The sequence below is a fragment of the Citrobacter sp. Cpo147 genome (assembly GCF_030332405.1).
In the GTDB taxonomy this organism is placed as follows: domain Bacteria; phylum Pseudomonadota; class Gammaproteobacteria; order Enterobacterales; family Enterobacteriaceae; genus Citrobacter; species Citrobacter portucalensis.
This window is the reverse complement of sequence record NZ_JAOWHX010000034.1, coordinates 229,399-285,500: the sequence shown is the minus strand read 5'-3', so window position 1 is coordinate 285,500 and position 56,102 is coordinate 229,399. Positions and strand designations below refer to the sequence as shown.

At 52.5% G+C, this 56,102-nt stretch carries 46 protein-coding genes, 1 tRNA gene and 1 other RNA gene (1 of these 48 running past the window's edge); 19 read left to right on the top strand and 29 right to left on the bottom strand.

Annotation, left to right across the window (positions count from 1 at the left end; genetic code table 11):
- Window positions 1-71 precede the first annotated feature (71 nt).
- Window positions 72-1,192 (top strand): IS3-like element ISSen4 family transposase gene (locus OGY06_RS16685; RefSeq protein ID WP_103015411.1). Its coding sequence is split into 2 segments (ribosomal slippage): window positions 72-330 and window positions 330-1,192, totalling 1,122 coding nucleotides; the frame shifts between segments, so codons are not numbered across the junction.
- Between the two features lie 157 nt (window positions 1,193-1,349).
- On the opposite strand, the gene OGY06_RS16680 is transcribed toward OGY06_RS16685, so the two are convergent.
- A complete protein-coding gene (locus tag OGY06_RS16680) occupies window positions 1,350-2,579 on the bottom strand; it encodes a BaiN/RdsA family NAD(P)/FAD-dependent oxidoreductase (RefSeq protein ID WP_193134821.1) in 1,230 nt (409 codons plus the stop codon).
- A 229-nt stretch (window positions 2,580-2,808) separates the two neighbouring features.
- On the opposite strand from OGY06_RS16680, the gene pitA reads away from it, so the two are divergent.
- On the top strand, window positions 2,809-4,308 hold the full coding sequence (gene pitA / locus OGY06_RS16675) for an inorganic phosphate transporter PitA (protein WP_003827471.1): 1,500 nt from the start codon (window positions 2,809-2,811) through the stop codon (window positions 4,306-4,308).
- Window positions 4,309-4,372: 64 nt separating this feature from the next.
- Here pitA and uspB read toward each other — a convergent pair whose 3' ends face one another.
- A complete protein-coding gene (gene uspB / locus OGY06_RS16670; protein WP_003023371.1) occupies window positions 4,373-4,708 on the bottom strand; it encodes a universal stress protein UspB in 336 nt (111 codons plus the stop codon).
- Between the two features lie 393 nt (window positions 4,709-5,101).
- On the opposite strand from uspB, the gene uspA reads away from it, so the two are divergent.
- Together uspA and dtpB are read left to right on the top strand one after the other, a co-directional pair.
- Window positions 5,102-5,539 carry a universal stress protein UspA gene (gene uspA, locus OGY06_RS16665; RefSeq protein ID WP_003023368.1) on the top strand — a complete coding sequence of 146 codons (438 nt, stop codon included), beginning with the start codon at window positions 5,102-5,104 and terminating at the stop codon, window positions 5,537-5,539.
- A 281-nt stretch (window positions 5,540-5,820) separates the two neighbouring features.
- A complete protein-coding gene (gene dtpB, locus OGY06_RS16660; protein ID WP_286605728.1) occupies window positions 5,821-7,293 on the top strand; it encodes a dipeptide/tripeptide permease DtpB in 1,473 nt (490 codons plus the stop codon).
- 87 nt (window positions 7,294-7,380) lie between these two features.
- Here the strand turns inward: dtpB and OGY06_RS16655 are convergent, their stop codons facing one another.
- Window positions 7,381-7,884, bottom strand: coding sequence for an RrF2 family transcriptional regulator (locus tag OGY06_RS16655; protein WP_003023361.1), 504 nt, complete (start codon window positions 7,882-7,884; stop codon window positions 7,381-7,383).
- Between the two features lie 232 nt (window positions 7,885-8,116).
- Between OGY06_RS16655 and OGY06_RS16650 the strand changes: the two genes are divergently transcribed.
- Window positions 8,117-9,316, top strand: coding sequence for an NAD(P)/FAD-dependent oxidoreductase (locus OGY06_RS16650; protein ID WP_286605726.1), 1,200 nt, complete (start codon window positions 8,117-8,119; stop codon window positions 9,314-9,316).
- Between the two features lie 106 nt (window positions 9,317-9,422).
- On the opposite strand, the gene rsmJ is transcribed toward OGY06_RS16650, so the two are convergent.
- Together rsmJ and prlC are read right to left on the bottom strand one after the other, a co-directional pair.
- Window positions 9,423-10,172 carry a 16S rRNA (guanine(1516)-N(2))-methyltransferase RsmJ gene (gene rsmJ / locus OGY06_RS16645; RefSeq protein WP_063941419.1) on the bottom strand — a complete coding sequence of 250 codons (750 nt, stop codon included), beginning with the start codon at window positions 10,170-10,172 and terminating at the stop codon, window positions 9,423-9,425.
- An 8-nt stretch (window positions 10,173-10,180) separates the two neighbouring features.
- Window positions 10,181-12,223 (bottom strand): oligopeptidase A, encoded by a 2,043-nt coding sequence (gene prlC / locus OGY06_RS16640; RefSeq protein WP_164562384.1) that lies wholly within the window; start codon window positions 12,221-12,223, stop codon window positions 10,181-10,183.
- A 208-nt stretch (window positions 12,224-12,431) separates the two neighbouring features.
- On the opposite strand from prlC, the gene OGY06_RS16635 reads away from it, so the two are divergent.
- Both OGY06_RS16635 and gorA read left to right on the top strand, forming a co-directional pair.
- Window positions 12,432-13,274, top strand: a complete 843-nt coding sequence (locus tag OGY06_RS16635) for a 23S rRNA (adenine(2030)-N(6))-methyltransferase RlmJ (RefSeq protein ID WP_003827459.1) — start codon at window positions 12,432-12,434, stop codon at window positions 13,272-13,274.
- Between the two features lie 104 nt (window positions 13,275-13,378).
- Window positions 13,379-14,731, top strand: a complete 1,353-nt coding sequence (gorA, locus tag OGY06_RS16630) for a glutathione-disulfide reductase (RefSeq protein ID WP_003827456.1) — start codon at window positions 13,379-13,381, stop codon at window positions 14,729-14,731.
- An 85-nt stretch (window positions 14,732-14,816) separates the two neighbouring features.
- Here the strand turns inward: gorA and OGY06_RS16625 are convergent, their stop codons facing one another.
- Complete coding sequence (locus tag OGY06_RS16625; RefSeq protein ID WP_008786398.1) at window positions 14,817-15,980, bottom strand: mandelate racemase/muconate lactonizing enzyme family protein; 1,164 nt, start codon at window positions 15,978-15,980, stop codon at window positions 14,817-14,819.
- Window positions 15,981-16,163: 183 nt separating this feature from the next.
- Here OGY06_RS16625 and OGY06_RS16620 point away from each other — a divergent pair, with 183 nt between their 5' ends.
- Window positions 16,164-17,090, top strand: coding sequence for a LysR family transcriptional regulator (locus OGY06_RS16620; protein WP_020996067.1), 927 nt, complete (start codon window positions 16,164-16,166; stop codon window positions 17,088-17,090).
- Between the two features lie 65 nt (window positions 17,091-17,155).
- Here OGY06_RS16620 and OGY06_RS16615 read toward each other — a convergent pair whose 3' ends face one another.
- Window positions 17,156-18,550 carry a cytochrome-c peroxidase gene (locus tag OGY06_RS16615; RefSeq protein ID WP_003827455.1) on the bottom strand — a complete coding sequence of 465 codons (1,395 nt, stop codon included), beginning with the start codon at window positions 18,548-18,550 and terminating at the stop codon, window positions 17,156-17,158.
- A gap of 426 nt (window positions 18,551-18,976) precedes the next feature.
- Here OGY06_RS16615 and OGY06_RS16610 point away from each other — a divergent pair, with 426 nt between their 5' ends.
- A complete protein-coding gene (locus tag OGY06_RS16610; protein WP_003827453.1) occupies window positions 18,977-20,626 on the top strand; it encodes an alpha,alpha-trehalase in 1,650 nt (549 codons plus the stop codon).
- A gap of 27 nt (window positions 20,627-20,653) precedes the next feature.
- Here the strand turns inward: OGY06_RS16610 and OGY06_RS16605 are convergent, their stop codons facing one another.
- On the bottom strand, window positions 20,654-22,243 hold the full coding sequence (locus tag OGY06_RS16605; RefSeq protein WP_003827451.1) for an STY4199 family HEPN domain-containing protein: 1,590 nt from the start codon (window positions 22,241-22,243) through the stop codon (window positions 20,654-20,656).
- A 167-nt stretch (window positions 22,244-22,410) separates the two neighbouring features.
- On the opposite strand from OGY06_RS16605, the gene OGY06_RS16600 reads away from it, so the two are divergent.
- Together OGY06_RS16600 and OGY06_RS16595 are read left to right on the top strand one after the other, a co-directional pair.
- Window positions 22,411-22,950, top strand: a complete 540-nt coding sequence (locus OGY06_RS16600; RefSeq protein ID WP_003827449.1) for a GNAT family N-acetyltransferase — start codon at window positions 22,411-22,413, stop codon at window positions 22,948-22,950.
- Between the two features lie 86 nt (window positions 22,951-23,036).
- Window positions 23,037-23,387 carry a glycoside hydrolase family protein gene (locus OGY06_RS16595; RefSeq protein ID WP_003827448.1) on the top strand — a complete coding sequence of 117 codons (351 nt, stop codon included), beginning with the start codon at window positions 23,037-23,039 and terminating at the stop codon, window positions 23,385-23,387.
- 15 nt (window positions 23,388-23,402) lie between these two features.
- On the opposite strand, the gene OGY06_RS16590 is transcribed toward OGY06_RS16595, so the two are convergent.
- Together OGY06_RS16590 and OGY06_RS16585 are read right to left on the bottom strand one after the other, a co-directional pair.
- Window positions 23,403-24,008 carry a helix-turn-helix transcriptional regulator gene (locus tag OGY06_RS16590; RefSeq protein ID WP_003827446.1) on the bottom strand — a complete coding sequence of 202 codons (606 nt, stop codon included), beginning with the start codon at window positions 24,006-24,008 and terminating at the stop codon, window positions 23,403-23,405.
- A gap of 370 nt (window positions 24,009-24,378) precedes the next feature.
- Complete coding sequence (locus OGY06_RS16585) at window positions 24,379-25,137, bottom strand: SDR family NAD(P)-dependent oxidoreductase (protein WP_003827444.1); 759 nt, start codon at window positions 25,135-25,137, stop codon at window positions 24,379-24,381.
- Window positions 25,138-25,256: 119 nt separating this feature from the next.
- Here OGY06_RS16585 and OGY06_RS16580 point away from each other — a divergent pair, with 119 nt between their 5' ends.
- The 3 genes from OGY06_RS16580 (at window position 25,257) to OGY06_RS16570 (ending at window position 28,883) form a co-directional block, all read left to right on the top strand.
- Window positions 25,257-26,156 (top strand): LysR family transcriptional regulator, encoded by a 900-nt coding sequence (locus tag OGY06_RS16580; RefSeq protein ID WP_003827442.1) that lies wholly within the window; start codon window positions 25,257-25,259, stop codon window positions 26,154-26,156.
- 71 nt (window positions 26,157-26,227) lie between these two features.
- Window positions 26,228-27,229 (top strand): inner membrane protein YhjD, encoded by a 1,002-nt coding sequence (gene yhjD, locus OGY06_RS16575; RefSeq protein WP_003827439.1) that lies wholly within the window; start codon window positions 26,228-26,230, stop codon window positions 27,227-27,229.
- Between the two features lie 331 nt (window positions 27,230-27,560).
- Window positions 27,561-28,883, top strand: coding sequence for an MFS transporter (locus tag OGY06_RS16570; protein WP_003023312.1), 1,323 nt, complete (start codon window positions 27,561-27,563; stop codon window positions 28,881-28,883).
- Window positions 28,884-28,966: 83 nt separating this feature from the next.
- Here the strand turns inward: OGY06_RS16570 and OGY06_RS16565 are convergent, their stop codons facing one another.
- Complete coding sequence (locus tag OGY06_RS16565; protein ID WP_003827437.1) at window positions 28,967-31,027, bottom strand: AsmA family protein; 2,061 nt, start codon at window positions 31,025-31,027, stop codon at window positions 28,967-28,969.
- Between the two features lie 78 nt (window positions 31,028-31,105).
- On the bottom strand, window positions 31,106-31,873 hold the full coding sequence (gene pdeH / locus OGY06_RS16560) for a cyclic-guanylate-specific phosphodiesterase (protein ID WP_003827436.1): 768 nt from the start codon (window positions 31,871-31,873) through the stop codon (window positions 31,106-31,108).
- Window positions 31,874-32,103: 230 nt separating this feature from the next.
- Between pdeH and kdgK the strand changes: the two genes are divergently transcribed.
- Window positions 32,104-33,033, top strand: a complete 930-nt coding sequence (gene kdgK / locus OGY06_RS16555) for a 2-dehydro-3-deoxygluconokinase (RefSeq protein WP_003827433.1) — start codon at window positions 32,104-32,106, stop codon at window positions 33,031-33,033.
- A 99-nt stretch (window positions 33,034-33,132) separates the two neighbouring features.
- On the opposite strand, the gene OGY06_RS16550 is transcribed toward kdgK, so the two are convergent.
- The 4 genes from OGY06_RS16550 to OGY06_RS16535 form a co-directional block, all read right to left on the bottom strand.
- The gene (locus tag OGY06_RS16550) at window positions 33,133-34,626 is read right to left on the bottom strand and encodes a M16 family metallopeptidase (RefSeq protein WP_003827432.1); all 1,494 of its coding nucleotides are present in this window, start codon (window positions 34,624-34,626) and stop codon (window positions 33,133-33,135) included.
- A gap of 221 nt (window positions 34,627-34,847) precedes the next feature.
- The gene (gene dctA / locus OGY06_RS16545) at window positions 34,848-36,134 is read right to left on the bottom strand and encodes a C4-dicarboxylate transporter DctC (protein ID WP_003827429.1); all 1,287 of its coding nucleotides are present in this window, start codon (window positions 36,132-36,134) and stop codon (window positions 34,848-34,850) included.
- Between the two features lie 157 nt (window positions 36,135-36,291).
- A complete protein-coding gene (hmsP, locus tag OGY06_RS16540; RefSeq protein ID WP_032934148.1) occupies window positions 36,292-38,298 on the bottom strand; it encodes a biofilm formation regulator HmsP in 2,007 nt (668 codons plus the stop codon).
- A 226-nt stretch (window positions 38,299-38,524) separates the two neighbouring features.
- Entirely contained in the window at window positions 38,525-38,632 is a 108-nt protein-coding gene (locus tag OGY06_RS16535; protein WP_003827426.1) for a type I toxin-antitoxin system toxin Ldr family protein, read from the bottom strand.
- Between the two features lie 426 nt (window positions 38,633-39,058).
- On the opposite strand from OGY06_RS16535, the gene megL reads away from it, so the two are divergent.
- Both megL and OGY06_RS16525 read left to right on the top strand, forming a co-directional pair.
- Entirely contained in the window at window positions 39,059-40,255 is a 1,197-nt protein-coding gene (gene megL, locus OGY06_RS16530; RefSeq protein ID WP_003827424.1) for a methionine gamma-lyase, read from the top strand.
- 117 nt (window positions 40,256-40,372) lie between these two features.
- Entirely contained in the window at window positions 40,373-41,671 is a 1,299-nt protein-coding gene (locus OGY06_RS16525; RefSeq protein ID WP_003827423.1) for an aromatic amino acid transport family protein, read from the top strand.
- A 35-nt stretch (window positions 41,672-41,706) separates the two neighbouring features.
- Here OGY06_RS16525 and OGY06_RS16520 read toward each other — a convergent pair whose 3' ends face one another.
- From OGY06_RS16520 to OGY06_RS16465, 12 genes are all read right to left on the bottom strand, one after another.
- Entirely contained in the window at window positions 41,707-42,909 is a 1,203-nt protein-coding gene (locus OGY06_RS16520) for a sigma-54 interaction domain-containing protein (protein ID WP_003827420.1), read from the bottom strand.
- 176 nt (window positions 42,910-43,085) lie between these two features.
- Window positions 43,086-44,090: a dipeptide ABC transporter ATP-binding subunit DppF gene (gene dppF / locus OGY06_RS16515; RefSeq protein ID WP_003827418.1), complete on the bottom strand. Its 1,005-nt coding sequence runs from the start codon at window positions 44,088-44,090 to the stop codon at window positions 43,086-43,088.
- On the bottom strand, window positions 44,087-45,070 hold the full coding sequence (gene dppD / locus OGY06_RS16510; RefSeq protein WP_003024317.1) for a dipeptide ABC transporter ATP-binding protein: 984 nt from the start codon (window positions 45,068-45,070) through the stop codon (window positions 44,087-44,089). The genes dppF and dppD overlap by 4 nt, the downstream gene beginning before the upstream one ends.
- A gap of 10 nt (window positions 45,071-45,080) precedes the next feature.
- Window positions 45,081-45,983 (bottom strand): dipeptide ABC transporter permease DppC, encoded by a 903-nt coding sequence (gene dppC / locus OGY06_RS16505; protein ID WP_003024315.1) that lies wholly within the window; start codon window positions 45,981-45,983, stop codon window positions 45,081-45,083.
- 9 nt (window positions 45,984-45,992) lie between these two features.
- Window positions 45,993-47,012: a dipeptide ABC transporter permease DppB gene (dppB, locus tag OGY06_RS16500; protein ID WP_003827415.1), complete on the bottom strand. Its 1,020-nt coding sequence runs from the start codon at window positions 47,010-47,012 to the stop codon at window positions 45,993-45,995.
- Between the two features lie 166 nt (window positions 47,013-47,178).
- Window positions 47,179-48,786, bottom strand: coding sequence for a dipeptide ABC transporter periplasmic-binding protein DppA (dppA, locus tag OGY06_RS16495; protein ID WP_003827414.1), 1,608 nt, complete (start codon window positions 48,784-48,786; stop codon window positions 47,179-47,181).
- Window positions 48,701-48,937, bottom strand: a complete 237-nt coding sequence (locus tag OGY06_RS16490; RefSeq protein WP_162604169.1) for a hypothetical protein — start codon at window positions 48,935-48,937, stop codon at window positions 48,701-48,703. The genes dppA and OGY06_RS16490 overlap by 86 nt, the downstream gene beginning before the upstream one ends.
- A 680-nt stretch (window positions 48,938-49,617) precedes the next feature.
- Window positions 49,618-49,750: non-coding RNA, RtT sRNA (locus OGY06_RS16485), on the bottom strand.
- A gap of 34 nt (window positions 49,751-49,784) precedes the next feature.
- Window positions 49,785-49,861: transfer RNA gene (locus tag OGY06_RS16480), tRNA-Pro, on the bottom strand.
- A gap of 91 nt (window positions 49,862-49,952) precedes the next feature.
- Complete coding sequence (eptB, locus tag OGY06_RS16475; RefSeq protein WP_200922933.1) at window positions 49,953-51,647, bottom strand: kdo(2)-lipid A phosphoethanolamine 7''-transferase; 1,695 nt, start codon at window positions 51,645-51,647, stop codon at window positions 49,953-49,955.
- Between the two features lie 210 nt (window positions 51,648-51,857).
- Entirely contained in the window at window positions 51,858-53,060 is a 1,203-nt protein-coding gene (locus OGY06_RS16470; RefSeq protein ID WP_193134831.1) for an L-lactate MFS transporter, read from the bottom strand.
- Window positions 53,061-53,311: 251 nt separating this feature from the next.
- Entirely contained in the window at window positions 53,312-54,013 is a 702-nt protein-coding gene (locus OGY06_RS16465; protein ID WP_003827405.1) for an autotransporter outer membrane beta-barrel domain-containing protein, read from the bottom strand.
- Window positions 54,014-54,172: 159 nt separating this feature from the next.
- Here OGY06_RS16465 and tag point away from each other — a divergent pair, with 159 nt between their 5' ends.
- Entirely contained in the window at window positions 54,173-54,742 is a 570-nt protein-coding gene (tag, locus tag OGY06_RS16460) for a DNA-3-methyladenine glycosylase I (protein ID WP_003827403.1), read from the top strand.
- On the top strand, window positions 54,732-55,172 hold the full coding sequence (locus tag OGY06_RS16455) for an N-acetyltransferase (RefSeq protein ID WP_003827401.1): 441 nt from the start codon (window positions 54,732-54,734) through the stop codon (window positions 55,170-55,172). The genes tag and OGY06_RS16455 overlap by 11 nt, the downstream gene beginning before the upstream one ends.
- On the opposite strand, the gene OGY06_RS16450 is transcribed toward OGY06_RS16455, so the two are convergent.
- A protein-coding gene (locus tag OGY06_RS16450; protein WP_286605717.1) for a molybdopterin guanine dinucleotide-containing S/N-oxide reductase crosses the window boundary here: on the bottom strand, window positions 55,141-56,102 show its 3' end. 1,372 nt of this gene lie beyond the right edge of the window; 962 of the gene's 2,334 nt are visible here — the last part of the coding sequence; its start codon lies off the right edge, out of view — the gene reads right to left on this strand; it ends in the stop codon at window positions 55,141-55,143. The genes OGY06_RS16455 and OGY06_RS16450 overlap by 32 nt on opposite strands.

The window sequence follows — 56,102 nt, the reverse complement described above, 5'->3', positions numbered from 1 at the left end:
TGACCTGCTCCCCGTTGATTAGTACACCCCGATGTTAGTAATGTCTTCATAAGCCACATGAGGACATCCCCATGAAGAAGCGTTTTTCCGACGAACAGATCATCAGTATTCTCCGCGAAGCCGAAGCTGGGGTACCCGCCCGTGAACTCTGCCGCAAGCATGCCATTTCCGATGCCACGTTTTACACCTGGCGTAAGAAGTATGGCAGTATGGAGGTGCCTGAAGTTAAGCGCCTGAAGTCGCTTGAGGAAGAGAACGCCAGACTCAAGAAGCTGCTTGCCGAAGCCATGCTGGATAAAGAGGCGCTTCAGGTGGCTCTTGGGCGAAAGTACTGACGACAGACCAGAAGCGGGAAGCCGTGATGTTGATGTGTGATGCGACCGGTCTGTCGCAACGTCGTGCCTGCAGGCTTACAGGTTTATCCCTGTCGACCTGCCGCTATGAGGCTCACCGTCCGGCTGCTGATGCGCATTTATCAGGGCGCATCACTGAGCTGGCACTGGAGCGCAGGCGTTTTGGCTACCGTCGTATTTGGCAGTTGCTGCGCCGTGAAGGGCTTCATGTTAATCATAAGCGCGTGTACCGGCTTTATCACCTCAGTGGCCTGGGCGTAAAACGCAGAAGACGTCGTAAAGGGCTGGCAACAGAACGTCTGCCGCTGCTCCGTCCGGCGGCGCCCAATCTGACCTGGTCGATGGATTTCGTCATGGACGCACTTTCCACCGGTCGCAGGATCAAGTGTCTTACCTGCGTCGATGATTTCACAAAGGAATGCCTGACGGTCACTGTTGCCTTTGGGATTTCAGGCGTTCAGGTCACGCGTATTCTGGACAGCATTGCACTGTTTCGAGGCTATCCGGCGACGATAAGAACTGACCAGGGGCCGGAGTTCACTTGCCGTGCACTGGATCAATGGGCCTTTGAGCATGGTGTTGAGTTGCGCTTAATCCAGCCGGGCAAGCCAACGCAGAACGGATATATTGAGAGCTTTAACGGACGATTTCGCGATGAATGTTTGAATGAGCACTGGTTCAGCGATATCGTTCATGCCAGGAAAATTATTAATGACTGGCGGCAGGATTATAACGAATGCCGCCCGCACTCCACGCTGAATTATCAGACACCGTCTGAATTTGCAGCGGGCTGGAGAAAGGGTCATTCTGAGAATGAAGATTCCGACGTTACTAACTGAGTGTTGTATCTAATCGTGGGGGCAGGTCACTACCCCTAGCCATGATCGTACCCTAAAAACGACATTGATACGTACCTATATGTGCATTTTATAGTCTCCAACCCTATAACCACACATTCAGTAAGTATACAACATTAGCGTCGTTTTTTGAGAATGGTTACAACTTTAGTGCTTTGTGTACAACTTTATTGTCCTCGGACAATACCAAATCCTGTGCGCATGCCCAGGCACTCGACCACGCCCACTGGAAGTTATAGCCTCCCAACCAGCCGGTGACGTCCATCACTTCGCCGATAAAGTAGAGCCCTGGCACTTTGCGGGCTTCCATCGTGCGCGATGACAGCTCGTTGGTATCGACGCCGCCCAACGTGACTTCAGCGGTACGATACCCTTCCGTACCGTTCGGCTGCACCCGCCACTCGGTCAGCGTTTCAACCAGCGTCTGTTGATCGCGCACGTTAAGCTGCTTCAGAGACACGTCAGGAATTTGCCCTAACTGCTGCAAGCATTCCACCAGACGCTTTGGCAACTGCATTGCTAAGGTGTTCTTTAAGCTCTGGTTAGGATGTGCGCTACGTTGTTCGTCGAGGAAGCTCGCAAGGTCAACATCCGGCAACAAATTAATGCTGACAAATTCGCCTGGCTGCCAAAAACTGGAAATCTGCAAAACAGCTGGGCCCGAAAGTCCTCGGTGTGTAAAGAGCAGATTTTCACGAAATACGGTGCCGTCTTCGGCGGTGATAACGGAGGAGACCGACACGCCAGAGAGCACCTGAAGCTGCTCCAGCAGTGGCTTATGCAACGTAAAGGGCACCAGTCCCGCGCGCGTTGGCAACACCTTCAGACCAAACTGTTCGGCAATTTTATAACCAAACGGCGTTGCCCCCAGACCCGGCATGGAAAGCCCACCTGAAGCGATAACCAGTTTTTTCGTGCCGACCGTCATGCCATTCAGTTCGAGGGTGAAACCTTCATCATCCTGCACCACGCTCAGGACTTCGCTCCGTAACCGCATAGTTACGTTACCTTTTTCACACTCGTCTACCAGCATATCGACAATTTGCTGAGCGGAATCATCGCAGAACAGCTGACCCAGCGTTTTTTCATGCCAGGCAATACCGTGTTTGCCCACCAGGTCGATAAAATCCCACTGCGTGTAACGCGCAAGTGCCGATTTGCAAAAATGGGGGTTTTGGCTCAAATAGGCGGCCGGTTCGACATAAAGATTGGTAAAGTTGCAGCGTCCCCCGCCAGACATGAGAATCTTGCGCCCTGGCTTTTTACCATTATCAATCAGCAGTACTCGACTACCTGCTTGTCCTGCCTGCGCGGCACAAAACATACCCGCTGCGCCAGCGCCTATAATAACGGTATCAAACCTTTCCACGTTGCGATCCTCTCTAAAAAGCGGGTGTGAATTGTAAAGATTCCTCAGTGGTCGCACCAGCACCAAACTACCGATAAAGTGTATTTAACTGAAATATATAGGATAATTCTTTAGTGGTGTAAAACAAAGCAGGAGACAAATCAAAAAAACTCTATATTTCACTTTGCCCGCGCCGCCAAAGTCACTGATAATGCGCCGCGTTCATGTCCTCAAAATGGCGTAACGTCCTATGCTACATTTGTTTGCTGGCCTAGATTTACATACCGGGCTTTTACTATTGCTTGCTCTGGCTTTTGTGCTGTTCTACGAAGCAATTAACGGCTTCCATGACACAGCCAATGCTGTCGCAACCGTGATCTATACCCGTGCAATGCGTTCGCAATTGGCGGTGGTCATGGCTGCGTTGTTCAACTTCTTTGGTGTTTTGCTGGGTGGTCTCAGCGTGGCATATGCCATCGTGCATATGCTACCAACGGATCTGCTGCTTAATATGGGATCGTCACATGGCCTTGCCATGGTGTTCTCCATGCTGCTGGCGGCAATTATCTGGAACCTGGGTACCTGGTACTTTGGTTTACCTGCATCCAGCTCCCACACGCTGATTGGCGCCATTATCGGTATTGGTTTAACCAATGCACTGATGACCGGCACCTCGGTGGTGGACGCACTTAACATTCCGAAAGTTATCGGTATTTTTGCTTCGCTTATCATCTCGCCAATTGTTGGTCTGGTGGTTGCAGGCGGTCTTATTTTCATTCTGCGTCGTTACTGGAGCGGTACAAAAAAACGTGCCCGTATCCACCTGACGCCAGCAGAACGTGAAAAGAAAGATGGCAAGAAAAAGCCGCCGTTCTGGACCCGTATTGCACTGATCCTCTCCGCTATCGGCGTAGCGTTCTCTCATGGCGCTAACGACGGGCAGAAAGGCATTGGTCTGGTGATGCTGGTGCTGATTGGCGTAGCGCCTGCAGGCTTCGTGGTGAATATGAATGCTTCCGGTTACGAGATTACCCGTACCCGTGATGCAATCAATAACGTCGAAGTCTTCTTCCAGCAGCGCCCTGACCTGCTTAAACAGGCCACAGGCGTAGACCAGCTGATTCCGTCCCCGACGGACGCGGCCCCCGCGACGACGACAGAGTTCCATTGCCACCCGGCGAATACAATCAACGCGCTGGAACGTGCGAAAGGTATGCTGGCGAACCTGGAAACCTATGACAAGTTAAGCGTCGAACAGCGTGGTCAGCTGCGCCGTATTATGCTGTGCATCTCTGATACCACCGATAAAGTGGTTAAGCTGCCTGGCGTAAGCGCTGACGATCAGCGTCTGCTGAAAAAACTGAAAGCTGACATGCTGAGCACCATTGAGTACGCGCCTATCTGGATCATTATGGCCGTCGCACTGGCGCTGGGTATTGGTACGATGATTGGCTGGCGTCGCGTTGCCACCACCATCGGCGAGAAAATCGGTAAGAAAGGCATGACTTATGCCCAGGGGATGTCGGCGCAGATGACCGCCGCAGTCTCTATCGGCCTCGCCAGCTACACCGGTATGCCCGTTTCCACCACCCACGTTCTCTCTTCTTCCGTTGCGGGGACGATGGTTGTTGATGGCGGCGGATTGCAGCGTAAAACGGTAACCAGCATTCTGATGGCCTGGGTCTTCACCCTGCCGGCTGCGATTATTCTTTCCGGGGTGCTGTACTGGCTGTCCCTGAAGCTTATCTAAGCGAATGCACGGTAAAAAAGCGGGTCAGGAAGCTGACCCGCTTTTTTTGTATCTGTTGTTGGAATCAGTGCCAGATAATCAGCGCAACCATGCTGATTAGCACCAGGCCACATAGCGCGCTGGTGAGAATGAACTGACCGCGAACCCGCTCACAACGGCGAATAAATTCATCATCATGATGATCGCGGTAACGCTGAGCGTAGATATACCACACCAGACGCATCTGCTTGTTCGGTTGCCCATGCGAGGTAAAAAAGCCCCCTCCATCTACATACTGGTAAAGTAATGGATCGCAACCACGAAGTACCACTAACAGTGCGCGTAGCGAAGAAAAATAGCGCGCCATATTAACAATGCAAACGACACATAAAGCCCAGAATAATGCAATGGTGCTTATCATACCTCCTCCCCGGCGACCCGCCCACGGAACTCCTTTCCGGGACTACCGCTCCCCGATACCCTGCCAAACCATTCAATGAAGAGTGCAGCCGAAACCGTTCGTGTTAGTATCACGCATCCGAACGCCTCTTTAGATAGTGTAGGAGATTAGTTAATTTTTTTGCCATAAGGTTAATCGCTATCAATGCAATTAACTTAAAAATTTGTTTAACTATTTGGCAAGCAAGGCGGATTGACGGATTATCCTGGTCGCTATAATGTAAGGATAGTCCTTATATGGTACGTTTTTTACGACTGGGCTAGCCCCGCGCACAAGGTTCGCAGGACGCGGATGACGCGGCGGCATATAACGCCAGCAGGCTAGTCATCGACAACTTATGGAAGGAGTAACACTATGGCTTATAAACACATTCTTATCGCGGTTGATCTTTCTCCGGAAAGCAAAGTTCTGGTTGAAAAAGCGGTTTCTATGGCGCGACCTTACAATGCTAAAGTCTCCCTTATCCACGTTGACGTAAACTATTCTGACCTGTACACCGGGCTTATCGACGTGAATCTGGGCGACATGCAGAAACGCATTTCTGAAGAAACCCACCACGCGTTAACCGAGCTGTCCACCAATGCAGGCTACCCTATCACCGAAACCCTGAGCGGTAGCGGCGACCTGGGTCAGGTTCTGGTTGATGCCATCAAAAAATACGACATGGATCTGGTCGTCTGTGGTCACCACCAGGATTTCTGGAGCAAACTGATGTCCTCCGCGCGCCAACTGATCAACACCGTCCACGTCGACATGTTGATTGTTCCGCTGCGTGACGACGAAGAAGCATAAAATGCTTGCCGCCGGAAGTTAACCCGGCCCACTGCAAGTCGTTAAGCCTGTAAACGCCCGCCTTTGCGGGCGTTTTTGTTTTTATCATTCGGTCACAATTAGTACATCCATCCAGCTAATAAATCATAATTAGTGTGATCAACTAATTGGATCGAAAACCATCTCTATAATACTCTACCCTTGCGGCCAATAACCGCAGTCTATAACAAAATAAGACTTTTTCGGCGCGTTTAAGCATACGCGTTCATACTTTTCGGGATGGCTTTGAAAGGCGATGGAATATGAATAAAACTGCACCTACGGGCTTGCTGCAGCAACCTCGTCCGTTCTTCATGATCTTCTTTGTGGAATTATGGGAACGATTTGGCTATTACGGCGTACAGGGCATCCTGGCGGTATTTTTTGTTAAGCAGCTCGGATTTTCACAAGAACAGGCATTTGTCACCTTTGGTGCCTTTGCCGCACTGGTTTACGGCCTGATCTCGATCGGCGGCTACGTCGGCGACCACCTGTTAGGCACCAAGCGCACGCTGGTACTCGGTGCCATTGTGCTGGCAATCGGCTACTTCATGACCGGGATGTCGCTGCTTAAGCCGGATCTAATCTTTATTGCTTTGGGTACCATTGCCGTTGGTAACGGGCTATTTAAAGCCAACCCGGCAAGCCTGCTGTCAAAATGCTATCCCCCGAAAGACGCCCGTCTGGACGGTGCTTTCACCCTGTTTTATATGTCGATTAACATCGGTTCGCTGCTGTCACTGTCGCTGGCGCCGGTGATTGCCGATAAGTTTGGCTACGCTGTGACTTACAACCTGTGCGGAGCCGGACTAATCGTCGCGCTGCTGGTCTACTTTGCCTGCCGCGGAATGGTGAAAAATATCGGCTCTGAGCCAGACCATAAGCCACTGAACTTCCGTAACCTGCTGTACGTGCTGGCCGGTACGGTAGTGATGGTATTTATCTGCGCCTGGCTGATGCACAACGTGCAGATTGCCAACCTGGTGCTGATCGTCCTGTCGATTGTCGTGACCATCATCTTCTTCCGTCAGGCATTCAAACTGGATAAAACCGGGCGCAACAAGATGTTCGTGGCCTTTATCCTGATGCTGGAAGCGGTGGTGTTCTACGTGCTGTACGCGCAGATGCCGACATCGCTAAACTTCTTTGCGATCAATAACGTACACCATGAAATTCTTGGTTTCGCCATCAACCCGGTGAGCTTCCAGGCGCTGAACCCGTTCTGGGTGGTACTGTCGAGTCCGGTACTGGCCGCAATCTATACCCGTCTGGGCAACAAAGGCAAAGACCTGACCATGCCGATGAAATTTACGCTCGGTATGTTCCTGTGCTCATTGGGCTTCCTGACGGCCGCCGCTGCCGGGATGTGGTTTGCCGATGCACAAGGGCTGACGTCGCCGTGGTTTATCGTGCTGGTGTATCTGTTCCAGAGCCTGGGTGAACTGCTGATTAGCGCCCTGGGACTGGCTATGGTCGCTGCTCTCGTGCCACAACATCTGATGGGCTTCATTCTTGGGATGTGGTTCCTGACGCAGGCCGCGGCCTTCCTGATGGGGGGTTATGTCGCTACGTTCACCGCCGTACAAGAGAACATCACCGACCCGCTGCAAACGCTGCCTATCTATACCAACGTCTTCAGTAAGATTGGCCTTGTCACCCTGGCCGTAACGGTCGTGATGGCGATTATGGTGCCATGGCTGAACCGCATGATTAATACGCCGAGCACCGAGCAATAACCTTCAGTGCCGGATGGCGGCTATTGCCCCTGTCTGGCCTACATTCAACATGCCCGGTCGCCTTGCGCTATCGGGCATTTTCACTCACTACCCTTTACGAGCGTCTATCCACTCCTGCACTTCTACCACAAAAGTGTCCGGCGCTTTGCGGTACATTTTGCGCGCCAAGTCCAGAATCGTATGCTGGCCGAGCGCTTCTTCCATTCGCTGCTGGGCCATGTCCATTACCGAACGCACGCCACAAATGCCTTCACAGGCCCACTCCGGTGGATGTTCCTCAAATACCGCCAGCCGCTGGCGAATTTCACGACACTCAAAGATGCGCTTATCGCCATCAATAGCATTCACCACATCCAGCACCGTGATGTGTTCAGCGGGTTTAGCTAACTGGAAACCGCCACCTTTGCCTTCAATGCTGCGCACCAGACCCGCTTTGGACAGACGGGTGAAAATTTTTGCCAGATAGTCATACGGTACGCTTTGCAGTTCGGCTATTTCCCGCACGCTCATATCCCGCGCGTCGCCCTTACTGTCGACCATACACATCAGGCTATGAATGCCGTACTCAACTCCCGAACTGTAGAATGCCATTCTCTTATCTCAGCCAAAATGAATCTGAGTTTATTGTAGCTTTTTCATCTCATTCATTCCAGACAGCAAAGTAACCCCTTTTCAAAACATAACTTTAAATACATATTTATCAAATAGATAATCAAAAAACACCGCTCTTTGAGGCAAAAAGGATCTCGATCGCATTGCAATTCATAACTACGACAAATAAAATCCGAGTAAATAATTCGTAGTCACCAGTGAGAAAACCCCAATGCGTAAACAAATTCTGATCGTGGGCGCCGGCTTTGCCGGTATGTGGGCAGCATTAAGCGCCGCACGACTAGCGGATAAACATCAGCAGGCAATTGATATTACAGTAATTGCGCCACAACCGGAGCTGCGTGTCCGCCCACGATTTTATGAAAGCGCCGTTCATACGCTGGTCGCACCACTGCAACCGTTGTTTGACGTTACCGGCGTCAACTTCCTGCAAGGTCACGTCGAGCAAATCCTCCCGGACTCTAAAGAGGTGAGCTGGAAAGATGCCAACGGTGACACTCATCTGCGTCGCTATGACCGCCTGGTGCTCGCCAGCGGAAGTCATGTAAACCGCGACGCCGTCGCCGGTGCCGCCGCGCACGCGTTTGACCTCGACCAACTCGAAAGCGCCGCCGTACTGGAGCAGCACATTAACAATCTGGCATTACAACCGGAAAGTGAGGCTCGCAATACCGTGGTGGTCTGTGGTGGTGGTTTCACCGGGATAGAGATGGCGCTGGAATTACCGGGTCGTTTGCGCGAAATATTGGGTGCTGATGCTAAGACCAGAGTTGTCGTAGTTGAACGCGGTGCTCAGCCAGGCGGACGCTGGAGCCAGGAATTACGTGACGTGATTATCGAAGCCTCTGCTGAACTGGGCGTCGAGTGGCTGGTCAATGCGGAAGTAGAAAGCGTGGATGCCTCCGGCGTCACGCTGAAAAATGGGCAGGTGATTGCCTCTCAAACGGTTATCTGGACCGTCGGCGTACAGGCCAATAGCCTGACAGCACAGATTAATGCCCCGCGCGATCGCCAGGGCCGTCTGCATGTGAATACCAATCTGCAGGTTGTGGGTCACGATGATATCTACGCCACTGGCGATGTGGCCTATGCCGCCACCGACGACAAAGGCAACCATGCGTTAATGACCTGTCAGCACGCGATTTTGTTGGGTAAATTTGCCGGTAATAACGCTGCGGCAGACCTGTTAAACGTAACACCACTGCCATATCGTCAGGAAAACTACGTCACCTGCCTGGATCTTGGTGCCTGGGGTGCGGTGTATAGCGAAGGATGGGATCAGCAGGTAAAACTGACGCGCGCAGAAGCGAAGAAGCTGAAGGTGTCGATTGTCAGCGAGCTGATTTACCCACCGAAAGCAGACCGAGCAGTAGCATTTGAGATTGCCGACCCGCTGGCACCGTTTGTTTAATGGATAATGCCGGATGCGGCTAACGCCTTATCCGGCCTACAAAGACACGCTGCCGTAGACCTGATAAGCACAACGCATCAGGCAGCACAGCGCACAGACCTACAAACTATGCTGTCCCAGCGTAGATATCAAACCGATGCCCTTTCGTCACAACCGCGTTCGGCGTGGCGACATCCGCCAGCGGCGGCGCGTAATCTGGGCGCTTCACCACCACACGTTTGGTGGCCAACTGACGCGCAGGCTCCAGCAGCCCATCCGCATCTAAATCCGGCCCCACCAATGACTGAAACACCCGCATTTCTTTTTTCACCAGCGCGCTTTTCTGCTTATGTGGAAACATCGGATCGAGGTACACCACCTGCGGGCGCGGCGTGATATCGGTTAACGCCGTCAGACTCGACGCATGGATCAGCTGTAAACGTTCCTGCAGCCACGGACCGATTTCCGGGTCGGCATAGCCGCGCGCCAGGCCATCATCAAGCAGTGCCGCAACCACCGGATTACGTTCCAGCATTCGTACGCGGCAGCCTACCGAGGCCAGTACAAACGCATCGCGCCCCAGCCCAGCTGTCGCATCGACCACATCCGGCAGGTAATCGCCTTTAATGCCAACCGCCTTCGCCACCGCTTCACCGCGTCCACCGCCAAATTTGCGCCGATGGGCCATCGCCCCGCCCACGAAATCGACAAAGATACCGCCGAGTTTGGGTTCATCACGTTTGCGCAGTTCCAGATGTTCCGGCGTCATCACCAGCGCCATCAGGTTATCTTCATCGTGTTCCAGTCCCCAGCGGGCGGCAAGAACAGATAAGGCGCCGTTTCCGGCGCCTGTTTCATCTACTAAGCAGATTTTCACGTGAATAATCAGCCTTTGATCCCGTAATGCTCCAGCATTGCATCCAGCTGCGGCTCGCGGCCACGGAAGCGCTTGAACAGTTCCATCGGCTCTTCAGAACCGCCACGGGTAAGGATATTATCGAGGAACGATTGTCCGGTCTGACGGTTGAAAATCCCTTCATCTTCGAAGCGAGAGAAGGCATCTGCCGCCAGTACGTCTGCCCACAGATAGCTGTAGTAACCCGCTGCGTAGCCACCAGCAAAAATATGGCTGAAGGCATGCGGGAAGCGGCCCCACGTTGGGCCCGGCACCACGGCGACCTGTTTTTTAATTTCCGCCAGCGTCTCGAGGATTTTAGCCCCTTGCTGCGGGTTAAACTCCGCGTGCAGACGGAAATCAAACAGACCGAACTCCAGTTGACGCAGAATAAACAGCGCTGCCTGGTAGTTTTTCGCCGCCAGCATTTTATCCAGCAGTTCCTTCGGCAGCGGTTCACCGGTCTCAAAGTGACCAGAGATAAACGCCAACGCTTCCGGCTCCCAACACCAGTTTTCCATAAACTGGCTCGGCAGTTCGACCGCATCCCATGGCACACCGTTGATACCGGAAACGCCCGCGGTTTCGACACGGGTCAGCATATGGTGCAGACCGTGGCCGAACTCGTGGAACAGGGTGATCACTTCATCGTGGGTAAACAGCGCAGGTTTACCGTTCACCGGACGGTTAAAGTTACAGGTCAGGTAAGCGACCGGCTTTTGCAATGTGCCGTCTGTCTTACGCATCTGGCCGACACAGTCGTCCATCCACGCCCCACCGCGTTTGTGTTCACGGGCATACAGATCAAGATAGAAGCTGCCGCGCAGCTCGTTGTTTTCGTCGTACAGCTCGAAGAAACGAACTTCCGGATGCCAGACGTCAACATCGGTGCGCTCTTTGGCGGTGATGCCATAAATACGTTTAACCACTTCAAACAGGCCGTTAACGGCTTTGTTTTCCGGGAAGTAAGGACGCAGCTGCTCGTCGCTGATGCTGTAGAGATGCTGTTTTTGTTTCTCGCTGTAGTAAGCGATATCCCACGGCTGCAGCTCATCAACACCAAATTCCGCTTTCGCGAAGGCGCGCAGCTGAGCCAGTTCTTTCTCACCCTGCGGACGGGCACGTTTCGCCAGGTCGGTCAGGAAGTCGAGTACCTGCTGCGGGTTCTCCGCCATTTTGGTAGCCAGAGATTTAAAGGCGTAGCTTTCAAAGCCCAGCAGCTGTGCCAGCTCGTGGCGCAGCGCGAGGATCTCTTCCATTATCGGGCTGTTGTCCCATTTGCCCGCGTTTGGCCCCTGGTCAGACGCGCGCGTGGAGTAAGCGCGATACATCTCTTCACGCAGCCCCTGGTTATCACAGTAGGTCATCACCGGCAGGTAGCTCGGGATATCCAGGGTTAACAGATAGCCTTCCTGCTCTTTGGCTTCAGCCTGAGCTTTTGCGGCGGCCAGCGCGCTTTCCGGCATCCCGGCAAGTTCCGCTTCGTCGGTCACCAGCTTGGTCCAGCCCATCGTGGCATCGAGGACGTTATTGCTGTACAGGTTGCCGAGCTCAGACAGGCGGGTGGCGATCTCACCATAGCGCTGCTGTTTTTCCTTCGGCAAACCAATACCTGAAAGCTCAAAATCGCGCAGCGCGTTATCAACCGCTTTTTTCTGTGCGGTATTCAGGGTGGCGTAATGATCGCCATCACGCAGGTCGCGGTACGCTTTGTACAGGCCTTCATGTTGTCCAACCCAGGTGCTGTATTCAGACAGCAGCGGCAGCGTTTGTTCGTAGGCTTCACGCAGTTCCGGGCTGTTTTTCACCGAGTTCAGGTGGCTAATCGGAGAGAAAATACGCCCCAGCACATCGTCAACTTCCGCCAACGGCTGGCAGAGGTTTTCCCAGGTGTACGGCGCGCCCTGCGCAACCACTCGCTCAACATTTTCACGGCAATCGTTCAGCGCCTGAGTGACGGCAGGCACAACGTGCTCAGGCTGAATTTTAGAAAACGGCGGCAGTTCGAAGGGAATCAGCAATGGATTGGTCATTAGCGCGGTCCTGTTGAAAAGAGTGAATGAAGCGCGTATCCGGCGCTGTGCATATTAATTTGTACAATGGGGTTAAGTGTAGAGGATTTCAATGCTAACCGTGACGGAAAGACGCCCGGTAGCGCTGCGCTTACCGGGCCTACGGGTAATCTGTGCCGATCTGCTGTAAACTGTGGCAAATCGTCATTTCAGCGGAATTTCATTACCCATGCTCAGTTATCGCCACAGTTATCACGCAGGCAACCACGCCGACGTCCTTAAACATACCGTTCAGAGCCTGATCATCGAGTCGCTCAAAGAGAAAGAAAAACCGTTTCTCTATCTGGACACCCATGCTGGCGCTGGCCGTTATCAGCTGAGCAGTGAGCATGCCGAACGTACCGGTGAATATCTGGAAGGGATCGCCCGCATCTGGCAGCAGGACGATTTGCCTGCAGAACTGGAACCCTACATTGGCGTGGTGCAACACTTCAACCGTAGCGGTCAGTTGCGCTACTACCCGGGCTCTCCGTTAATTGCTCGCCAGCTGCTGCGCGAACAGGACAGCCTGCAATTAACTGAACTGCACCCGAGCGACTTCCCTCTGCTGCGCGGCGAATTCCAGAAAGATGAGCGCGCTCGCGTGGCCAAAGCCGATGGTTATCAGCAGCTGAAAGCAAAATTACCGCCGGTTTCCCGTCGTGGGTTGATCCTTATCGATCCACCCTACGAAATCAAAAGCGACTACCAGGCAGTAGTGACCGGTATTAACGAAGGCTACAAACGTTTCGCGACCGGCACCTATGCGTTGTGGTATCCAGTGGTTCTGCGCCAACAAATCAAGCGCATGATCCACGATCTGGAAGACACCGGTATCCGCAAAATTCTGCAAATTGAGTTGGCGGTGCGCCCGGACAGCGATCAGCGCGGCATGACGGCATCCGGCATGATTGTGATTAACCCACCGTGGAAGCTGGAGCAGCAGATGAACAACGTCCTGCCGTGGTTGCACAGCAAACTGGTTCCGACAGGAACCGGGCATACTTCCGTAAGCTGGATAGTGCCGGAGTAATCGCAGCCATCGGTGGAACCTTTTAATATCAGGTATACAATCGCGAATATTTTGGCGGATGGCGTAACGCTTCTCCGCCCTACAATGAACATAAAGGAGCGGTCATGACCAAGCACTATGATTACATCGCTATTGGCGGCGGCAGCGGCGGTATTGCCTCCATTAACCGTGCAGCAATGTACGGACAAAAATGCGCACTGATTGAAGCCAAAGAGTTAGGCGGCACCTGCGTTAACGTTGGCTGCGTACCGAAGAAAGTGATGTGGCATGCCGCACAGGTCCGCGAAGCGATCCACATGTACGGTCCGGATTACGGTTTCGACACCACCATCAATAAGTTCGACTGGGATAAACTGATCGCCACGCGTACCGCTTATATCGATCGTATTCATACCTCGTACGACAACGTGCTGGGCAAAAATAATGTCGATGTGATCAAAGGCTTTGCGCGCTTTGTGGATGCCAAAACCATTGAAGTAAACGGTGAAACCATTACTGCCGATCATATTTTGATTGCCACCGGTGGTCGCCCGAGCCATCCGAACATTCCTGGCGTGGAATATGGTATTGATTCTAATGGTTTCTTTGAGCTGCCAGCGCTGCCAAAACGTGTAGCCGTTGTTGGCGCAGGCTACATCGCCGTTGAACTGGCTGGTGTGATTAACGGCCTGGGCGCAGAAACTCACCTGTTCGTGCGTAAACACGCGCCGCTGCGCAGTTTTGATCCGATGATCGTCGAAACGTTGGTTGAGGTGATGAACGCCGAAGGCCCGACTCTGCATACTCACGCGATTCCAAAAGCGGTTGTTAAAAACGCTGACGGCAGCCTGACCCTGCAACTGGAAGATGGTCGTAGCGAAACGGTAGACTGCCTGATTTGGGCGATTGGTCGTGAGCCAGAAACGGACAACTTCAATCTGGCTGTTACCGGCGTGAAAACCAATGAAAAAGGCTACATCGTCGTTGATAAATTCCAGAACACCAGCGTGCCGGGTATTTATGCCGTCGGCGACAACACCGGTGCCGTTGAACTGACGCCGGTTGCCGTTGCCGCGGGCCGTCGCCTGTCCGAGCGTCTGTTTAACAACAAACCGGACGAACATCTGGACTACAGCAACATCCCGACCGTGGTCTTCAGCCACCCGCCAATTGGCACCGTGGGCCTGACCGAGCAGCAGGCTCGTGAACAGCACGGTGATGACCAAGTGAAAGTGTATAAATCATCGTTTACCGCGATGTACACTGCCGTGACTTCACACCGCCAGCCGTGCCGCATGAAGCTGGTTTGCGTGGGTCCGGAAGAGAAGATTGTTGGTATTCATGGCATCGGTTTTGGCATGGACGAAATGCTGCAAGGCTTCGCGGTGGCGCTGAAAATGGGCGCGACTAAGAAAGACTTCGATAACACCGTCGCTATTCACCCGACTGCGGCAGAAGAATTCGTCACTATGCGCTAATTGCCCATGTGTAGACGTTATTCACTACACGCTTAAGTAACACTCCTCCGGCAACCGGAGGGGTGTTATGTCACCGCCGCCCGCGCTATTCGGCCAACGCGCGCATCTCTTTAATCAGGTCAGATTTACCTTCAAACCCTATGCCCGGCAGTTCTGGCATGACGATATGACCCTCTTCCACCTTAACTGAATCCGGGAAACCGCCGTACGGTTGGAACAGATCCGGATAACTTTCATTCCCCCCGAGACCAAGACCCGCCGCAATGTTCAGCGACATCTGATGACCGCCATGCGGTATGCAGCGTGATGGGGACCAGCCAAACTGCGCCAGTACGTCGAGGGTACGCAGATATTCGACCAGACCGTAGGAAAGCGCACAGTCAAATTGCAGGTAGTCGCGATCCGGGCGCATGCCGCCGTAGCGCAGCAGGTTGCGCGCATCCTGATGAGAAAAGAGATTTTCACCCGTCGCCATCGAACCTGGGTAAAATTCTGACAGCGCGGCCTGGAGAGAATAATCCAGCGGGTCGCCAGCTTCTTCGTACCAGAACAATGGATAATCTCGTAGCATTTTGGCATAGGCAATACTGGTTTCCAGATTAAAGCGTCCATTGGCATCAACGGCAAGACGCGCTTCATCGCCAATTTCAGTCAACACCGCTTCGATACGGCGACGGTCCTCTTCCAACGATGCGCCGCCGATTTTCATTTTAACCACGTTGTAGCCGCGGTTCAGGTAGCCTCGCATTTCCTGACGCAGCGCGCTCAGATCTTTACCCGGATAATAGTAACCCCCCGCCGCGTAGACAAAGACGCGTGGATTCGCCTCAACACCCTTCATCTCAGCCAGCAGACGGAACAACGGCTTGTTGGCAATTTTGGCAACGGCATCCCAGATAGCCATATCCAGCGTACCCACAGCCACCGAACGCTCACCATGGCCCCCCGGCTTCTCATTACTCATCATGACGTCCCAGATTTTATGCGGATCCAGGTTATCGCCTTCGGCATTCAACAAACTTTCCGGGTCAGCGTCCAGAATGCGGTTACGGAAGCGTTCGCGGATCAATCCCCCCTGGCCGTAACGGCCATTAGAATTAAATCCGTATCCCACCACGCGGCGGCCCTCTATCTCAACATCAGTCACAACGGCCACCAGGCTGGTCGTCATCTTGCTGAAATCGATATAGGCATTACGAATAGGGGAAGCGATGGGTTTGGTAATTTCTACAACATCGAGGATACGCATGTTTTCTCCGGCGGATTCTTGGTCAGTTATGCTTGCACTTACGCGCCTGTAAAAAGTGATAACTCATGCCGGTTTATTATTGGCATAATGCACTCAGGCAGCATTTAAGGACGCCATCGTCCTGTATTTCTCCATCTTAAGCAGTGCCTATTTACTGATCTAATGCCAAAGAGGCTGGCTGTAATGCAAAATCGGCATCACCTGGAACTCACCTGGCTTGAAGACTGCGTTGCGCTGGCGCAGTCACTCAATTTCTCCCGCGCAGCCGCTTCCCGATATGTGACGCAGCCCGCATTCAGTCGGCGCATTGTTTCGCTGGAAGAGTGGCTTGGAACGCCGATTTTTGAACGTAACCGCCGTGGTGTCAGCCTGACCCGTGCGGGGGAAGTTTTCGTCGCTCAGGTGCCTGAACTGATCCGGGCGCTATACACCCTGAGAAATGAAACCATCGAAGCGGCGGGAAATTCCCGACCGGATGTTATTTTCTCCGCAACGCATTCCCTGTCGTTCTCATTTTTTCCGGCGCTGATGCGCAATAATGAAAAAATCGCCCGTTTCGGCTCATTTCGCCTGCTGTCAGACACGCTCAGCGCCTGTGAACGGATGATTGAAAAAGGGGATGCGCAGTTTCTGCTGTGTTATTACCACCCTCACATGCACATCAACCTCGATCAGACGAAATATCTTAGCGTCCGTCTCGGTCGAGAAATGTTATTACCTTACTCCAAATGCGATCCCCGCTCTCATCAGCCGCTCTGGCAGGCTACGGGGGGCAAAAAATTTCCGTTTCTCTCCTTCTCTGCAGAATCCGGTCTGGGGAGGATCCTCTCGAACACGTCATCGGTGAATCATGCCCGACGCGGTATGGACATCGCATTCACCGCCGATCTGGCCGCCACGCTGCTGGCAATGGTCAAAGCCGGGGACGGCATTGCCTGGCTGCCGGAAAGTCTGGCGGCCCCGGACGTTCAGGCCGGGACGATCGCCGCGGCGGCTTCACAGAAGAGCGGGTTATGGATACCCATTGATATCCGACTGTTTCGGCCTGCGGGCAGAATGTCCAGAGCAGTAGAAGAATTGTGGGGAATATTTGTGGATGAGCAGAGGTAAATACTCGCCAGGTAAAGAAGAATTATCCAGCCTGCAAAACGCGTCAGGCTGGATAACGCCAGAGGTTATTTACCCTGCATATATGGCGTATACACGCCGTTTAAGCTTTCGAGGAACGCCACGATATCGTCGATATCTTCCTGCGGCAGTTCTTTACCCACCTGATAACGCAGCATCAGTTTTACCGCACCATCGAGCGTAGGCACATCACCGCGATGGAAATAAGGCGCGGTCAGCGCAACGTTACGCAAGCCCGGGACTTTTTGACGCAGCTTGTCACGTAATTCATTAGTGACGTTCATGCGGCCAATATCTGCGGCAGTGACCTCACCGAAATTAAAGTCCTTTTTCAAACCCAATGGCTCAAATGAGCGCCCGCCTAAAATAATACCGCCATGACAGGTCGCACACTTATTATCTTTAAACAATTGATAGCCATGTTTCTGCTGAGCAGTTAACGCTGCTTCATCGCCGCGTAGCCATTTATCAAACGGCGAATTTGGCGTAATTAGCGTTTTCTCAAACTCAGCAATCGCATCGGTAATATTATCCCCGCTGAATCCCTGCGGATAAACCGCGATAAACTCTTGCTTCAATTGCGGATCTTTATCCAGTTTCTGGATAATTTCATCCCAGGATTTAGACGCCATTTCGATAGGGTTCAACGGCGGGCCGCCTGCCTGCGCCTGCAATGTTGGCGCACGACCATCCCAGAATTGTTCAACGTTGAAGACCGAGTTAAACACCGTCGGCGCATTAATCGGGCCAACGGCGCCGCCTACGCCGATCGACGTTTTCCGGCCATCCACGCCGCCTGCATTCAGAGCGTGGCAATGCGCGCAAGAAATCGTGCTGTCACCTGAAATACGCGGGTCGTGGTAAAGCGTAAAGCCAAGCGCTACTTTGCGGGCATCGGTTGGGATGCTTTCTGGTATCGGCTGCACCGGTTCATTACGATGCTGCGTGGCGGTATCGTTACTGGCGTAATACTGCTCACGCTGTTTCGCAATCCAGCCCAGGATCTCGGCTCGCTCCGTATCGCTGACCTTCCCGGCCCAGTGCAGCGCGGTATATCGCGTTGGCGGCATGGTGTCGTACTGCATCACCCACTCAATTTTATTCAGGTCGCTTTGCGAAACGGGTTTATCTGCGACCAGCGCCGCACGAACGGCTTCAAGATTGAATGATTTGTATCCCAGTTGAATATCATAATTCATCAACTGCTTAGCGACAGGAAAAGAAGAATAGAAAGGTAATTCAGCTGAAGGCGTGTGACAATAATCGCATCCTTTTTCGCGTAAAAATCCTAATACCTTATTATTTTCTTCCAGCGTAGAGGCCTGAACATCAGCCTGTTTGCTACGTTGATTATCGTGATACCACACATAACCGGATAATCCAAAATAACAAATCACGATGCCAGCTATGGCAATCGCGGTAAGACGGGTAATGATTTTCATTATTTTACCCTCACCGTTGTGAGTTATTGTGACCCAGAAAATTAGAATAATTAATGCGCAGTCTTTGTCAGACCTGACCATCATAGGAAATGAGGGAATTACTATTTTGATAAGTATCAAGCAATTACATGGGGGAGAACTATCAATAGAATAGCCTGCGCCTATTATAGAGATAAGGCGTTACCTGTCTCTGTTCACACCTCGTTGCAATCGAATGCTCTGAAAATGGAATATATTCAGATTATGCAGAACTTTGAATTATCCATTATTTTCATTGGGATAGTCTGATTCTTTAAATTTTGCTCAGCATTAAAACGTGATCAACCGCACGCTTTACTCACCCGACACCGAAGCGAATGTCTACGCTTAACTGACGACCGGGCAATAGCCTTAATCTTTCAACGTCCATCGGAGGTCTTTCTCATTATGCTCAACCAGAAACTACCCCACGCCCCTTCTGAAGAAATGACGATCGACATCGATCTGCTTTATGAAATGGATCCGTGCGAGTTAAAGCTGGATGAAATGATTGAGGCAGAGCCTGAGCCGGAGATGATTGAAGGGCTCCCCGCTTCAGATGCGTTAACCCCTGCCGATCGTTATCTCGAACTGTTCGAACACGTCCAGTCATCCAAACTGTTTGCGGATAGTAAAACCTTCCCAGATTGTGCGCCCAAAATGGACCCGCTCGACATTTTAATTCGTTATCGCAAGGTTAAACGCCATCGGGACTTCGATCTGCGACGCTTCGTCGAGAACCATTTCTGGCTCCCGGAAACGCCCTCCAGCGAATACGTTTCTGACCCGGAAAGTTCGCTGAAAGAGCATATCGATCAACTGTGGCCGGTGCTGACGCGCGAGCCGCAGGATCACATTCCCTGGTCCTCGCTACTGGCGTTACCGCAGTCATACATTGTGCCAGGCGGGCGTTTTAGCGAAACCTACTACTGGGATTCCTACTTTACCATGCTGGGTCTGGCAGAGAGCGGCCGCGAAGATCTGCTGAAATGTATGGCAGATAACTTTGCCTGGATGATTGAAAACTATGGTCACATCCCGAACGGCAACCGCACTTACTATCTGAGTCGCTCACAGCCGCCGGTATTTGCGCTGATGGTGGAACTGTTTGAAGAGGATGGCGTACGCGGCGCGCGTCGTTACCTTGATCATCTAAAAATGGAGTACGCGTTCTGGATGGATGGCGCCGATTCCCTGGTACTCAACCAGGCCTACCGCCACGTGATCAGAATGTCTGACGGCTCTCTACTTAACCGCTATTGGGACGATCGTGATACGCCACGCGATGAATCATGGCTTGAAGACGTCGAGACCGCCAAGCATTCGGGTCGCCCGCCCAATGAAGTGTATCGGGATTTACGCGCGGGCGCGGCTTCTGGCTGGGATTATTCATCGCGCTGGCTACGCGACGCAGGCCGCCTTGCCAGCATACGCACCACGCAGTTCATCCCAATTGACCTGAACGCATTCCTCTACAAGCTGGAAAGCACTATTGCCAATATTTCCGCGCTAAAAGGTGACAAAGAAACGGAAGCACTTTTTCGCCAGAAAGCCAGCGATCGTCGTGATGCGGTAAACCGCTATCTCTGGGACGATGAAAACGGCTGCTATCGCGATTACGACTGGCGGCGCGAACAAATGGCCCTGTTCTCTGCCGCCAGTATTGTGCCGCTGTATGTCGGTATGGCAACGCATGAACAAGCCGATCGGCTTGCTAACGCGGTTCGCAGTCGCCTGCTCACGCCCGGTGGCATTTTAGCCACAGAGCATGAAACCGGGGAACAATGGGATAAACCCAACGGCTGGGCGCCGCTGCAGTGGATGGCGATCCAGGGCTTCAAACTGTACGGTGACGACCATCTCGGGGATGAAATTGCCCGTAACTGGTTGAAAACGGTGAATCTCTTTTATCAGGAACACCACAAACTTATCGAAAAATACCACATAGCTGACGCCGCGCCGCGCGAAGGCGGCGGCGGGGAATATCCGTTGCAGGACGGCTTTGGCTGGACCAATGGCGTGGTGCGCCGACTCATCGGTTTGTATGGCGAACCCTAGCGGCTGACGGTCTGAGTCATCAGGCTTTCAGTTAATTGCATCGTACAGCTCGGCGTGAATTTTCTGCCATTTCTTGTTCTCAGGGCTTGGCTGGGCGCGAACACGCAGCTCGGCCTGCTCAAGATCATATTGCTGACGCGCAACGACCGCAGGCACGGAACAAAAACTTTGCAGATAACTTTTATGCAGCGAAGTGAGCGATGCCCCATTCGACATCGCATGGCTGAGCGTAGTCATAAACTGTCGGCATGGTTTGCTTTCATCCATCTGCGAAGGGTAACGCAGCAGCAGTCTCAACACCTCAGTATTGCCCGCCGAAAATGCCTGCTCCGTCCACGCCAGCTTCCAGTCCATCCCGCCCTGCAGGAACAGTGACGTCACGCGGATGTCATTGCGATCGATAGCCGCCCGCATGTTAAAGGCATCCCAGGTGATGCCCATTCGGGTCACCGCCTCCCGTGCGGTGGGGGCATCGCGTCGCGGTTCCTCCTGCACAATTTCAACGGATTGTCCGGAAGACGACTGTGGCGCCGGCGAAGTGAATAACCAGAACGCACCCAGCGAAATCGCCAGCACCATCACGCCGACCGCTACCCACAACATGCCGGAAATCAGCTGTTCACGTTCTTCCGCCGTGCGCTTGGCCCGCTTTTCCGGCGGATCAATACTGTCTGCGATTTCATGCTTATCGCCTCCCGCTTGCTCGTCTTTTTGCTTTGCTGTTTCCCAAAACTGGCGGACCATGGCCTCATCAGATTCCAGATACGACGCAGGATTAATGCGCGTACGCCGTTCTTCAAATGCCCGTTGCACAGGATGAGTTATCTGTCGGTACTGGTAGTCCAGCAACATCAGTTGTACCGACGCCAGCGGCTGCTGCGCGATAACGCAGTTACGAGCCAGGCGGCAATCATCCAAAAACATGCGTAGCGTGATGCGCGGCTCAACAAATGACATGAGCACTGAAGTATCGTTAAAAATCTGCGTAAAGTGGCGAACGAATAATTTCTTATCGACGACCATCAGTGCCAGCTCGCTAAACATCATACCGTCCAGCGCATCTCGTCCTTCGCCCAACTTTAGCCAGCGACGCAGACGTTCACCACCAAAGTGCTGTTTCAGAAAGCTGTTGAGAGGATGTTGATCCGGCCATACCCGTGCAATCAGAGATTTGAGGGTTAATTCTATTGCGCGAAGTTGACGCTGCGCCCGCATCTGAGCATCCGGCTCCACAGGTGCAATTTCGGTTTGATACTTCAGGATGGGCTGTTGCTGGCGTAATTGTTCCAGAGAAGCCACAAAGCGCAGCGCTGAAATCAGCTGGTTTTCACTGACGTCCTGGCCATTTTCATATTGGGGTACACTCTGTTGAAGATGACGTAGCCGCAGAGTGAACTGGCTCAATTGCGCATCATTCATCTGCAACCGTCTGGCGACAGCCCCCCAGCCGCCCAGATTCAGTCGTGCCTGATCCAGCTGTTCGAGAAACCACCGCGGGTCTTTGCCTTCTGCGGCATGTACGCCTAGAAGCAGTAATATTTCTACCGACGCCTGGCGGATAATCCCCAGACAATGTTCAAAGGGTGTACATGTCGCTTGTAACGCGCTATTGGTCATCATCTTCCCTAAAAGGACCCAAAACGTGCGGCCTCACAATGGTATGTAATTATCTTTTTTAAACGCAACGTTGTGCCGATGTAGACTAGAACACATTCATATAGCAAATAAATAAGTTTTACAGTGACTTCCGCACAATCATTGAAAATTATTCTGGAGATAAGCCTGTGCCTGTACTGCAAACATCACGTCTGCTCTGCCGCCCACTGACAGAAAATGACTGGACGTTCTTCTTAACGCTACAGCAGAACCCAGATGTGATGCGTTTTGTCGCTGACGCACGTACTGAAGAGGAAGTACGGACAGCCTTCGACTCCCGCCAGCCTGAATGGTTTCCCGGCAGCCCGCACTGGCTATGTCTGCTCTTGTGCGATAAGACATCGGGAGCACCGCTTGGCGTGACCGGATACATTCAGGAGAACAATGAATGTGCCGAGGTTGGCTTTCTGCTCGCCCCAGAGGCGCAGGGTAAAGGTTATGGCGCTGAATCTCTGCATGCCGTGTGTGAATACGCCTTTGCCAGCGGCGGTCTGCGGCGACTGACCGCCTGTGTCACCGCAGGAAACGAAGCCTCACGGTGTCTGTTGGAAAAGGTCGGGTTCATTCATGAAGGCACGCTACGCGCAAGCTACTGGCTACATCAAACCTGGCACGATGACTGGATTTTTGGTCTGTTAAAACAGGAATATCAGCCGCCCAAGGCATAGGTCGTTTTGCGGTAAATACTGGCTGTCAGGCAACTAGCGTAACGGCGTGTTTTTTTTAGAATAGGTCTCTTTGCACAGAGATGATTATGCCGCTGCGTTCGACACATTTCACGCCCGCCTGTATCGCATTTATTAAGCAATGGCAGGGCCTGTCGCTGGAAAAGTATCAGGACAAAAAAGGCATCTGGGTCATTGGTTACGGGCACGAAATCTCCGCCAATGAATCCTTTGATACCCCAATTACGGTGATGCAGGCAGAAACATTGCTGCTCGCAGATATGAGTATCTGCGAGGCATTCATCTATAAGGAAATGACGCAAATAAAAGACAGGTTTCAGCTGGAAGCATTAATTACGTGGATATTCAGCGTAGGAATTACCCAATTTTGCGCTAAAAATATCTGGCCGGTGTCTATTTCACAGCCAGAAATATTCTGACTGTGAAATATGTTCCTAGTAAATGGTGTTGTTTAACATCATTGCCGCCTGCGTACGGTTTTTTACCTCCAGGCGCTGATACAACGACTCAAGATGGGCTTTTACCGTTCCGGTACTGATATTTAACAGTCGACCAATTTGTTTATTAGATTCTCCGGCGGCCAGCATGGTCAAAATCTCCCGCTGGCGCGCGCTGAGCAATCTGATATTTTGCCCACCGCTTTCGGTAGCGGTTATGCAGTCTCTGGGGATAAACATCATACCCATCGCGACGCTATTGAGGGCCAGCGTAAAGGTTTCCGCGTCAGAATCGCGCGGAACAATGGCCAGCACGTTCAGTTTAGTGACCTCTTGCAACCATTTTTTACGGCAGTCCGTTGCGGTCACCAGCACCTTCACCATCGCAAAGCGCTCTGCTATCTGTTGCAGCAAGCTACAGCAGAACTCAGCATCAAGGTCGCCATCCAATATAACTAATGCCTCGGGTTTATCTTCCAGCGTCAGCCAAAGTTCATCTGCCTGACTGACACCCTGAACATCCACTCCTGGAATACGTTGCTGCAAACTTACATTCATTCCATGAATAAATATTGACTGCCTGTCAAACATTACTACCTGCATTATTTATCTCCATCCGAATAGGATATTAGCCTTAACATGCGGAAGGGTATTACCCATAGGGTAAAATAAGAAGTCACCATTTGGCGGGGGCCATTTTACCGATAGACAGAGAAGAAAGAAGCAGAAGTTATGAATAGTTACAGCTCAACCCGAAGGATCATACAAAGGAACAAAAACAGGTTCGAAAACTAGGGAAAGTCTTAATATTCGATGCTCATGATAAGACAATGAATATTAATTAATATGATTTTATATTTTTAGCTAAAAATAAGATATCAACGACAATGGATAAATCTGTTACAAAATACAATCTAGCATTAAGTGCTTATTCAACGCATGCCGTGACCTGTTGAATAAGCACCTTATGGGTTTACAGGAACATTCCGCCGGATACTTCGATACGCTGTGCCGTCATCCAGGCCAGTTCATCGCTGAGCAGCGCAGCAATGGCGTCGCCAATATCATCAGGCAAACCAACGCGTCCCAGCGCCGTTTGCGATGCAATGTACGCATTCAATTGCGCATTATCCCGCACATTTCCGCCGCTAAAATCCGTTTCTATTGCGCCTGGCGCAATAATATTCGCCGTTATGCCGCGCTCTCCCAGCTCTTTTGCCTGATAACGGGTTAGCACTTCCATCGCACCTTTCATGGCTGCGTATGCGCTGTAACCCGGTAGCGCAAAGCGGGCAAGCCCGGTAGAGACATTGAGGATGCGACCACCTTTATTTATCAGCGGTAGCAGGCTCTGCGTCAGGAAAAAGGGCCCCTTAAAATGGATGTTCAAAAGTTGGTCAAATTGCGCTTCAGTAAATGCCGGATACGGTGCGTTGATGCCGATTCCGGCATTGTTCAATAAATAATCAAACGCGTTACTTTGCCACTGCGTTTGTAACGTTCCCTGCACCTGTTGAACAAACTGAGGGAATGTAGAAATATCGCCGACATTTAACGGTAATGCCGCCGCTTTACCGCCAGATTGGCGTATTTCCCCCACAACCTGCTGCGCTTCTTTTTCATTGCTGTTCCACGTCAGGATAATACCGATTCCTTTACTCGCCAGCTTCAGCGCCGCGTTTTTACCGAGTCCGCGGCCGCCGCCAGTCACCAATGCGATACGTTGCGTCATAAGAAACCTCATTTCAGGTGTTGTGAAGATTGAGAAAAAGCTTATTAGGTGATAGAAGAACAATAAATACTGCTAACTGCGCATTACTGTTTCATTTAGAACAACAATAGGGCATGAGAATGGATAAAATTCACGCAATGCAGTTGTTCATCCGCGTCGCAGAACTGGAGAGCTTTTCGCGCGCCGCAGACACCCTCGGACTTCCTAAAGGTAGCGTATCGCGCCAGATCCAGGCTCTGGAAAATCATCTGGGCACGCAGTTGTTGCACCGCACCACCCGCCGCGTTCAGCTCACGCAAGACGGCATGATCTATTACGAACGCGCGAAAGATCTGTTGAGTAATCTGGATGAGCTGGATGGGCTGTTCCATCACGATCCGTCCAGCATCAGCGGCAAGCTGCGCGTTGATATGCCGGTCGGTGTAGCAAGGAACCTGGTGATGCCCCGCTTACCGAGCTTTTTGCATCAGTATCCGGGCCTGGAACTCGAACTCAGCAGCAGCGACCGCCTGGTGGATTTGATCCGCGAAGGTTTCGACTGTGTGGTACGCGTGGGCGCGCTGAAAGATTCAGGGCTGATTGCGCGTCCGCTGGGGAAACTCACGCAGATTAACTGCGCCAGCCCGCAATACCTCGCCCGCTTTGGTTATCCGGAAAATCTGGAGGATCTTGCCTCGCATGCGGTGGTGCACTACTCGGTCAATTTAGGAACGCGTGCGCAAGGTTTCGAAGTGGCGACAGAAAATGGCACGCAATGGGTTAAAACCGGCGGCATGCTAACGGTAAACAGTACCGAAACCTATCACGCGGCATGCCTTGCCGGTCTGGGCATTATTCAGGTGCCGCGCGTTGGCGTGCGTGATGCCCTGCGCGCCGGTACGCTGGTCGAAGTGTTGCCGCAATATCGCGCCGAGCCAATGCCAGTCTCTTTGCTTTATCCGCATCGGCGCAACCTCTCCCGCCGGGTACATCTGTTTATGGAATGGCTGACTGGTGTGATGAAAGACTATGTGGATTAGTCCATTTTTCAGGATGCGCCCCTGAGCAGGCTATAATGTCATGAGTGAACAAAATAAGGACAACCGATCGGATGACGCAGGAACAAGACGCAAAACACCCTACGCCAGAACATAAACCAGCCTCCGCCGAGCCGGAGAAAAACGCTAAAGCGAACCAGGCGCTGAAAACGGCTCTGACCTTCGCCGATAAAATTCAACGTCAGCCCATCATCGCCCATCTTATTCGTGCCGCAGAGCGGTTTAACGATCGTATGGGAAATCAGTTTGGTGCCGCCATTACCTACTTCTCGTTTCTGTCGATGATCCCAATCCTGATGGTGTCGTTTGCCGCCGCGGGTTTTATTCTCGCTTCGCACCCTACGCTGTTGCAGGATATCTTCAACAAGATTTTGCTGAACGTCAGCGATCCGACGCTCGCTTCTACGCTGAAAAACACCATCAATACCGCCGTTCAGCAACGTACCACTGTAGGTCTGGTAGGGCTTGGCATCGCGCTCTATTCCGGCATTAACTGGATGGGGAACCTGCGCGAAGCGATTCGTGCCCAGTCGCGGGATGTTTGGGAACGTACGCCGCAGGATCAGGAAAAAATTTGGGTCAAATATCTGCGTGATTTTGTTTCCTTGATTGGCTTACTGGTTGCGCTGATTGTTACTCTGTCCATTACCTCTATCGCCGGTTCCGCCCAGCAGATGATTATCTCTGCGCTGTATCTCGACGGTATCGAATGGCTGAAACCCGCCTGGCGGCTGATCGGCCTGACCATCTCTATTTTCGCCAACTACCTGCTGTTCTTCTGGATTTTCTGGCGGCTACCGCGTCACCGACCGCGTAAGAAAGCGCTCATACGCGGTACCTTTATCGCGGCACTAGGATTTGAAGTCATCAAAATGATCATGACGTATACGCTGCCATCACTGGTGCAGTCGCCGTCAGGCGCGGCATTTGGTTCCGTGCTTGGACTGATGGCGTTCTTCTACTTCTTCGCTCGTCTGACCCTGTTTTGCGCAGCCTGGATTGCCACAGCGGAATACAAAGACGACCCGCGTATGCCGGGGAAAACCCACCGCTAATTCATCATTTATGGCGGATGGCGCTACGCTGATCCGGCCTACGGGAGAGTTTTGTAGGCCGGATCAGCGTAGCCATCCGACAATTATAATGCCGCCTGCTCTCACTGATTTAGTGAATAAATCCAACCCGTAACTTTTATTTAACCAGAAACTGGTTTTATCATCCAAGTTTTAAATTGTGTGAAGCATTTCATGGAAGTGAAATCTCAAGCCTAAAAATTATCCCCTTTTTGCTCTATTTTTGACCGATCTCAAAGTTTGTTACAGATTGAAATGTCTCTTTTGCTGTGCGTAATATGACCTTTCGTTCGGCCAAAAATAAGAAAATATTATGCAAGCAACAGCCACAACACTCGACAACGAACAGGAACACACCCCGGTCAACTCGCGCAATAAAGTTGTCGTCGCCTCGCTCATTGGCACCGCCATTGAGTTCTTCGACTTCTATATTTACGCCACCGCCGCGGTGATCGTGTTTCCCCATATATTCTTCCCGCAGGGGGATCCGACCGCGGCTACGCTACAGTCCCTCGCCACTTTTGCTATCGCCTTTGTGGCCCGACCTATCGGTTCCGCGGTGTTCGGACATTTCGGCGATCGCGTCGGCCGTAAAGTCACGCTGGTTGCTTCACTACTCACAATGGGGATCTCGACAGTCGTCATTGGCCTGCTGCCGGGCTATGAAACTATCGGCATTTTCGCCCCGCTGCTGCTGGCTCTGGCGCGTTTTGGTCAGGGTTTAGGTCTGGGCGGTGAATGGGGCGGTGCAGCGTTGCTGGCGACGGAAAACGCGCCACCGCGCAAACGCGCGCTGTACGGATCATTTCCGCAGCTGGGCGCGCCTATCGGTTTCTTCTTCGCCAACGGTACCTTTCTGCTGCTCTCCTGGCTGCTGACCGACGAACAGTTCATGAGCTGGGGCTGGCGCGTACCGTTCATCTTCTCCGCTGTGCTGGTGATTATCGGTCTGTACGTCCGCGTTTCGTTGCATGAATCCCCGGTCTTCGCCAAAGTAGCCGCGGCGAAAAAACAGGTGAAAATCCCGCTGGGTACTCTACTGACAAAACATGTTCGCGTGACGATCCTCGGCACGTTCATCATGCTGGCGACCTATACGCTGTTCTATATCATGACCGTCTATTCGATGACGTTCAGTACCGCCGCAGCGCCTGTAGGGCTTGGCCTGCCGCGTAATGAAGTGTTGTGGATGCTGATGATGGCGGTCATTGGTTTTGGCGTCATGGTACCGGTGGCGGGCCTGCTGGCCGATGCGTTTGGTCGCCGCAAGAGCATGCTTATCATCACCACGCTGATCATTCTGTTTGCGCTGTTTGCCTTTAAACCGCTGCTCGGCTCTGGCAATCCGGTGCTGGTGTTCGCCTTCCTGTTGCTGGGCTTAAGCCTGATGGGTCTGACATTTGGCCCGATGGGCGCACTGCTGCCGGAGCTGTTCCCGACCGAAGTGCGCTATACGGGGGCGTCGTTCTCGTACAACGTTTCGTCAATTCTCGGCGCATCGGTTGCCCCATACATCGCCGCATGGTTGCAGGCGAATTATGGTCTGGCGGCTGTCGGTACGTATCTGGCATCGATGGCGGCGTTAACGCTGATTGCACTGCTGTTGACCCACGAAACCCGCCATCAGTCGTTGTGATTCTTTTGCCGGATGCGGTGTAACCACCTTATCCGGCCTACGTTGAGCATGAAATCCAGGCCGGATAAACATCCGGCCAGACATCACTTCTTCATCTGTGACAGGATCGTCCGACACTGATTCGCGTCACCCTCTGACGGCGAAATCAGCGCCAACAAGGCCGCCGCAGGAGTGACTAACGTGGCTAATGCGGCAGCAACCGCACCGCGCGCAATCAGCGGTCCGGCCTTCACGCCAGCCTGCGGATTCTTAAAGGTGCCGCGAACATACAGCGGCGAACGCAGAGTAATAATACGAATCCCTTTGCTCTCCGGATCGATGGTTAAATCCAGTTGCTCCGACGCAAAGCTCGCCGTACCAGTGACATTAATGACTGCGTTTTCCGTGTCGAAAGCAAAAATCTGCGGACGCGCCACGCCGTTAACAATATCCAGATTCGCCGCCGCGCAGTTCACCCGCACTTCGTCATCACCAAATATCTGCCCGACAAGATAGTTCCCCAGATTCAAGCCCACAATTTCCATCAGATTCCGGCTGATCAAGCCGTCATTCATCAGCAGTTTCAGGTTGCCATTGCTGTTACCCAGCAGCGCCGCTACCGAGTTTCCACTTCCGCTAAACCGGGCGTCCCCGTTCATTTCACCGAGCGTTTTCTGCATCAGTTCCACATCGGGCATCAGCGCTTTTAGCTTCAGCCGCCGCGCCTGAATATCCGCCTGCCCCCGCATCGGCTTTTTATCTCCTTCCAGATGGATGCTGGAGACAATGCTGCCTCCCGCAAGACCAAATTTCAGCGGTTGCAGGCGCAGGTCGGCATTTTTCAGGATGATATGAGTGGAGAGATCGCTGATCGGCAGGCTACTGCCATGCTCAATACGCCGTCCTTTGAAACGCACGTCAGCGTCCATCACGTTCCATTTATCGGTTTCAAAACGGTCATACGGCAAGACCTTGTCCACAGGCTGAACGCTCTTCTCACCTTTGCGCTGTTCAGATTGTTTTGCCCGTTCCGCCCCTTTACCTGAATCCACCCCGATCAGCGGCCCCAAATCGGCCAGCCTCAGCTGGCGTGATTCCACATCACCCTTCAGCATGGGTCGCGGCTTACCGGTGGTGTAGGCCAGCGTTCCGTGAATATCGCTGTCGCCAATACGGCCATTGAAATCGCGATAATCAAAAACAGAGGATTTTTCCGGGTCAATTTTCGCCACCAGACGTCCGTCGGTTTCAAACGGCGGCGTATCCGGGAGCAGTACGCCGGTCAAATCGTACAAATCCCCTAGCGAATCTCCCGAGAATTTAAGCCGCAGATCCGCCCCGCCCATGTTCATCGGATCGTTTATCGTGCCGATAAACGCTACGCGCGTATTGCCCGAACGGAAATCAGCCTGAATCGGGAAAGGCGTATCTTCGCCACGCAGCGCAAGCATTCCGCCTATTTTTCCGCTACCGCTTAGCGGTTCGCCGTTATATCGCCCTTGCGCTTTCAGCCCAAACACGTAGTCCTCGACGCGGGCGTTGCTCTCTTTACCTTTTGCGCCGGTCACTTCGCTAAAGGGCAACGGTTTACCCAGCGGATCGACCAGGATCTCAATCTCCGACTTCGTCACCTTATCGTTAATGGCGATACGTCCCTGGTCGAACAGAATGTTATCCAGCCGGAAAGACCATGCGGATGGCGGCGCATCAGGATCGCGGTTTTCGTCCCCAGCTAAGTTAAAGGTCCAGTTATTGTTTTTCTCCGACAGGCGGATCAGCCGCGCATCGGGTTTGACCAGCTTGACCCACGGGAGCCAGACAGTTTTTGTCAGCAGTGCCAGCGGGGCGAGCGTAGCTTCAACGCGCGGGAGATGCACCATGGTGACGTCGGGAATGTCCGGCGGGTTGCCGAGGATGATATCTTCAGCATGAACATGCGGCCACGGAACCCAGCTACGCCAGCCAGTTTCCTGCTTCTGGCGTTCCCAAACCACACCCAGATCACCCCGTATAGCAAAGGGCCGGTTGAGTTCTGTAGAGACTTTCTGGTTGATGGTCGGTTTGAGCCGGTTCCAGTCAAATGTCGCAATCACAATGATGAGTACGACGATCAACAACAAGAAAACCCCTATTACTGAAGTGGTTATTTTACCTGTTCTCGTCATGTCTAACCTCCTTACTTCCTTCCTTGCCTGTCCTAAAGATAGTCCAGCAGGATGAAAAGGAGGTGCGCTACGCCCTCATCAAAGTGACAGAATTACGTCTTCGAGGGTATCCAGGGGCACTGGACGAGAGAGAAAATAGCCTTGGGCCGCGAAAGCCGGTGAGTTTTGCACATCACGCCACTCTTCCAGCGTTTCAACGCCTTCGACAATGACACCGCGGCAATAGCGGTTCATGAGCTGTAATAGTAGTGTGAAGAGATTACGTCCCTCCGGCGTCTTGCGCAGCATGACGAACAGATCCCGCGCCACTTTGATATAGTCATAACTCACTTCACTAAGCGCCGAGAAGTTCGCCATTCCGGTACCAAAGTCATCCAGCCAGAGCGGACCGAACTCGCACATTGAGGCGAACGACGCCCCCTTCGGCAAGCGGATATGTTCCACCAGCTCAAAACGCAGCCACGGCAGGCCTTCAATGATTTTCAGGATTTCGGGATCCTGACGCATCGCAATGAGCGTTGGTCCGTCGACGTTCACAGAAGCCAGCAGGTTGTTGGCTCTGAAAAAGCCCCCTTTCAGCTCAAGCTGCAGAAGTTGCTCTTTCACTACATCAACACGATGCCGTACAGCCACTTCAGCAAAATAGCGGTCTGGTGCAATACGTTGGGAAGGGTTATCAGGATGGCTCACGACGGTCAGCAGTTCAACGGCCATCAGCCGTCCGTTGGTCTGGTAAATTGGCTGGTAGGTGTAAGCACGCTCGCACTGCAGCCAATAGCGTCTTTCCAGCAAGCTTTCAATACTCGCATCGGGCGTAATGAGCTGCTGGGTAACCTGCTTTATCATCTGAGATGTCCTGTAAATAAGAGTGTGACTGACCGGACTCGTCAAAGGTTATCGGCGCTCAGGCGCAGAACTTTACGTTCAGCCGTACGCAAAATAGAAACTAAGCGGCAAAAAACGACGCAGAACACGTGCTGGCTCAAAAAAATAATGGAACGATGTTTTAATATAGTTGACCACTTAACACCCACAGCGCACACTAACGCTAATTTTTTTCAGAGCAGGTTACGACTATGTCCAGAAAGATTGCCGTGATTGGCGAATGCATGATTGAGCTGTCACAGAAAGGCGCTGACGTTCAGCGCGGATTCGGTGGCGACACGTTGAATACATCCGTTTATATCGCCCGTCAGGTCGATGCGGCGGCACTTTCCGTACACTATGTGACTGCACTGGGTACCGACAGTTTTAGCCAACAAATGCTGGAGTCCTGGCAGGGTGAAAACGTGGACACCTCATTAACCCAGCGCATGGAAAACCGCCTGCCGGGTCTCTACTACATTGAGACCGACAGCACTGGCGAGCGCACCTTCTATTACTGGCGTAATGAAGCCGCCGCAAAATTCTGGCTGGAGAGCGAGCAGTCTGCCGCGATTTGCGAAGAGCTGGCGACATTTGACTACTTGTATCTGAGCGGAATCAGCCTGGCGATTTTAAGCCCGGCAAGTCGTGACAAGCTGCTGTCGTTGCTGCGTGAATGCCGTGCCAACGGTGGAAAAGTCATTTTTGACAATAACTACCGCCCACGTCTGTGGAGCAGCAAAGAAGAAACCCAGCAGGTGTATCAGCAAATGCTGGAATGCACCAATATCGCATTCCTGACGCTGGACGATGAAGACGCACTGTGGGGTGAAAAACCCGTTGCCGAGGTAATTGCCCGTACTCACGCGGCTGGCGTACAGGAAGTGGTTGTGAAGCGTGGCGCAGACTCTTGCCTGGTTTCCATTGCAGGCGAAGAACTGATCGACATTCCGGCCGTTAAATTGCCGAAAGAGAAAGTGATCGATACCACTGCGGCCGGAGACTCCTTCAGCGCCGGGTATCTGGCGGTCCGTCTGACCGGTGGCGATGCCGCCGAAGCCGCAAAACGAGGCCACCTGACGGCAAGCACCGTCATTCAGCATCGTGGGGCGATTATCCCCCGCGACGCCATGCCGCAATAATTTATTGTTCCTGGAGGCCGGATAAGGCGTTAACGCCGCATCCGGCACTGGGTAAGCCGGGAGCGCTTCGCTTGCCCGGCCTACAGGTTACGATACCCTTTACTGTACAGGCGGGATATCCGTCACTTCAGGGTGTGATTCATCCGTTTCAACAGACGTTGCCGCTGCGGTAACGGGCGCCATAATGCTATCCCACGTCGCCTGCAGATCCTTCATATTGAATTCAGGTTCGCCCTTCGGCTGCAGCAGAATTAACGCCATATCTTGCGATAGCTGCTGACGCAGGTCCTGATTCAGCATCTCAACGCTCAGGCTGTTGAGGAAGCTCTGGCGTAAACGCTGGTACTGTTCAGGCGCAATATCCACCACCTGATTTTGCAGCGAGCGCAAACGCTGGCTGATCAAAATATCGGTATCGGTACGACCATAGGTGGCAAACAGCTTCTGCAGTTCCAGATTCTTTTGCGCTACCAGCGCATTGAACTCTTCTTCCGGCAGTCCCTTATCACGCACTTTCGCCAGCTCACGCGCAACCGTACCCAGATTGGCGTTCAGCTTATCGTTCGGCGACTCAACGTTAATCGCGCACTGCGCGCGCAGGAACAGCACCCGGCAGTCAAATCCGAGGCCAATGTCTTTGGCATTGTTTTTGGTTAGCTCTTGCTGAATGTGCCAGAACAGCGCCTCACGCGCTAAATCAGCGCGCCAGTAACGTAATAACGCGGCAGATTCACGGATCGGTTGCCACGGCGTATCCCACATAATAGACAGGCGATCCTGGCGTACCGCATCGGTCATAATGCTCACGGCTTCTGCTCGCAGCGGAGAGAGCGTGGGTACCGGTGCAGGCGTTTCGCGTTTTCCTTTTAACTCGCCAAAGGTTTTATTGATTTGCTCAGCTACGCTGCGTGCATCAACGTTACCGACGATGATCAGCGTCATCGCGTCCGGGGTATACCATTTCTGGTAGAAAGACTGAATTTTCGACGCATCTACAGGCGTTTTCAACGGATCGGCGGGATCGTGCCCCAGCAGGGTTGATCCCTTCAGACGGTAACGCCACCACCCTTCTTTGGTATCTGACGGCCAGGTTGCAACCATATCTTCGCTATTCAGCGCATGATTGACCGTTTCAGAGGTAATGCTCAGTTTACCGGAGATATTCGCCAGATAAGAAAGTGACTCTTTCAGTAGATCGTTACGGCTGTTAGGCAGACTGAGGTTATACAACGTGGAATCATAGGAAACGATAACCGGCGGCATGGGACGTTTGGGATCGAACCCCTGCTGCCACAGTGAACGGGCTTGCGAGGCATCGAGGCCACCGCTTTGCGTCAGCGCGATACGCGGGATCGCATGGCTGAAACCACTCTGTTGCGCACTTTCGGTGAGTGAACCGGTATTAACCAGCAGGCGAACCTCAATACGGTCGCTCGGGCGCTGGGGAGTGGCTAACACTTGCCACTGTAAACCATTTGCCAGCGTGCCCTGTTGCCATGCTGGATCAGGCTGGAGCGCATCTGCCTGCACATAGCCGGCAGTGGCCATCATCAGCAAGCCGCCCGCTAAAAGTCGAATTTTTGTGCCCTGCATGTGAACCCCTGATCAACTATCCTGGAAATAAAAAGACAGCCCTCGAAAGGACTCTCTGAATATGACGTTAAAAACACTTCGTGTTAGACCGCGAGAACATAAAAATGTCACGGAAGAAGTGAAAAAATCCCGAGCCGCCGAATCGACGGTTTCAGGCACAGGGGGTAATTATGCGCAAACGCCCGCAGTCCTGGAAGGGACTACGGGCATAAGTGACGAGATTAAGAGGATAAATCGTGCGTTTTGCCATCCGGCGCACGATTATTCAACGTGTCATCCAGCTTTTTGGTATCCAATTCTTTCACCCATTTAGCCACAACAACAGTTGCAACACCGTTACCAATCAGGTTGGTCAGCGCACGGGCTTCAGACATGAAGCGGTCAATACCAAGAATCAACGCCAGACCAGCAACCGGCAAGTGACCCACCGCAGAGATAGTCGCGGCCAGAACAATAAAGCCACTCCCGGTCACACCCGCTGCACCTTTTGAGGAGAGCAGAAGCACCACCAGCAGGGTTATCTGATGGAAGATATCCATGTGGCTGTTGGTTGCCTGAGCGATAAACACCGCCGCCATTGTCAGATAGATTGATGTCCCATCAAGGTTAAACGAGTAGCCCGTGGGTATAACCAATCCGACAACCGACTTCCGACAGCCCAGTTTTTCCATCTTATCGAGCATACGCGGCAGCGCGGACTCGGAAGAAGAAGTCCCCAGAACGATCAACAGTTCTTCACGGATATAGCGGATGAATTTAAAGATACTGAAGCCAGTTGCGCGGGCAATTGAACCCAGCACCAGCACCACAAACAGAATACAGGTGATGTAGAAGCAGATGATTAGCTGACCCAGTTGCACCAGCGTTCCGACGCCATATTTACCGATGGTAAAGGCCATAGCACCGAAAGCACCGATCGGCGCCAGGCGCATGATCATATTAATGATGCCGAAAATAACCTGCGAGAAACTTTCAATCACGTTGAAAATCATCTGGCCCTTGCTGCCCAGACGATGCAGCGCAAAACCAAACATTACCGCAAACAGCAATACCTGCAGGATGTTACCGCTGGCAAACGCGCCAATGACACTCGCCGGGATAATATCCATCAGGAAACCTACGATCCCCTGGTCTTTTGCCTGTTCGGCGTACATTGCAACCGCTTTGGCATCCAGTGTCGCCGGATCGACGTTCATCCCGGCACCGGGTTGCACCACGTTGACGATGATGAGGCCGATGATCAGCGCAATGGTACTAACAATTTCAAAATAGAGCAGTGCAACCGCGCCAGTGCGGCCTACGGCTTTCATACTTTCCATGCCTGCAATGCCGGTAACGACAGTACAGAAGATGACAGGTGCGATGACCATCTTGATGAGCTTAACGAAAGCATCACCAAGCGGCTTCATTTGGGCGCCTAATTCAGGGTAGAAATGGCCAAGGAGAATACCTATGGCAATCGCTGTCAGGACCTGAAAGTAAAGGCTTTTGAATATAGAGGTTTTCATAGGGTGTCCTTAAAGTAAAAACCACAGGTCTTGTAAGGTTTTGTTTAACCTGCGGCCTTAAGGTAACACCCACACAACTTGACAGAAATGTACCTGGATCATAATTGATACAGAAATGTTAAAAATTTTGAGCTGGCTCGCACAAGCGAGACCTTTTTTAACTTTTGTAATCAGCGCTTTCCGGCGCCAGATAACGTTCTTCGAAGATATTTGCCGGGACCGGTCGGGCAAACAGGAACCCTTGTGCCACTTCCACCCCGGCTTGTGATAGCCATTCACGCTGCGCTTCGGATTCGACACCTTCGGCGATCATCTGCAAATTAAGGCTGTGGGCCAACTGAATGATGGCGGAGATCATGCTGCAATCCTCAGGTACCCCATCGACAAACATCTTATCGATTTTGAGGACATCCACCGGTAGCGACTTCATGTGCTGCAGCTGTCGCAGGCCCGCATACCCCATGCCAAAGTCATCCAGTGCGATACGTACTCCCGCATTACGCAATGGGCGCAAAATGGCCACCGCAGCGTGGGGATCATCGATATGTCGGCTTTCAGTCACTTCCAGGATCAACGTACCAGGCTTGATGCGATAGCGGTTTAACAACTCCAGCAGGTCCGAGACCATACTCGGGTGCATCAGCTGTAGCGCGGACAAATTCACCGACAGCGGCAGCATCAGACCCCGTTCCTGCCACGCTGACAGCTGGCGGCACGTCTCTTCCAGCACCCAGTAACCAACCGTCACCATCAGGCCGCAGGACTCAATCCTGTCGATTAACCCTTCGGGCAGCTCCCAGCTTCCGTCCGGCTGCTGCATCCGCAATAATGCTTCTGCGCTCAATACCTTACCGCTGGACATTTCCACCTGCGGCTGCATCCAAAGCGCGAACTGCTGATTATCCAGCGCGCTGAGAATATCGTTCTCTTCCGTCAAACGCTGCTGCGCCTCTTCCATCTGTAACGGATCAAAGAACTGAATTTGATTTTTACCCTTATGGCGCGAGGTTAACACGGCCGACAGGGCGCGGCGGTAAAGCTGTTCTGCGGTCAAATCACCATAGAACATTGCTACCCCAATGTTGCAGGTAGGACGCAGTTGAATACCCTGAATAGGTAATCGCTCGTTAACGATAGTGAGTACTTGCTGACCTAAAGTAATAGCGTGCCAGGGTTCTTTTACACCATGGGCGATGATGGCGAAGTCATAGCCACTCACCTGGGAAAGCACCATCCTGGGGGCTAATACCGACTTGAGTTTTTCGACCAGCGTAAGCAGCAGGATTTCCCGCTGAGTTTCGGTTAACACCCCCGCGGTGTCACGTAGGGTTTCGCAGGTGACAATCATCAGCGCCGTCGTCTGCTGGCGGGTAACAACCTGCTCCAGCAGCCCCATTAAAAACGACTTATTGGGCAGTTCGGAAACCGGGAAACGCATTGCAAAGTCGCTTTGCTCTTCGCTATGTCGCTGAATCAACTGCTGATTAAGATTGTAGCTACGCACCAGCATACCAATCTCATCATCCTGATGTAGACGCGGCAATGCCAGTTGATAGCCAATCAGATCCTGCTGTTGAATGTCGTTCAGCTCACGGGCAATTTTACGTAAGGGGTGCACAATCAAGCGGTTAATGCACCAGGAGATGGCGACGGTCAATATTAACGACAAAAGTAAGTAAATGGTCACTAACGTCGAGAGCGTACTCATCACGAATTTGTACATGCGGTACGAATCCGCCTGCAGTACCAGATACGCCAGCGGTTGCGGATTAGCTGAACGCTCAAGGGAATAGATCGGCAGCGAAATTTGTACCGGAAGCTCAAACAGGCGAGTCACCGTAACAGGAACGGGGCGTTCAGGGATAAAGCTCATCCGCAACGCCTGAAACTGATTGGGCAGCACCACATCGGCGCGACTTACCACGCCCGCTGGCCGAATACTTTTTAAAATGGCTTCCGCTTCGGGAATATCCCCTTTCAGGATAGTGTCCGACAGAGGCTCACGGACGGAGCGAGCGATACTTTCCAGTTGCGTAGCCGTGTTATAGCGGTTTTGCTGGACCAGATGGAACAACAAAACGGTGCAAAAAATAAAAACGAACACCATAACAACGGCCGCAACCATTGCCATCTGCTTAATTGTTAACGAGCGACTGACACGCAAACTGACTCTCCACGGATAGACGAAACTGCCGTCAGAGTATACCCGATCGTAGCGGTATTAAGAGAGGCGGTATCTGAAAACTTCCCAGCGTGCATTATCGCGACAGGATAGGCACCTGGCGACGAGATTTATCTGCATTTAAGCCGAAAAAGGCCGCAAGGTCGCCCCCTGCGGCCTGGTTCGGGCGCATGTTGTCATCACGGCAGGCAGACGCCTACAAAGCGCATTACTTCCTGTTACGCAGCCAGCTCACAATCAGGCTGGCAATGGTGCCAGCGATGATTGGAGCCGCTAAATCGTGCCAGAAGGCCACGCCTAACTGTGCGAGCGTCATATAGCCGCCTGTGTTGCAATGGCAACTGTTCACGGCTATCCTTGAGTTGTTCAGGTTCAAGTCAGCCCCCGTTTTGTTGCCAGGTTTATACCGAACAACGTGCGGGGGTTTTCTCTTTCCAGCAACCGATGCCGCCGGGGATCAAGCCCCCGCAACATTGCGCCTCACCGGGAATTCCCGGCTTGCCGCTGATTCTACGGCAGCCCACTTGCCATATCACTGCGCAATATTGCGCTCTGCGTAGCGCCTCGCAATTCACCCATTTTCTCACCAGCACGCTGGAAAGATTCTTTCCAGTTGGCAACATTTCTGCCGACCATTAGTTCAGACAAAAACATAACGCATTGATATCTATCAGTTCATTTTCTGGCACAGCGATTGCTATTTTGACTGTGAGCTGTTCTGTTCCGAATTAAAGGAGATATCATGTCTGACTGTCGTACTTACGGATTCAACACCCAGATCGTTCACGCGGGGCAACAACCCGACCCTTCAACTGGCGCGCTTAGTACGCCTATTTTCCAGACCTCAACGTTTGTTTTTGACAGCGCCGAACAAGGTGCCGCCCGCTTTGCGCTCGAAGAGTCCGGGTACATTTACACCCGCTTGGGTAACCCCACCACCGATGCGCTGGAGAAAAAGCTGGCTGTACTGGAAAGAGGTGAAGCCGGGTTGGCAACCGCGTCCGGTATTTCTGCTATCACCACAACGCTGTTGACGCTTTGCCAGCAGGGTGACCATATCGTTTCCGCCAGCGCGATTTACGGCTGCACCCACGCGTTTTTGTCGCACAGCATGCCGAAGTTTGGGATTAACGTCAGCTTTGTCGACGCAGCAAAGCCTGAAGAAATCCGCGCCGCCATGCGACCAGAAACCAAAGTTGTGTATATCGAAACGCCCGCCAACCCAACGCTGTCGCTGGTCGACATTGAAACGGTGGCCGGTATCGCCCATCAACAGGGCGCATTGCTGGTGGTGGATAACACCTTTATGTCGCCGTACTGTCAGCAGCCTTTGCAACTGGGCGCGGATATTGTGGTTCACAGCGTCACCAAATATATCAACGGTCACGGGGATGTGATTGGGGGTATCATTGTTGGTAAGCAGGAGTTTATCGACCAGGCGCGGTTTGTAGGCCTGAAAGATATCACCGGCGGCTGCATGAGTCCTTTCAATGCGTGGTTAACACTGCGCGGCGTTAAAACGCTGGGCATTCGTATGGAACGTCACTGTGAAAATGCGCTGAAAATCGCCCGCTTCCTCGAAGGGCATCCATCCATTACTCGGGTGTATTATCCTGGCCTGACTTCGCATCCGCAGTATGAGCTGGGCCAGCGGCAAATGAGCCTGCCAGGTGGAATTATCAGCTTCGAAATCGCCGACGGCCTCGAGGCTGGTAGGCGGATGATCAATTCTGTAGAATTGTGCCTCCTCGCGGTCAGTCTCGGTGATACCGAAACCCTCATTCAGCACCCAGCGTCTATGACACATTCGCCCGTTGCACCTGAGGAACGGCTTAAAGCAGGTATTACCGACGGGCTTATCCGTCTTTCTGTGGGTCTTGAAGATCCAGAAGATATTATTAACGACCTTGAACACGCCATCAGAAAGGCAACATTCTGACCAATATGGCCTGAACCGACGCCGTTCGGTTCAGGTTGTTGAGAATCAAGGCACAACAGTCTGGCAATACGCGTGATCCTCTTTCGGGGAGAACGTGTATTTTGGGCAGGGGGTTCTATGCAGGACAACACATTACAATTAAGCAACAATACAGCAACCGCCGTACCATTCTCAAAAAAAATACCGTTTACGAAATACGATTTTGGCTGGGTATTACTGTGCATCGGCATGGCCATTGGTGCCGGAACGGTACTGATGCCGGTACAAATTGGCTTAACAGGCATTTGGGTATTTATCGTTGCCTTTATTATTGCTTATCCGGCAACTTATATTGTGCAGGATATTTATTTAAAGACATTATCAGAAAGCGAAACTTGTAATGACTACACGGATATTATAAGTCATTACCTGGGAAAAAACTGGGGCGTATTTCTTGGCGTCATCTATTTTCTGATGATTATTCACGGCATATTTATTTATTCCTTATCCGTGGTTTTTGACAGCGCCTCATATATCAAAACCTTCGGCTTGACCGAGGCCGATCTTTCGCAGTCGATAATCTATAAAGTGGCCATTTTTGCCGTGCTGGTCGCCATTGCTTCCGGGGGAGAAAAGCTGCTGTTCAAAATCTCCGGCCCGATGGTGGTGGTCAAAGTAGGTATCATCATCGTATTTGGTTTTGCGATGGTTCCGCACTGGAACTTCGCTAATATCAGCGCCTTCCCTGAAGCATCTGTCTTCTTTCGTGATGTACTGCTAACCATCCCGTTCTGCTTCTTCTCAGCGGTGTTTATTCAGGTGTTGAACCCAATGAACATCGCCTACCGCAAACGGGTGACGGATCGGGTGCTGGCTACGCGTATGGCAATCCGTACGCATCGCATCAGTTACATTACTCTGATTGCTGTCATTCTGTTTTTCTCCTTCTCTTTTACCTTTTCTATTAGCCATGAAGAGGCCGTTTCGGCTTTCGAACAAAATATTTCCGCACTGGCACTGGCGGCTCAGGTCATTCCTGGGCAGATTATTCATATCACCTCAACAGTATTAAATATCTTCGCCGTATTAACCGCGTTCTTTGGTATTTATCTGGGATTCCACGAGGCGATCAAAGGTATTATTCTCAACGTTCTGAGCCGCGTCATTGACGTTGAGAAAATTAATCCGTTAGTACTCACGCTGGGTATTTGCACCTTTATTGTTATCACTCTGGTCATTTGGGTGTCATTTCGCGTATCGGTACTGGTATTCTTCCAGCTAGGTAGTCCGCTTTACGGGATTGTGTCGTGTATTATTCCGTTCTTCCTGATCTATAAAGTAACGCAACTGGAAAAACTACGCGGGCTGAAAACCTGGTTGATCCTGCTGTACGGAATTCTGCTGTGCCTGTCGCCCTTATTGAAGCTGATTGAATAACCCACGTATATCGCGCCGTCAGACGCTGGCGGCGCTTAACCCACACTCTCCAGCTGATAGCCGCGAATTTTATTCAGCACCGTGGTGTGCGACACGCCCAGCGCTTTGGCAATATGCCGTGACGACACATTATCTTCCACCATCTGTTCAATGAGCTGGCGTTCAGCACACAGAACCTGCTCTTTAAAAGGACGTTCTGTCGCGCCCCGCTCAACGGCAGGCAAATTCACCATCCCTAATTCTTCCCGCGTAATAACATCGGATTCGGCCATCAGCATCAGGCGAATAATGGTATTTTCCAGTTCGCGCACATTTCCCGGCCAGGTGTGATGGTGCAGGGCATCAAAACAGGCTTTATCCAGAATGATCCGCCGCTGGAATTCCTTCGCGTATTTCTGCACAAAGTGGCGAATCAGCAGGCTGATATCCTGTGGGCGCTCGCGCAAAGGTGGGATGGTCAGTGAAAGCACGTTGATGCGGTAATAGAGATCGGCGCGCAGCAGACGTTGTTCCACCATCTCTTCCAGATTGGCATTGGTTGCCACAATAATGCGCACATTGACCGGAATAATATGTGCCCCGCCAACGCGCCGAATCCCGCCATCCTGAAGCACGCGCAGGAGTTTAGCCTGTAAGCTCAGCGACATTTCGCCAAACTCATCGAGAAAAAGGGTGCCTTTATCGGCCATTTCAAACAGCCCTTTTTTGCCTTTACAATCCGCGCCGCTGAAAGCCCCTTTCTCATAGCCAAAGAATTCACTCTCCATTAGCGACTCAGGTAGCGCAGAGCAGTTGACCGGAATAAACGGATAAAAACGTCGCTGCCCGGAATTATGGATAGCCCGGGCCAGCAGCTCTTTACCAGTCCCCGTATCGCCACGGATCAGAACGGTATATTTGCTGTCGGCAATTTTTATCGCCTTTTCGATAAGCGCGTGCATGCTCTGGCTGCTGCAAATAATGTCAGAGAAATAGCGCGGGCGTTCCGGCTCCGGCGTTGACAGCTCGCTTATCTCCTCACAGAGATAAGCAACATTAATAATATCGGCGCGCTGGCTTAAACAGGATTGCACACAGGAAATATCCTGTAGCTGGCGGCACCAGGATTTAATCAGGATCCGCCCAGGCGTCACTTTCATGGAGATGATATTGATATCACAGCAGGAAAATTCCTTCAGGACATCCTCAACCATCGACAGACGATCAATTGTTTTAATATCCCAGCGTATCGTGACCACATTTGCTCCTGGTAGTTAGCAACTGCGAAATAGATATTTCTGTGACTAGAGGAAATCTGACTACATTCTAGACGCTGTGGAATAATGTTCTGCCAAAGGACTCACATTGTGGACGTAAAGAGAAAATATAAAAAAACCGGAGCACAAGGCTCCGGTTATCGGGTCATAACCCAGGTTTATTGCTGTGGGTTTTCATCCTGGTCAACGGCAAAACAAGCTACCAGTTGACCGCCGTAATCTTTCAACTGCGGTTGAAGCTGGGTACACGGACCAAAGCGACGACGGCAGCGGGCGTTGAACGCACAGCCCGGCGGCGGATTCAGCGGGCTTGGCAGTTCACCGGTCAGCTTGATACGCTCACGGCGATCGTCCGGGTTCAGACGCGGTGTTGCGGAGAGCAGCGCTTGCGTGTACGGATGACGCGGATTATTGAAGATTTGGTCCTTCGTCCCTTTCTCCACGCAGCGGCCTAAATACATCACCATCACTTCATCGGCAATGTGCTCGACAACCGACAGGTCGTGCGAGATAAAGACGTATGACAGCCCCAGTTCCTGCTGCAAATCCATCATCAGATTCAGCACCTGCGCACGCACCGAAACGTCCAGCGCTGAGACCGGTTCATCGGCAATCACCACGTCCGGGTCAAGCATCAGACCGCGAGCGATGGCAATACGCTGACGCTGACCGCCGGAGAACATATGCGGATAGCGGTCGTAGTGCTCGGTTTTCAGCCCCACTTTCGCCATCATCGCCAATGCTTTTTCACGACGCTCCTCTTTGCTGAGCGTGGAGTTGATCAGCAGCGGCTCTTCCAGAATCTGTCCCACTTTTTTACGCGGGTTCAGGGAACCGTACGGGTTCTGGAATACAATCTGGATTTTCTGCCGACGCAGCTTTTGCGCCTGCGGGTCGTGCTTAAGCAGATCCTGTCCCTGGTAATACAGCTCACCGCCGGTCGGGACTTCAATCATCGTCAGCAGGCGGCCAAGGGTGGATTTCCCACAGCCCGACTCGCCTACCACCGCCAGCGTTTTACCACGCTCTAAGGTAAAGGAGACGCCGTCCAGCGCTTTCACCAGGCGCTCCGGGGCGAACATACCCTTTTTCACCGGGTAGTGTTTTTTCAGATCAATAGCCTGCAACAGCGGCTGTGGCAAAGCGGCCTTTTGCGTACTCATAGCCCAGGCCTCCCGGCATCATCAAGTGGGTAGTGGCATTTCGACTGACGACCGCCTTCCAGCAGGTTCAGTTCAGGTTCTTCAGCGCGGCATTTGTCGGTCGCATAGGGACAGCGCGGGTTCAGCAAACAACCGCTCGGGCGGTCATATTTACCGGGAACCACGCCCGGCAGTGAGGCCAGACGCGCTTTGTCCTGAGCAAACTCCGGCAGCGCGCGCAGCAGCGCCTGGGTGTAAGGATGACGCGGCGCGCGGAAGATATCCTGCGCGGCCCCGGTTTCCACTACCTGACCGGCGTACATCACGATGATTTTGTGTGCCGCTTCAGCCACCAGCGCCAGATCGTGCGTGATTAAGACCAGCGCCATGTTCTCTTTTTGCTGCAATTCCAGCAGTAGCTCGATAATCTGCGCCTGAATAGTCACATCCAGCGCCGTTGTCGGTTCGTCGGCAATCAGCAGTTTTGGACGACAGGCAATCGCCATCGCGATCATCACGCGCTGGCTCATTCCACCGGACAACTGGTGCGGATAGACATCCAGACGCGAGGCCGGATCGGGGATCCCCACCAGCGTCAGCAGGTCAATTGCCCGCTGAATACGCGTTTTTTTGTTGCCGCCCTGGTGCACTTTGATGGCTTCCATAATCTGGTAGCCGACGGTGTAGCAGGGGTTAAGGCTGGTCATCGGGTCCTGGAAGATCATCGCCACTTCCGCGCCCACTAACTGGCGACGCTCTTTCTCAGAAATGCGCTTCAGGTCGCGACCATTAAACTCCAGATTTTCGGCCATAACGCGGCCTGGGTAGTCAATCAGTCCCATAATCGCCAGCGAACTGACGGACTTACCAGAGCCGGACTCTCCTACAATGCCAACCACTTCACCCTGATTCACACTGTAGCTAATGCGGTCTACGGCGCGGAATTCGGAACCTACGTCGCCGAAATGCACCGATAATTTATCTACATTTAATAACGCCATCTCGAACCTCTTACTGCTTCAGTTTGGGATCGAGCGCGTCACGCAGACCGTCACCCATCAGGTTAAATGCCAGCACCGTCAACAGGATCGCCAGCCCCGGGAAGGTCACAACCCACCAGGCGCTTTGGGCAAACTGCAGAACGTCAGAGAGCATGGTGCCCCATTCCGGCGTAGGCGGCTGTGCGCCCATCCCCAGGAAGCCGAGGGCAGCCATATCGAGAATGGCGTTAGAGAAGCCAAGCGACGCCTGAACAATCAGCGGCGCAAGACAGTTAGGAAGAATGTTGACGAACATCTGGCGCATCGCGCCGGCTCCCGCCACGCGAGATGCAGTGACGTAGTCGCGGTTAACTTCCACCAGCACAGCGGCGCGCGTCAAACGGACATAGTGCGGCAATGCCACGAACGTCAGCGCCAGCGCGGCGTTGCCAATCGAGGGGCCAAATACCGCCACCAGCACCAGCGCCAGCAACAGGCTCGGCAATGCCAGCATGATATCGACCACACGCATGATGACGTTATCGACAATCCCGCCAAAGTAACCGGCGATCAGCCCAAGAACCACGCCCATCAGCAGGGAGAGAACTACCACCAGACAGCCGACCAACAGCGACAGACGCGCACCGTACATCAGGCGGGACAGCACGTCGCGGCCTACATCATCAGTACCAAACAGATGCGCCATGGTACCGCCTTCCTGCCACGCGGGAGGAGCCAGCAGCGTATCGCGGAACTGGTCTGCCGGGTTGTAGGGTGCGAGGACGTTGGCAAAGACCGCAATCAGGATCATCACCACAACGTACACCAGCCCAACAACCGCACCTTTGTTGCGTTTAAAATAGTGCCAGAACTCCTGCAACGGAGTCATCGGCACCGGTGCAGCAATAACTTTATTTTCAGTAACCTGTGACATGATGGCCCCTTACTTCTTATGCCGAATACGCGGGTTCACCACGCCGTACAGCAGGTCTACCAGCAGGTTGACGAGGATAATCATCGTCGCGACCAGCAGCACCCCGCCCTGCACCACCGGATAATCGCGGCGTTGCAGCGCATCGATCAGCCAGCGCCCCAGTCCCGGCCACGAGAAGATGGTCTCGGTCAGGATCGCCCCGGCCAGCAACGTACCAACCTGCAGGCCGATAACGGTCACCACGGGCAGCATCGCGTTACGCAGAGCGTGAATAATGATGACGCGCATACGGGTCAGGCCTTTGGCGCGCGCGGTACGGATGTAATCTTCACCCAGCACTTCCAGCATCGATGAACGGGTCATACGCACAATGACCGCCAGAGGAATGGTACCCAGCACCATCGCAGGCAGGATCATATGCGCCAACGCATCAATAAAGTTGCCCTCTTCACCCCAGATGGCGGTGTCGATAAGCATAAAGCCGGTTAGCGGATTGGAATCATCAAGGAACACCATGTCGCTCACCCGCCCAGAAACTGGCGTCAGGTTCCACTGCACGGAAACCAGCATGATCAGCATCATGCCCCACCAGAAAATCGGCATGGAGTAACCGGTCAGCGCCAGGCCAACGGCGGTATGATCGAAAATAGAGCCGCGCTTAACGGCAGCAAGTACACCCACTGGGATACCCACTGCGACGGCGAAAATCATCGCGCAGACGCCGAGTTCCAGCGTTGCTTTGAAGCGAGGTACGAACTCTTCCCACACCGGTAAGCGGCTTTTCAGTGAGATACCTAAATCACCATGCATAACCCCCCAGATATAGTGGAGGTACTGCTGCCACATCGGCTTATCCAGACCGAGTTCAGCCAACAGTTGAGCATGACGCTCAGGGGAGATCCCACGCTCACCCGCCATGATCATAACCGGATCGCCGGGGATCATATGGACGAAGGCAAAGGTGAGAAGAGTGATACCGATAAACGTGGGGATGACGAGTCCCAAACGTCGGAGAATGAACTGCAACATAACCCGGATTCTCTCTAATGACGCACGGCCTGGAACCGTGAGTCTGTATTGCTCACAAATCTTATCCCACGCAAACTGCATCGCGGGTAAAGCATTACGCCGGAGGGCGCTGCGCTTATCCGGCCTACACATCACCGGGGCGCAGCGCTTCCTTAATTGCTTTTAATTATTCGACAGAGACGTTTTCGAAGTGGTGTTTGCCTAATGGATCAACCACATAGCCTTTCACTTCCTTACGCACTGGTTCGTACACGGTGGAGTGAGCAACAATCAGAGCCGGAGCCTGGTCGTGCATAACAACCTGAGCTTGCTTGTACAGTTCAATACGTTTGTTGTGATCGTCGGTCGCACGCGCTGGCTGGATCAGGTCTTCAAACGGCTTGTAGCACCAGCGAGAGTAGTTGGAACCGTCTTTCGCTGCCGCACAGCTGAACAAGGTGGCGAAGAAGTTGTCCGGATCCCCGTTGTCGCCGGTCCAGCCCATCATCACCGCCTGATGTTCACCCGCTTTGGCGCGTTTCAGATACTCGCCCCACTCGTAGGTCACAATCTTGGCCTGAACGCCAATTTTCGCCCAGTCAGCCTGAACCATTTCTGCCATACGACGTGCGTTCGGGTTATATGGACGCTGTACCGGCATAGCCCACAGCTCAACGGTAAAGCCTTTGTCCTGACCAGCTTCCTTCAGCAGCGCTTTGGCCTTCTCAGGATCGTAGGTGTAGTCTTTAACGTCGTCGTTATAGCCCCACATAGTCGGCGGGATCAGGTTTTTCGCGGCAACGCCAGCGCCCTGATAAACCGCTTTGATGATCGCTTCTTTGTTTACCGCGTAGGTCAGCGCCTGACGGACTTTCACGTCATCAAACGGTTTCTTCTCGGTGTTGAAAGAGAGGTAGCCAACGTTCAGACCCGCCTGTTCCATCAGGTTGATGTTTTTATCCTGCTTCATGCGCGCGATGTCTGCCGGGTTCGGGTACGGCATCACCTGGCACTCGTTTTTCTGCAGTTTGGCGTAACGCACGGAAGCGTCAGGCGTAATGGAGAAGACCAGACGGTCGATCTGCGGCTTGGTGCCCCAGTAACCTTCGAATGCTTTATACAGAATACGGGAGTCTTTCTGGTACTGCTGCAGCTGGAACGGACCGGTACCAATTGGGTTCAGATCCACTTTCTCCGGAGAACCGGCTTTCAGCATGTTGTCAGCATATTCTTTGGAAAGAATAGAAGCGAAGTCCATCGCCAGGTCAGCCAGGAACGGCGCTTCCGGGCGAGTCAGCACGAACTGAACGGTTTTATCGTCCACTTTTTTCACTTCGGAGATCAGATCCGGCAGACCCATCCCTTCGAAGTATTCATAGCTGCCGCCAGAGACTTTATGGTACGGGTTCTGGGCATTTTTTTGACGATCGAAAGAGAACACCACGTCATCGGCGTTAAAATCGCGCGTCGGTTTAAATTCTTTGTTGTCCTGCCACTTCACGCCCTGACGCAGGTGGAAGGTGTAGGTTTTGCCGTCTTCGCTGATTTCCCACTTCTCAGCAAGGCCCGGGATCACTTCAGTCGTACCGGTTTTGAACTCGACCAGGCGGTTATAGATCGGTACGGAGCTGGCATCATAGGTGGTGCCAGAGGTGAAAAGCTGCGGGTTAAAGCCTTCAGGAGATCCTTCTGAACAATAAACCAGAGTTTTAGCCTGTACGCTTGCTGCGACGGTCATAGCCACCAGGCTCAGACCAAGCTTCAGCATCCCTGACTTCTTCAAGGAAATACTCATTCTTCTGCTCCAAATGTGATGTTTGTTGTTTTACCCTTTGCAGTGGGTTTGCACCGCCTGGCCTTTTTTGTTTTTTACCCGGCCGGGTCGGCGTTAAGAGGATGGGGATTCCGTTCACATAAGCGACTGAGTTGCAGTGCGGATTCTCCATGAAATGCCCCTCATACCCTACAATCTGTCAACAGAATGTGAAAACGTCAATACAGGTCACCGTGATTTACGCCAACGGTGAGAATTCACAAACAAAGATTAAAAAAAGTGCGGAAGGACATTTTCAGCAGGGAAATTTGTGCTACGCGTACTATGCCAGAATAAACATCTTCATATTTCGCAACATTTGGTGATTAACATTTATGCAATTTATTCAAACTTTCTAAATTAATGCTGCATATCTGAGCGATTAATACCATGAACGTTAAAGCGCACAGCGTAAAATGCCAGCTTCAGCCATAAGTAGCGCAAAAAAAGTTTCAAGCAAATATAAAAAAAGGCAATGGAATATGTCACAGAATCGTTAACAGTCAGTGGGAAGTGGTGCACAATTTTTGCAGATAAAATGAAGGTCAAACATGGGGTCGGAAAAACAAAAAATACGCCCTGCCAGCGCTTTGCCTGTAGGCCGGATAAAGCGCTTGCGCCGCCATCCGGCAGTGTCTGTTATAGCGTGATGTTTTGCCTGATGGCGCTTCGCCTGTAGGCCGGATAAGGCGCTTGCGCCGCATCCGGCAATGTCTGTTATAGCGTGATGTTTTGCCTGATGGCGCTTCGCTTATCAGGCCTACAAAAGCCACAAATGCAAAAAGCCCGCTCAGAGAGCGGGCTTTTTTAATTTGGTCGGTGATAGAGGATTACTCGCCACTACGTGGCTCGCCCTGCGGGCCGTTGCTGACGCAACGTTCTCTCGCTACGCTCGAGTCGAACCTCTTGCCCCCGGAGGTTCTCATCCTCGTGGATTCCGGAAAGCAAAAAGCCCGCTCAAAGAGCGGGCTTTTTAAATTTGGTCGGTGATAGAGGATTCGAACCTCCGACCCCTTCGTCCCGAACGAAGTGCGCTACCAGGCTGCGCCAATCACCGAATGCGGGGCGCATCTTACTGCTCAGCTGCGCGCCCGTCAATCCCTTAGTATCAAAATGCCATTTGATCGGTGAGAAAGTCAGCAGCTCAGTTACTGGGCTGTAGCCTTATTCGCGTCCGGGATACGGCACCAGTTGTTATTCTCGTTAATACCACCATTTGGCGAGGTATAACCGAGGCAACCCAAAATGGTGTCGTACAGTTCAACATGACGACGCGGCACCTTCATATCAGCTTCTTGCTTAAGGTGTTCAAACGCCTTCGCATGGTCGGGGTCTTCCAGATACTTGTCAGACATCCACACCATCATAGGAACGCGGAACTGCTCAGGTGGCGCCATTTTACGCGGCGTACCGTGCAGGTGCTCGCGCTCGTTAATCGACTCACCGTGATCGGCGGCGTAGAACACGATCGCTTTCTTATCGCGTAGTTGATCAAACACTTTGGTAATAAAGTGATCAACATAGGTTACCGAGTTATCGAATGAGTTGATCATCTGGGCCTTCGAGCAGCCACTATCAACATTGACACATTCCGGCTTCCACTGCGCATATTCGCGGGTGTAGCGCTGGGTGTAGTTAAAATGCGAGCCCTTAGTATGCAGAATAATCAGATGCTTGCCACCATCTTCATTATTTTGTAGAGACTGCTGCATCTCGGTAATCAACAGCATATCGTCAACGTTCTTGCCACGGTTGCGCGGCTCTGCGCCAATCTGCTCACGATAGGCGATGTTCTCCGCCATGGTGTTACTGTAGAACCACATCTCGCTTTGCATCGCGTAAAGATCGGTCTTGAACCCTAACTGGCCGAGCACGGAGAAGACGTTTTGTTCTTTCAGAGTACGCTGCGGGTTTTCTTCTGCCCCACCCTCACGCACGAACATACAACGCAGCGATAGTTTTGTTGCCGTATCACAGGAATATCCACGGAAGGCGGCCAGATTTTTCTCCTGGGCGAGCCTTGGCGTGGTATTACGCTCATAGCCAAAAATCCCCATATGATCCCAGCGGGTCGTTTCGCCGATAATAAAGACCACATAGGTGTCGTCGAGGTTTTTGGGGGCAACATAGGTAAACTTCTTCGCCGGGTTCATCAACGATTTGTTGTCTGAGGATTCATCCACCTGTGCCCAGGCGTACAGACCCAGCGCGGAGAGCCAGTTTGACGGCAGATAGGAATTCGCCACTACCCCGCCATAGCTGGGTAAATCGATTCCCGTTGCTCGCTCAACGCTTCTCTGTTGCATGCTCAGCAGGCGAATCGGCGCCCATACCATCAAGCCAGCCAACAATACCACCGCCACGCTACGCCATCTCATGCCAGGTGTACGGATCTGTTTCATCAGGGTATAGCGGCAGCGATTACTCCAAATCAGAACCAACGGTAAAATGCTGACCGAAACCAGCCACACGACAAAATGCCAGCCAACAACTTCTTTCGATAAATCAATATCCGTGGTCATTACGGAGGCAATAATACCGTAACCAATTACCACATTCAGGAAGGTCATGTAATAGCTGGCACCGGCAGAACACAGCACCACTAAGGTTGTCAGGACACGCCAGGCGCGCCGACCAAATAAAGAGAGAAGCCGTAGTAAAAAGAAGGTCACCAGCACAGTGCCGGCTAATTCAACAACCGCAGAGAGTCCTTTCCAGACGGTAAACTCGTGTGCATATCCGCTAAAGCGCCGGAAAAATACAGCACAGTTCATAAACAAACCGATATAGATTGCCAGCAGGAAACTGAGTTTCTGCTGCGTCATCGACTTAATGTATCTCATGCAAACAAACCCTGGGAATCGGGATAAAAACACCCTGTGCAGTAGTCAAACAGACCAGGCAGGGGAAAATGCGACAACAGCAGAGGTGAAATGTCTACGGGCGCGGGTAAGTAGACCACAGGAGGGTGAAAAAGTGCTTATGGAGAATGCAAATGGCGCATATATTTTTGTAAATATATGCGCCAGGTATTAATCAGACTACTAATAGGTTTAGGCGTGCGCCTCGGTATATACGCTACGCTGTGGCTGGCGGATGGTGGTGGAGAGTGCCAGTGAGATGATTAACAGCGCAAAGATAACGCAGAAGGTCACATAGAAACCGCCGAACAGCGAGGCGATAATGGAACCACAAATGCTGCCGATACCGAAACCTAAGTAAATGACACCGTAGTTTTTAGCCAGGTTGTTCAAACCGAAGAACTCGCTCACCAGTGACGGGAACACGGTGATGGTACCGCCAAAGTTAAATGCTACACAGGCAATCGCCGCAAAGAAGGTCACATCATTCAGCGGGGCGAACAGCAGTGCCGCCATACCGACCAGCGAAACGACCTGCCCAATGGTGATAACGCGAATACGAGAGATTTTGTCGGACAGAATCCCCAGAACCAGACGACCGGACAGGTTAGCTATAGAAATGACGGTAACCGCATTTGCCGCCGTTGCCACATCCATATGCGCCAGGCTTTGTGCAATATCTTTCGCCACGCCAATCACATACAGCCCACTCATACACGCCGTCAGGAACATCACTGCCAGCATCCAGTACTGCGGTTTACGCATGGACTGCGCCAGGGTGTAGTCATTCTCAACCACGCCATTTTTCGTTTTCACTTCCTGATTCGGCGCGTCTTTCATCAGCGTGGAGCCAAATACGATCATCACCAGCACAATCGCGCCCCAAATCATGAAGGTTTTTTCCAGACCCACAGTGCTCAACAGTTGGCTGTCGATGAATTTAAAACCGAGGCTGCCAAGACCGTAAGAACCGATGGCAAAGGCGGAAATCAGCCCTTTACGCTCAGGGAACCATTTTACACAGTTGGAAAGTGTTAACAGGTAGCCTGCTCCATCCGCCAGACCGACCAATACACCGGCGCTCAGCCACAGCATAATCAGGCTGTCAGAGTGGGCGGTTAAGAAGAAGCCGACACCCAGTAAAATACCGGAGGCCATGGTGACGCATTTCACGCCAAAACGTTCCTGCAGTTTCCCGGCGACGGAAGAAGAAATTGCCAGCCCGAGGCTCAGCAGGCCAAAGGAAAAGGCAACCTGACTCACTGGCGCATCAAGCTTAGAAGAGAGCGCACCGTTAAACAGGCTCCAGGTATAAACAGAACCTAAAGCAAATTGAGTAATGATGGTGCCGATCAGTGTCAGCCAGCGGGTACGCTGATAATCAGAAGTTTTCATGGCAGTCTTCCTGCATAAACAAAATGGGAAATTCTCTGCCAACAACCATACCGAAGCGCTTTTATGAGCAGGAGAAAACGGCATGAAATGCCGCCAGGACGGAATGAAATGCCTGGAATGTGGAATGAATGACGAGACAAAAAGTCGGGTTACTGAATTTTATCGCATGAGTTAGTACACGCTATCGCTGGAGTGCGTGTGATTGTTGATCTCAACATGTAATCAAGATGTTTATGTGCTGATTACTTACGTTAAAATTTGGCGCTCACTCCCATGGTGTACATATAGTCGCTGTTGTTGGTGCTGTTTTCAGCCTGCGAAAGCGCTGCGTAAGCCGCCATGTGCGGGTTCAACAGCATATCCGCACCGACGGTGACATCCACCCAGTTACCGTCCTGACCCGCTGCTGACATGCGGCTGAGACCCGACTGCGCCTTCCAGATATTCTCGCCAAACTGCTGGTTATAGCTGATTTGCGCCCACGGTCGCACATCACCGAACTGCGAATTGACTCGCCAGCCCAACGAGCTCACGCTGGCATGCCACAGCGGATCGTTCTGCGTTACCGAAGTCGCGCTGTCGCCAAATTCGTTGTAAGTAGATGTGGTTGAACCGTCATAATGCAGTGCGGCAACCGGACCGGTCGTTACCTGCCTGGACAGCGGGAAGTTCCAGCCCATACTCATGCCGCTGGTCGCATCCATAGGCGTCTCATCTGCAAGATTCACCACGGGACCCGCCACGTTCTGAGTGGAACGAATACGTTCTTCCAGAATGTCGTTATAACGTGGTTGGTGATCGCTGTCCCATGTATAACGTTCAGCCGTATGCCCTGACATAGCATCAACGATATATTCTTGTTGCCAGCCATATGCTGTATTGATGGACAGCGCACAAACTACGACGCTCGCCAGAGTTAACCTTTGGCGACCACTACTGTTTCTTATAATCATCAACGCGACTCCAGAAAAGAGCCGAATTCGGCGATATTATTGTCATTGTGTGAAGGATATCGGGCCCATCAGGCCCTGTATTAAATATTGTCTTTTTAGCTGGCGCGTCAAGGCGGGCCGAATGAAATTTTTACGCCAGTAAAAACAGCGAGGAAGAATATGCAGCGTTGCGGATGGGTCAGCCAGGATCCACTTTACATTGCCTACCACGACAAGGAATGGGGCGTCCCCGAAACTGATGGTAATAAACTGTTCGAAATGATCTGCCTGGAAGGTCAGCAGGCCGGGTTATCGTGGATTACCGTACTCAAGAAACGGGAAAATTATCGCCACGCTTTCCACCATTTTGATCCGGAAAAAGTGGCGGCCATGACCGAAGAGGATGTGGAAAGGCTGGTACTGGATGCCGGCATTATTCGTCATCGCGGAAAAATTCAGGCCATTATCGGCAACGCTCGCGCTTTTCTGACGATGGCGCAAAACGGAGAGTCGTTTAGCGAATTCGTCTGGTCATTTGTTGATAACCAACCGCAAGTGACTCGCGCCGCCAACCTGAGTGATATTCCCACCTCCACGCCTGCGTCAGACGCGCTGTCTAAAGCGTTAAAAAAACGCGGATTTAAGTTTGTCGGTACCACCATTTGTTACTCCTTTATGCAGGCGTGCGGCCTGGTCAACGACCATGTCACCAGCTGCATCTGTTATCCGGGAGAACAACATGATTCGTGAATCCAAGGCTGAAGATCTGCCGTCAATTCTGGCGCTGTGGATGGAAAGCACAATCCATGCCCATCCGTTTATCGAAGAGCGCTACTGGCGCGAAAGTGAATCCGTGGTGCGGGATGTTTATCTGCCAGCCGCGCAAACCTGGGTTTGGGAAGAAGAAGGCGAGCTCAAAGGCTTTGCCAGCGTGATTGATGATCGCTTTCTCGGCGCGCTGTTTGTCGCACCTGCCGCCATCAGAAGTGGGATCGGCAAAGCGCTGGTGCAGCATGTCCAGCAGCGCTTTTCGATACTCAGCCTTGAGGTCTACCAGAAGAATCAATCAGCGGTGAACTTCTACCATGCGCTGGGTTTTCGCATTGAAGACGGCGCATGGCAGGAAGAGACTCACCACCCCACGTGGATTATGGGCTGGCAGGCGGATCAAACGCCGTAAGCGCCAACATTGGTCCGCTATATTTTTCAAGCCACGCCAGCGCAGTATTGCCCGCGCAGCCATTCCCCAACTTCGAGCTGGGGAGATCTTTGGTCAGCACGTTGACGGCGCCATTTTTACAAATACCGTTCACTGCGAGATCCAAATCAGGCCACGCGCCTTCATGAATACAGATGACGCCGGGTTTAATACCCGCCGTCACCACCGCGCCTGCCAGAACTTGCCCGCGCTGGTTCCACACCCTGACCGTATCGCCATCCGCAATGCCGCGCGCGTGGGCGTCCTGCGGATGAATCGTTATCGGCTCACGATCCGCTACCGCGTACTGCTCACGTAGCGCACTGTAGTTAAGCTGACTATGCAAACGGTGCGCCGGATGGGCGGAAAGCAGCTGTAGCTGGTCCGGTTCGGCGTTACCGAACCACTCATCCGGCTCCAGCCACATCGGGTGCCCCCCGCAGTCCGCGTAACCGTAACCTGCAATCCTCGCGGAGTAGATTTCAATTTTTCCGCTGTCCGTTTTCAGCGGATGCGCCTGCGGGTCGCGGCGAAAATCCGCAAAACGGATAAACTGTGCGCTGGCGGCGTTTTCCGGCATTTCGATCAGGGCGTTGCGCTGCCAAAACTCGGCGAAAGGCGGCAATGTCACCTGCTGACTGGCCCCACGTTGCCCGGCAATATTGTAAAAAGTCTCCAGCCACGCCAGTTCGCTTTTACCTTCGGTGAACCGTTCATATCCGCCTTTTTCCCAGCGCTCACTCAGCTCGGCAAAGACATCAAAATCATTTCGCGCTTCGTCCTGCGGCGGTACGACCTGCTTCATCGGCACCAGGTGCTGGTTGCTGTAATCGCCGGTCATGGTCAAATCATTACGCTCAAAGGAGGTGGTTGCTGGCAGCACGATATCGGCATGCTTTGCTGCTGCGGTCC

What these genes read in the sequence shown, in the direction of transcription:
- eptB (WP_200922933.1), bottom strand. Translation starts at nt 51,647, where the DNA reads ATGAGATACATTAAGTCGATGACGCAGCAGAAACTCAGTTTCCTGCTG.
- OGY06_RS16605 (WP_003827451.1), bottom strand. Translation starts at nt 22,243, where the DNA reads ATGACCAATAGCGCGTTACAAGCGACATGTACACCCTTTGAACATTGT.
- OGY06_RS16610 (WP_003827453.1), top strand. Translation starts at nt 18,977, where the DNA reads ATGCTCAACCAGAAACTACCCCACGCCCCTTCTGAAGAAATGACGATC.
- OGY06_RS16655 (WP_003023361.1), bottom strand. Translation starts at nt 7,884, where the DNA reads ATGGCATTCTACAGTTCGGGAGTTGAGTACGGCATTCATAGCCTGATG.
- OGY06_RS16590 (WP_003827446.1), bottom strand. Translation starts at nt 24,008, where the DNA reads ATGCAGGTAGTAATGTTTGACAGGCAGTCAATATTTATTCATGGAATG.
- OGY06_RS16615 (WP_003827455.1), bottom strand. Translation starts at nt 18,550, where the DNA reads ATGAAAATCATTACCCGTCTTACCGCGATTGCCATAGCTGGCATCGTG.
- OGY06_RS16535 (WP_003827426.1), bottom strand. Translation starts at nt 38,632, where the DNA reads ATGACGCTCGCACAGTTAGGCGTGGCCTTCTGGCACGATTTAGCGGCT.
- OGY06_RS16635 (WP_003827459.1), top strand. Translation starts at nt 12,432, where the DNA reads ATGCTCAGTTATCGCCACAGTTATCACGCAGGCAACCACGCCGACGTC.
- OGY06_RS16465 (WP_003827405.1), bottom strand. Translation starts at nt 54,013, where the DNA reads ATGATTATAAGAAACAGTAGTGGTCGCCAAAGGTTAACTCTGGCGAGC.
- uspA (WP_003023368.1), top strand. Translation starts at nt 5,102, where the DNA reads ATGGCTTATAAACACATTCTTATCGCGGTTGATCTTTCTCCGGAAAGC.
- dppC (WP_003024315.1), bottom strand. Translation starts at nt 45,983, where the DNA reads ATGTCACAGGTTACTGAAAATAAAGTTATTGCTGCACCGGTGCCGATG.
- OGY06_RS16620 (WP_020996067.1), top strand. Translation starts at nt 16,164, where the DNA reads ATGCAAAATCGGCATCACCTGGAACTCACCTGGCTTGAAGACTGCGTT.
- gorA (WP_003827456.1), top strand. Translation starts at nt 13,379, where the DNA reads ATGACCAAGCACTATGATTACATCGCTATTGGCGGCGGCAGCGGCGGT.
- OGY06_RS16490 (WP_162604169.1), bottom strand. Translation starts at nt 48,937, where the DNA reads ATGGAGAATCCGCACTGCAACTCAGTCGCTTATGTGAACGGAATCCCC.
- dppA (WP_003827414.1), bottom strand. Translation starts at nt 48,786, where the DNA reads ATGAGTATTTCCTTGAAGAAGTCAGGGATGCTGAAGCTTGGTCTGAGC.
- OGY06_RS16565 (WP_003827437.1), bottom strand. Translation starts at nt 31,027, where the DNA reads ATGACGAGAACAGGTAAAATAACCACTTCAGTAATAGGGGTTTTCTTG.
- dctA (WP_003827429.1), bottom strand. Translation starts at nt 36,134, where the DNA reads ATGAAAACCTCTATATTCAAAAGCCTTTACTTTCAGGTCCTGACAGCG.
- pdeH (WP_003827436.1), bottom strand. Translation starts at nt 31,873, where the DNA reads ATGATAAAGCAGGTTACCCAGCAGCTCATTACGCCCGATGCGAGTATT.
- OGY06_RS16470 (WP_193134831.1), bottom strand. Translation starts at nt 53,060, where the DNA reads ATGAAAACTTCTGATTATCAGCGTACCCGCTGGCTGACACTGATCGGC.
- uspB (WP_003023371.1), bottom strand. Translation starts at nt 4,708, where the DNA reads ATGATAAGCACCATTGCATTATTCTGGGCTTTATGTGTCGTTTGCATT.
- dppB (WP_003827415.1), bottom strand. Translation starts at nt 47,012, where the DNA reads ATGTTGCAGTTCATTCTCCGACGTTTGGGACTCGTCATCCCCACGTTT.
- dppF (WP_003827418.1), bottom strand. Translation starts at nt 44,090, where the DNA reads ATGAGTACGCAAAAGGCCGCTTTGCCACAGCCGCTGTTGCAGGCTATT.
- dtpB (WP_286605728.1), top strand. Translation starts at nt 5,821, where the DNA reads ATGAATAAAACTGCACCTACGGGCTTGCTGCAGCAACCTCGTCCGTTC.
- OGY06_RS16625 (WP_008786398.1), bottom strand. Translation starts at nt 15,980, where the DNA reads ATGCGTATCCTCGATGTTGTAGAAATTACCAAACCCATCGCTTCCCCT.
- OGY06_RS16580 (WP_003827442.1), top strand. Translation starts at nt 25,257, where the DNA reads ATGGATAAAATTCACGCAATGCAGTTGTTCATCCGCGTCGCAGAACTG.
- megL (WP_003827424.1), top strand. Translation starts at nt 39,059, where the DNA reads ATGTCTGACTGTCGTACTTACGGATTCAACACCCAGATCGTTCACGCG.
- OGY06_RS16550 (WP_003827432.1), bottom strand. Translation starts at nt 34,626, where the DNA reads ATGCAGGGCACAAAAATTCGACTTTTAGCGGGCGGCTTGCTGATGATG.
- tag (WP_003827403.1), top strand. Translation starts at nt 54,173, where the DNA reads ATGCAGCGTTGCGGATGGGTCAGCCAGGATCCACTTTACATTGCCTAC.
- prlC (WP_164562384.1), bottom strand. Translation starts at nt 12,223, where the DNA reads ATGACCAATCCATTGCTGATTCCCTTCGAACTGCCGCCGTTTTCTAAA.
- OGY06_RS16570 (WP_003023312.1), top strand. Translation starts at nt 27,561, where the DNA reads ATGCAAGCAACAGCCACAACACTCGACAACGAACAGGAACACACCCCG.
- dppD (WP_003024317.1), bottom strand. Translation starts at nt 45,070, where the DNA reads ATGGCGTTATTAAATGTAGATAAATTATCGGTGCATTTCGGCGACGTA.
- yhjD (WP_003827439.1), top strand. Translation starts at nt 26,228, where the DNA reads ATGACGCAGGAACAAGACGCAAAACACCCTACGCCAGAACATAAACCA.
- OGY06_RS16650 (WP_286605726.1), top strand. Translation starts at nt 8,117, where the DNA reads ATGCGTAAACAAATTCTGATCGTGGGCGCCGGCTTTGCCGGTATGTGG.
- OGY06_RS16525 (WP_003827423.1), top strand. Translation starts at nt 40,373, where the DNA reads ATGCAGGACAACACATTACAATTAAGCAACAATACAGCAACCGCCGTA.
- kdgK (WP_003827433.1), top strand. Translation starts at nt 32,104, where the DNA reads ATGTCCAGAAAGATTGCCGTGATTGGCGAATGCATGATTGAGCTGTCA.
- OGY06_RS16455 (WP_003827401.1), top strand. Translation starts at nt 54,732, where the DNA reads ATGATTCGTGAATCCAAGGCTGAAGATCTGCCGTCAATTCTGGCGCTG.
- OGY06_RS16585 (WP_003827444.1), bottom strand. Translation starts at nt 25,137, where the DNA reads ATGACGCAACGTATCGCATTGGTGACTGGCGGCGGCCGCGGACTCGGT.
- pitA (WP_003827471.1), top strand. Translation starts at nt 2,809, where the DNA reads ATGCTACATTTGTTTGCTGGCCTAGATTTACATACCGGGCTTTTACTA.
- OGY06_RS16595 (WP_003827448.1), top strand. Translation starts at nt 23,037, where the DNA reads ATGCCGCTGCGTTCGACACATTTCACGCCCGCCTGTATCGCATTTATT.